General features: G+C 57.6%; 47 protein-coding genes and 2 tRNA genes (1 of these 49 running past the window's edge). 18 read left to right on the plus strand and 31 right to left on the minus strand.

What is annotated here, in order from left to right:
* The 4 genes from WA411_RS12860 to WA411_RS12875 form a co-directional block, all read left to right on the plus strand.
* A protein-coding gene (locus WA411_RS12860) for a M48 family metalloprotease (RefSeq protein ID WP_291907710.1) crosses the window boundary here: on the plus strand, positions 1 to 206 show its final stretch. 1,072 nt of this gene lie to the left of the window's left edge; 206 of the gene's 1,278 nt are visible here — the last part of the coding sequence; the start codon falls outside the window, past its left edge; its stop codon occupies positions 204 to 206.
* Between the two features lie 173 nt (positions 207 to 379).
* Positions 380 to 925, plus strand: a complete 546-nt coding sequence (locus tag WA411_RS12865) for a hypothetical protein (RefSeq protein ID WP_136629691.1) — start codon at positions 380 to 382, stop codon at positions 923 to 925.
* Complete coding sequence (locus tag WA411_RS12870; protein WP_291907715.1) at positions 925 to 2,112, plus strand: iron-containing alcohol dehydrogenase; 1,188 nt, start codon at positions 925 to 927, stop codon at positions 2,110 to 2,112. Before WA411_RS12865 ends, WA411_RS12870 begins: the two co-directional genes overlap by 1 nt.
* 168 nt (positions 2,113 to 2,280) lie before the next feature.
* Positions 2,281 to 3,063, plus strand: coding sequence for a substrate-binding periplasmic protein (locus WA411_RS12875; RefSeq protein ID WP_291907718.1), 783 nt, complete (start codon positions 2,281 to 2,283; stop codon positions 3,061 to 3,063).
* Positions 3,064 to 3,091: 28 nt separating this feature from the next.
* Here WA411_RS12875 and WA411_RS12880 read toward each other — a convergent pair whose 3' ends face one another.
* Both WA411_RS12880 and WA411_RS12885 read right to left on the minus strand, forming a co-directional pair.
* Positions 3,092 to 5,578 (minus strand): ABC transporter permease, encoded by a 2,487-nt coding sequence (locus WA411_RS12880; protein WP_291907720.1) that lies wholly within the window; start codon positions 5,576 to 5,578, stop codon positions 3,092 to 3,094.
* Complete coding sequence (locus WA411_RS12885) at positions 5,578 to 6,297, minus strand: ABC transporter ATP-binding protein (protein ID WP_069184679.1); 720 nt, start codon at positions 6,295 to 6,297, stop codon at positions 5,578 to 5,580. The genes WA411_RS12880 and WA411_RS12885 overlap by 1 nt, the downstream gene beginning before the upstream one ends.
* Positions 6,298 to 6,359: 62 nt before the next feature.
* On the opposite strand from WA411_RS12885, the gene WA411_RS12890 reads away from it, so the two are divergent.
* Positions 6,360 to 6,989, plus strand: coding sequence for an arylesterase (locus WA411_RS12890; RefSeq protein WP_291907723.1), 630 nt, complete (start codon positions 6,360 to 6,362; stop codon positions 6,987 to 6,989).
* 7 nt (positions 6,990 to 6,996) lie between these two features.
* Here the strand turns inward: WA411_RS12890 and WA411_RS12895 are convergent, their stop codons facing one another.
* A complete protein-coding gene (locus WA411_RS12895) occupies positions 6,997 to 7,962 on the minus strand; it encodes a YheT family hydrolase (protein ID WP_069184623.1) in 966 nt (321 codons plus the stop codon).
* Positions 7,963 to 8,034: 72 nt separating this feature from the next.
* On the opposite strand from WA411_RS12895, the gene WA411_RS12900 reads away from it, so the two are divergent.
* Positions 8,035 to 8,110 (plus strand) — tRNA-Asn (locus WA411_RS12900).
* 56 nt (positions 8,111 to 8,166) lie between these two features.
* Here the strand turns inward: WA411_RS12900 and WA411_RS12905 are convergent.
* Entirely contained in the window at positions 8,167 to 9,456 is a 1,290-nt protein-coding gene (locus WA411_RS12905) for a M18 family aminopeptidase (protein ID WP_291907730.1), read from the minus strand.
* Positions 9,457 to 9,576: 120 nt separating this feature from the next.
* Here WA411_RS12905 and WA411_RS12910 point away from each other — a divergent pair, with 120 nt between their 5' ends.
* Positions 9,577 to 10,065, plus strand: coding sequence for a hypothetical protein (locus tag WA411_RS12910; protein WP_069184621.1), 489 nt, complete (start codon positions 9,577 to 9,579; stop codon positions 10,063 to 10,065).
* 104 nt (positions 10,066 to 10,169) lie between these two features.
* Entirely contained in the window at positions 10,170 to 10,778 is a 609-nt protein-coding gene (locus tag WA411_RS12915; RefSeq protein WP_291907734.1) for an outer membrane beta-barrel protein, read from the plus strand.
* A gap of 55 nt (positions 10,779 to 10,833) precedes the next feature.
* Here the strand turns inward: WA411_RS12915 and rlmKL are convergent, their stop codons facing one another.
* Positions 10,834 to 13,008 (minus strand): bifunctional 23S rRNA (guanine(2069)-N(7))-methyltransferase RlmK/23S rRNA (guanine(2445)-N(2))-methyltransferase RlmL, encoded by a 2,175-nt coding sequence (gene rlmKL / locus WA411_RS12920; RefSeq protein WP_291907736.1) that lies wholly within the window; start codon positions 13,006 to 13,008, stop codon positions 10,834 to 10,836.
* Positions 13,009 to 13,326: 318 nt separating this feature from the next.
* On the opposite strand from rlmKL, the gene rmf reads away from it, so the two are divergent.
* Positions 13,327 to 13,539 (plus strand): ribosome modulation factor, encoded by a 213-nt coding sequence (gene rmf / locus WA411_RS12925; protein WP_069184618.1) that lies wholly within the window; start codon positions 13,327 to 13,329, stop codon positions 13,537 to 13,539.
* A 172-nt stretch (positions 13,540 to 13,711) separates the two neighbouring features.
* On the opposite strand, the gene WA411_RS12930 is transcribed toward rmf, so the two are convergent.
* The gene (locus tag WA411_RS12930) at positions 13,712 to 14,731 is read right to left on the minus strand and encodes a quinone-dependent dihydroorotate dehydrogenase (RefSeq protein ID WP_291907742.1); all 1,020 of its coding nucleotides are present in this window, start codon (positions 14,729 to 14,731) and stop codon (positions 13,712 to 13,714) included.
* A 409-nt stretch (positions 14,732 to 15,140) separates the two neighbouring features.
* On the opposite strand from WA411_RS12930, the gene WA411_RS12935 reads away from it, so the two are divergent.
* Entirely contained in the window at positions 15,141 to 16,301 is a 1,161-nt protein-coding gene (locus WA411_RS12935) for a cation diffusion facilitator family transporter (RefSeq protein ID WP_069184616.1), read from the plus strand.
* 18 nt (positions 16,302 to 16,319) lie between these two features.
* Here WA411_RS12935 and WA411_RS12940 read toward each other — a convergent pair whose 3' ends face one another.
* Positions 16,320 to 17,819, minus strand: a complete 1,500-nt coding sequence (locus tag WA411_RS12940) for a RimK family protein (protein ID WP_069184615.1) — start codon at positions 17,817 to 17,819, stop codon at positions 16,320 to 16,322.
* 201 nt (positions 17,820 to 18,020) lie between these two features.
* On the opposite strand from WA411_RS12940, the gene rimI reads away from it, so the two are divergent.
* Positions 18,021 to 19,139 (plus strand): ribosomal protein S18-alanine N-acetyltransferase, encoded by a 1,119-nt coding sequence (rimI, locus tag WA411_RS12945; protein WP_222464279.1) that lies wholly within the window; start codon positions 18,021 to 18,023, stop codon positions 19,137 to 19,139.
* Here rimI and uvrB read toward each other — a convergent pair whose 3' ends face one another.
* Positions 19,140 to 21,200 (minus strand): excinuclease ABC subunit UvrB, encoded by a 2,061-nt coding sequence (gene uvrB / locus WA411_RS12950; RefSeq protein WP_069184613.1) that lies wholly within the window; start codon positions 21,198 to 21,200, stop codon positions 19,140 to 19,142. It lies immediately after the preceding gene.
* Between the two features lie 183 nt (positions 21,201 to 21,383).
* On the opposite strand from uvrB, the gene WA411_RS12955 reads away from it, so the two are divergent.
* Positions 21,384 to 22,568, plus strand: coding sequence for a pyridoxal phosphate-dependent aminotransferase (locus tag WA411_RS12955; protein ID WP_136629374.1), 1,185 nt, complete (start codon positions 21,384 to 21,386; stop codon positions 22,566 to 22,568).
* 70 nt (positions 22,569 to 22,638) lie between these two features.
* A tRNA-Asn gene (locus WA411_RS12960) sits at positions 22,639 to 22,714 on the plus strand.
* A 503-nt stretch (positions 22,715 to 23,217) separates the two neighbouring features.
* On the opposite strand, the gene pyrF is transcribed toward WA411_RS12960, so the two are convergent.
* The 12 genes from pyrF to purU all read right to left on the minus strand — a co-directional run bounded on the left by pyrF (position 23,218) and on the right by purU (position 37,664).
* Positions 23,218 to 23,928, minus strand: a complete 711-nt coding sequence (gene pyrF, locus WA411_RS12965; RefSeq protein ID WP_291907755.1) for an orotidine-5'-phosphate decarboxylase — start codon at positions 23,926 to 23,928, stop codon at positions 23,218 to 23,220.
* 32 nt (positions 23,929 to 23,960) lie between these two features.
* Positions 23,961 to 25,130: a lipopolysaccharide assembly protein LapB gene (gene lapB, locus WA411_RS12970; protein WP_291907758.1), complete on the minus strand. Its 1,170-nt coding sequence runs from the start codon at positions 25,128 to 25,130 to the stop codon at positions 23,961 to 23,963.
* A complete protein-coding gene (locus WA411_RS12975; RefSeq protein WP_291907761.1) occupies positions 25,130 to 25,432 on the minus strand; it encodes a LapA family protein in 303 nt (100 codons plus the stop codon). Before WA411_RS12975 ends, lapB begins: the two co-directional genes overlap by 1 nt.
* Positions 25,433 to 25,491: 59 nt before the next feature.
* Complete coding sequence (locus WA411_RS12980) at positions 25,492 to 25,788, minus strand: integration host factor subunit beta (RefSeq protein WP_008172061.1); 297 nt, start codon at positions 25,786 to 25,788, stop codon at positions 25,492 to 25,494.
* Positions 25,789 to 25,922: 134 nt separating this feature from the next.
* Positions 25,923 to 27,617, minus strand: coding sequence for a 30S ribosomal protein S1 (gene rpsA / locus WA411_RS12985; protein ID WP_014576794.1), 1,695 nt, complete (start codon positions 27,615 to 27,617; stop codon positions 25,923 to 25,925).
* Positions 27,618 to 27,747: 130 nt separating this feature from the next.
* On the minus strand, positions 27,748 to 28,428 hold the full coding sequence (gene cmk / locus WA411_RS12990; RefSeq protein ID WP_136629720.1) for a (d)CMP kinase: 681 nt from the start codon (positions 28,426 to 28,428) through the stop codon (positions 27,748 to 27,750).
* The gene (locus tag WA411_RS12995) at positions 28,428 to 30,656 is read right to left on the minus strand and encodes a bifunctional prephenate dehydrogenase/3-phosphoshikimate 1-carboxyvinyltransferase (RefSeq protein ID WP_291907767.1); all 2,229 of its coding nucleotides are present in this window, start codon (positions 30,654 to 30,656) and stop codon (positions 28,428 to 28,430) included. Before WA411_RS12995 ends, cmk begins: the two co-directional genes overlap by 1 nt.
* A 1-nt stretch (position 30,657) precedes the next feature.
* The gene (gene hisC, locus WA411_RS13000; RefSeq protein WP_222464275.1) at positions 30,658 to 31,782 is read right to left on the minus strand and encodes a histidinol-phosphate transaminase; all 1,125 of its coding nucleotides are present in this window, start codon (positions 31,780 to 31,782) and stop codon (positions 30,658 to 30,660) included.
* 45 nt (positions 31,783 to 31,827) lie between these two features.
* Positions 31,828 to 32,925, minus strand: coding sequence for a prephenate dehydratase (pheA, locus tag WA411_RS13005; RefSeq protein WP_069184606.1), 1,098 nt, complete (start codon positions 32,923 to 32,925; stop codon positions 31,828 to 31,830).
* Positions 32,926 to 32,927: 2 nt separating this feature from the next.
* Positions 32,928 to 34,010, minus strand: a complete 1,083-nt coding sequence (gene serC / locus WA411_RS13010) for a 3-phosphoserine/phosphohydroxythreonine transaminase (RefSeq protein WP_291907771.1) — start codon at positions 34,008 to 34,010, stop codon at positions 32,928 to 32,930.
* A gap of 51 nt (positions 34,011 to 34,061) precedes the next feature.
* Positions 34,062 to 36,683 (minus strand): DNA gyrase subunit A, encoded by a 2,622-nt coding sequence (gyrA, locus tag WA411_RS13015; protein ID WP_291907772.1) that lies wholly within the window; start codon positions 36,681 to 36,683, stop codon positions 34,062 to 34,064.
* Positions 36,684 to 36,809: 126 nt separating this feature from the next.
* Entirely contained in the window at positions 36,810 to 37,664 is an 855-nt protein-coding gene (purU, locus tag WA411_RS13020) for a formyltetrahydrofolate deformylase (protein WP_069184603.1), read from the minus strand.
* Positions 37,665 to 37,807: 143 nt separating this feature from the next.
* Between purU and ggt the strand changes: the two genes are divergently transcribed.
* From ggt to ftsH, 3 genes are read left to right on the plus strand one after another with little or no spacing between them, the layout of a single operon-like run.
* Positions 37,808 to 39,571 carry a gamma-glutamyltransferase gene (ggt, locus tag WA411_RS13025; RefSeq protein WP_291907773.1) on the plus strand — a complete coding sequence of 588 codons (1,764 nt, stop codon included), beginning with the start codon at positions 37,808 to 37,810 and terminating at the stop codon, positions 39,569 to 39,571.
* Between the two features lie 40 nt (positions 39,572 to 39,611).
* Positions 39,612 to 39,860: a YkoF family thiamine/hydroxymethylpyrimidine-binding protein gene (locus tag WA411_RS13030; RefSeq protein ID WP_136629726.1), complete on the plus strand. Its 249-nt coding sequence runs from the start codon at positions 39,612 to 39,614 to the stop codon at positions 39,858 to 39,860.
* Positions 39,857 to 41,770, plus strand: coding sequence for an ATP-dependent zinc metalloprotease FtsH (gene ftsH, locus WA411_RS13035; protein ID WP_291907775.1), 1,914 nt, complete (start codon positions 39,857 to 39,859; stop codon positions 41,768 to 41,770). Before WA411_RS13030 ends, ftsH begins: the two co-directional genes overlap by 4 nt.
* Before the next feature lie 4 nt (positions 41,771 to 41,774).
* Here ftsH and WA411_RS13040 read toward each other — a convergent pair whose 3' ends face one another.
* The 6 genes from WA411_RS13040 to cysP form a co-directional block, all read right to left on the minus strand.
* On the minus strand, positions 41,775 to 42,614 hold the full coding sequence (locus WA411_RS13040) for a universal stress protein (RefSeq protein WP_291907777.1): 840 nt from the start codon (positions 42,612 to 42,614) through the stop codon (positions 41,775 to 41,777).
* A gap of 19 nt (positions 42,615 to 42,633) precedes the next feature.
* Positions 42,634 to 45,033 (minus strand): Lon protease family protein, encoded by a 2,400-nt coding sequence (locus WA411_RS13045; RefSeq protein WP_291907779.1) that lies wholly within the window; start codon positions 45,031 to 45,033, stop codon positions 42,634 to 42,636.
* A gap of 130 nt (positions 45,034 to 45,163) precedes the next feature.
* A complete protein-coding gene (locus tag WA411_RS13050) occupies positions 45,164 to 46,255 on the minus strand; it encodes a sulfate/molybdate ABC transporter ATP-binding protein (RefSeq protein ID WP_291907780.1) in 1,092 nt (363 codons plus the stop codon).
* Positions 46,256 to 46,264: 9 nt separating this feature from the next.
* The gene (cysW, locus tag WA411_RS13055; protein WP_136629729.1) at positions 46,265 to 47,095 is read right to left on the minus strand and encodes a sulfate ABC transporter permease subunit CysW; all 831 of its coding nucleotides are present in this window, start codon (positions 47,093 to 47,095) and stop codon (positions 46,265 to 46,267) included.
* A 3-nt stretch (positions 47,096 to 47,098) separates the two neighbouring features.
* Positions 47,099 to 47,971, minus strand: a complete 873-nt coding sequence (cysT, locus tag WA411_RS13060) for a sulfate/thiosulfate ABC transporter permease CysT (RefSeq protein ID WP_291907786.1) — start codon at positions 47,969 to 47,971, stop codon at positions 47,099 to 47,101.
* A gap of 18 nt (positions 47,972 to 47,989) precedes the next feature.
* On the minus strand, positions 47,990 to 49,024 hold the full coding sequence (cysP, locus tag WA411_RS13065) for a thiosulfate ABC transporter substrate-binding protein CysP (RefSeq protein ID WP_153634701.1): 1,035 nt from the start codon (positions 49,022 to 49,024) through the stop codon (positions 47,990 to 47,992).
* Positions 49,025 to 49,281: 257 nt separating this feature from the next.
* Here cysP and WA411_RS13070 point away from each other — a divergent pair, with 257 nt between their 5' ends.
* Entirely contained in the window at positions 49,282 to 50,766 is a 1,485-nt protein-coding gene (locus WA411_RS13070; protein WP_291907789.1) for a hypothetical protein, read from the plus strand.
* Positions 50,763 to 51,803 (plus strand): succinylglutamate desuccinylase, encoded by a 1,041-nt coding sequence (locus WA411_RS13075; RefSeq protein WP_291907791.1) that lies wholly within the window; start codon positions 50,763 to 50,765, stop codon positions 51,801 to 51,803. The genes WA411_RS13070 and WA411_RS13075 overlap by 4 nt, the downstream gene beginning before the upstream one ends.
* 38 nt (positions 51,804 to 51,841) lie before the next feature.
* Here WA411_RS13075 and WA411_RS13080 read toward each other — a convergent pair whose 3' ends face one another.
* From WA411_RS13080 to WA411_RS13100, 5 genes are all read right to left on the minus strand, one after another.
* A complete protein-coding gene (locus tag WA411_RS13080; RefSeq protein ID WP_141697236.1) occupies positions 51,842 to 52,084 on the minus strand; it encodes a hypothetical protein in 243 nt (80 codons plus the stop codon).
* A 419-nt stretch (positions 52,085 to 52,503) separates the two neighbouring features.
* Positions 52,504 to 53,733 (minus strand): hypothetical protein, encoded by a 1,230-nt coding sequence (locus WA411_RS13085; RefSeq protein ID WP_291907794.1) that lies wholly within the window; start codon positions 53,731 to 53,733, stop codon positions 52,504 to 52,506.
* On the minus strand, positions 53,730 to 54,044 hold the full coding sequence (locus WA411_RS13090) for a hypothetical protein (protein WP_291907796.1): 315 nt from the start codon (positions 54,042 to 54,044) through the stop codon (positions 53,730 to 53,732). Before WA411_RS13090 ends, WA411_RS13085 begins: the two co-directional genes overlap by 4 nt.
* Positions 54,045 to 54,761, minus strand: a complete 717-nt coding sequence (locus WA411_RS13095; RefSeq protein WP_291907798.1) for a sulfite exporter TauE/SafE family protein — start codon at positions 54,759 to 54,761, stop codon at positions 54,045 to 54,047. It abuts the gene before it with no gap.
* 14 nt (positions 54,762 to 54,775) lie between these two features.
* Positions 54,776 to 57,574 (minus strand): hypothetical protein, encoded by a 2,799-nt coding sequence (locus WA411_RS13100; RefSeq protein ID WP_291907800.1) that lies wholly within the window; start codon positions 57,572 to 57,574, stop codon positions 54,776 to 54,778.
* Positions 57,575 to 57,671: the final 97 nt, after the last annotated feature.

Raw genomic sequence — 57,671 nt, forward strand, 5'->3', positions numbered from 1 at the left:
GACTCAATAATCTGGACAAGGCCAGGGAAAACCTCATCAAAGCCAATGAAACCGTTCCCACATCCATCGCCTTCCTGCGACTCGGCGATGTCGCGGTAAAACAGAATAATCGAAATGAAGCCATTGCCTATTACAGCAAGGCCGCCGAAGCCGGTGGTGACTTGGCTGAAGAGGCCAAACGTAAACTGGCGGCACTCACGCAATAATTGCCGCCGGAAACGTTGGATTTAGAAGGCCGGAGTCCCGAGGGGTTCCGGCCTTTTTATTGCCCGGGATCAAGATTGCCGGTCTGACGCACATCTTCTGTCAACGCCTCCATTGACTTTTAGAGCAATAACTCTAAAAATCAGATCACATCAACAATGATTGGATGACGGACATGTTAGCGAAACGTATCCAGCCCATGGTCTTCCAGGCGCGCCGCTTGTATGTGGAACTGATGTTTCAGGTAATGGGGCGGGCACTGCAGGCTGTGAGTGAAGTGGACGAAAAGGTTCAGAATGAAGCCCGGGCCCTGCCGGATGGCTTTCTGTTTGAAATGATGGTGATGCCGGACGGCTCAAAGCTGATCGTGGAGCACACCGGCCAGGGGCGATTCCGCTACCACGGTGACCAGGCGCCCCGCCCCGTCGACCTGTCAATTCAGTTCAAGCACATTGCCCATGCGTTTCTGGTGCTGTCTTTCCAGGAGAAAACCTCCGTGGCATTCGCCAATGACCGCATGCTGGTCGATGGCGACATCAGCTATGCGGTGCGCATGACCCGGGTGCTGAACCGGCTTGAGTCATTCATTCTGCCAAAACTGATCGCCGAGCGGGCCGTGAAGGAGTACCCGGCCGATCTGCACCTGCCGGAAAAACTGATCAGTGCTGCGCGCATTTACCTGAAAGTTGCCACCAATTTTGTCGAGACAGCGAGAGCGTGATGACCACTAAATATTATGAGTTCTTCTGCCCGGTGAAAGTCATTGCCGGCAAGGCCGCACTTGAACACATTCCCTATGAGCTCACAGGCATGGCTGCGAGACGGCCGATGATCGTAACCGACAAGGGCGTACGGGCTGCGGGTCTGCTGGAGCCCGTTATCGCCGCTTGTGAGGAAAGCGGGCTGGAAATCACGTCTATCTATGATGATGTTCCGCCAGACTCCTCCACCACCGTGGTGCGTGATATCGCCGGCATTTACCGTCAGGAAAAGTGCGACTCCATTATCGCCGTCGGCGGCGGTTCGGCGATTGATACCGGCAAGGCCGTCAATATTCTGGTTTCCGAGGGTGGTGACGATATCGCGAAGTACAGCGGTGCCGGCGTGCTCAAGCATCCCCTGAAGCCCTTCTTCGTCGTGCCCACAACAGCCGGTACCGGTTCGGAAGTCACCTCCGTTGCCGTCATCACCGATGAAACCAAGGGCGTCAAGCTGCCCTTCACGTCATCGTTCCTGCTGCCTAACGCGGCGATCATTGACCCGCGCATGACACTTACCCTGCCGCCGCACATCACCGCGGCAACGGCGATGGACGCCATGACCCATGCCACGGAAGCCTTTACCTGCATGGCCAAGAACCCATTGAGCGACGCATACGCCACCGCGGCGATCAAAAAGATCAGCCACTCCCTGCTCAATGTGATGGACAACCCGAAAGACAGCGACGGCCGGTTGGAGCTGGCCCAGGCGTCGACCATGGCCGGCATTGCCTTTTCAAATTCCATGGTGGGCCTGGTGCATGCATTGGGACACGCAATGGGCGCTATCTGTCACCTACCCCACGGTCTGTGTATGAGTCTTTACCTGCCCTATGTGCTGGAGTACAACCTGGAAACCATCCGGGATCCTCTGGGCGACTTGTTGCTGTATCTGGAAGGCCCGGAAGTGTTCGCAGCAACGCCTGCAAGCCGCCGGGCAGAGGCCAGTATTTCCGCCATTCGCAAACTTCGGGATGCCCTTTACAAGCGGTGCCAATTGCCACGTACACTGAAGGAAACCGGCAAGGTAACCGAGGATCAGCTGGATCACATCGCCGAAATGGCGCTGGATGATGGCTCCATCATGTTCAACCCGAAGGAAGTGACACTGGAGGACGCCCGCGCGGTTCTGCGACGCGCCTGGGCATAACCGGAAAGCGGGGGCCGCACGCGGCCCCGGCTTTAGCATTTTTCTTAAGATAGAAATCACATCATTGAAAAGGACTGAGCAAAAGAGGACAATTAGCCACTTCTGGCAGGGATGATAGCCGGGTTCATTTTTCACCTACAGCATCGTTTCGTAGAGAGCCCCCTCCGCATGCAAAACCGAGTGTCCTGCCTCACCTCTGCCATTCTCGGCATCCTGCTGGTTGCTCTGACAATACCTTCTTTTTCCGTATCCGCGTCCGAGGAAGTGTCCGGGGAAGAGCGTGTATTCCGTTTCAACATCTCTCCCAACGGCTATCCCCCCTACCTGATCGTTGATCAGAACCAACCCTCAGGAATCATGTGGGATGTCGTGTCCGTGGTTGCCAAACGCCTTGGCTACAGGGTTATTGCGGAAAGGATTCCGCGAAAGCGGGTTGATCAGATGCTGCATGAGGGTTACATCGACGGCACGCCAAGGGCCCGGGAGTGGGCAGATAATCCGGAGCAGTTCCTGTTTACTGATCCTGTCGTGGACATCGAAGAGGTGTTTTTTGCACCTGCTCAATCGGACTTCTCGTACGAGAGCCCAGACGATCTGGTTTCAAAAACCATTGTTACTCACCTCGGGTACCGGTATCCGCTGCTCGAGCCTTACTTCGAAGAGGGCCGAGTTCGCCGTTTCGATGTTTCCAGGGACAAGGACATGTTCACGTTCGTGCTGCACGGCGACCGATTCGACGCGGCTGTCGCTGATCGGCTGGTCGGAAAATGGATCCTGCGGAACGAGGGCCTCAGGCAGCACTTCGACATAACCAGCAAGGGCATCAGCAATTATGGCTTCCGGCTGATGTTGCGTAAGGACTGGCATTCCTTCGCCAATCAATTCAATGCCGAACTGGCGGAGATGAGAGAGAACGGCGAACTTGACGCCATTCTCGCCAACTACCGATAACCGCTGCCGCCGCTCTACCCCGGGCGCCTTACTCCAGGCGCCTTAGCAGAAGCATGGGCGACACGCTCAGAACCGGCCGGAGTTGCCATCGGCCAAACAGGGCCAGAACCAGGGCGCTAACCAGCGGGATAGGCAGCACCACATGCCAGTGCCATTGGAATGTGCCCTCGAACATCCGGAACTGCAGTGCCCAGACCGCCGCCTCGGCGGCAACCACGCCCAATAAACCTGCAAAGCCTCCCAGCAACGCGAACTCGAGCATAGTGCTGCGCACTAACAGTTTCTGCCTGCCGCCCAGAGTTCGTAGCAAGGCCCCTTCCCTTTGCCGGTCCTGGAGCGTCGCACTGACCACCGCTGCCATAACCACAAGCGCTGCGGCAAGAATCAGCGCCAGGATGGCTTCAATCGCCTGTGTTACCTGGCGGACAATCTCCTGGATTCGCTCGATCACGTGGTCGATTTCCAGTACCGAAACGGTCGGGAACTGGCGCGAAAACTCGTTCAATGCATCCTTGCTGTCCTTGGGAAGATAAAAGCTGGTTATCCAGGTTGCAGGCATGTCTGTCAGGCCGCCCTCCGGCGGGAAGGCCATGTAGAAATTGGGTTTCATGCTGTCCCACTGAACCGTGCGGATACTGGTGACAGCTTCCGTTACCTTCTCGGAACCGATGGTAAAGGTCAGTTTGTCGCCCAATGACAGGCCGAGTTGTGCAGCCAGTTCGGCTTCCACCGAGACGCCGTTTTTCTGGTTCTCACCGAACCAGGTGCCCTCCACTACCTCGTTGTCTTCCGGTAGAGCCGACATCCAGGTGAGGTTCAGTTCACGGTTAAGGGCGTTTACATTCTCATCCTTACTGACCGTTTCCTTGACCGGCTGTCCGTTGAGCTCGGTCAGACGACCGCGAACCATGGGGTAGAGTTTATCCAGGGGCTGGCCACGCTCTTGCCAGAACGCATCAACGTCCTCAACCGCGTCCGGCGCAATATTGATCAGGAAGTGATTGGGCGCTTCATCGGGCAACTGGGCCTGCCAGTCCGACAGTAATGAAGTCCGCACCAGTATCAGCGTGGCCGCAAGCATCAGCGTCATCGCAAACACGGCAATCTGGGACAGACTGGCCCTGCGATGCCGGTAGAGGCCCACCAATGCCAGACGCCAGGCGTTACCGCCGCCACGGACCTTACGCAGTGTGGCCACTAGCAGCCATCCAACCAGGCCAAGGGCGCCAAGCAGCAGGGCAAGGCCACCGAGCAGGGAAACCACGAGGGCCAGTTCGCCGGCGTACATCCATACCAGTCCGAACACCGCCACAATGGCGATCAGGATATCCGGCAAGGCCTCACGACCTGTTTCACCGGGTTGGCTTCGCAGTACGCGCATGGCCGGCACATTGCGAAGCCGACGCACCGGCGGATAGGCGAAGGCAAACAGAGAAACAAGAGCGGTCAGAAGCGCGGGTACCAGGGCGGAAGGGTCGAGCTGGAAGTCCACCGGGCGCTCCAGTACCTCGCTCAGCATGCGAGTCAGCAACCAGTAAAGCGGCATGGCCACCAGCAGGCCACCGACGATGCCGGTAACGCCCCAGAGTGCCAGACGCCTGAGATACAAGCCGCCAATACCAGCGCCGCTCAGACCGAGGGTCTTCAGTAATGCGACGGTGTCGCGTTGAGACAGGGCGTATTGCCGGCTTGCAACAGCAACCGCCACAGCGGCAAGCAGAACCGCAAGGCTGCCGCCGAGCAGCAGGAATCGCTCGGCACGCTCAAGGGAGCGGGAGAAGGTTTCACCATCGCGAACGCCCTCCCATTCATGGCTGGGCTCCATGCGGGGTTGCAGCCATTGATAGTAAGACTCCAGCGAGGCTTCATCACCGGCAAACAGATAAACATACTCAACCCGGCTGCCCTCCTGAATCACCCCGGTGGCTGAGACATCATCCACATGCATCATTACCCGTGGCGCCAGCGCGGAGAGCCGGAAACCACCGTCGGGCTCGCGAATGAGGAGACCTGAGACGGTCAGGTTCAGATTCCCGACTTCCAGGGGCTCTCCGATTTCCAGATCCAGCAGTCTGAGCAGGCGCGGGTTGATCCAGACCTCTCCTGGCCCGGGCCCCTGACTGACCAGCTCCCTGGGACCCGTTGGGTCCCGCTGTATTTCGATATCCCCCCGGAGCGGATATTCGTTGCTGACGGCTTTCACCGACACCAGCTGGAAATTATCAGCGCCCAAAACCATGGTGGAGAATTCCACCATTCGACCGGTTGCAAGCCCCTGATCAGTCGCTTCCTCCAGCCATGAATCGGGAATGGGTCGACCATTTTCCGCTTCCAGCTGCCGATCCGCCGCCAGGAACGAACTGGCTGAGGAAACCAGGGTGCGTTGCAGCTGGCTGGCAAACAGGGCGATGGTAGCAACCGTGGCAACGGCAATGATCAGAGCGGCAAGAACGACACGAACATCCCGTTCCCGCCAATCCCGGCGGACCGACATGAGCTTGTTTGCAGCCGCCATCAGTGTGCCATCTCCTGAGCAGCGCTCGGTTCGGTAAGAACGCCGGCTTCAATGTGGAACTGCCGATTGCAGCGCGCCGCCAGGTGTTCGTCGTGGGTAACCATTACCAGCGTTGTGCCCTGCTCCCGGTTGAGCGCCATGAGCAGATCGGAGACTGCCTGGCCGGTGCGGTTGTCCAGGTTGCCGGTCGGCTCATCAGCAAACAGAATCAGCGGCTCAGAAGCGAACGCCCGCGCAATCGCTACCCGCTGCTGCTCACCGCCCGACAGCTGTCTTGGAGTGTGGGTCAGACGTTCGCCCAGGCCCACCCGTTCCAGTAATTCACGTGCTCTTTTTTCCGGAGCGCTCATACCCGCCAACTCCAGGGGCAACATAACGTTCTCGAGCGCGGTGAGCGCAGGTAAAAGCTGGAAGGACTGGAACACGAACCCAACCCGGTGGGCCCGAAGCTTTGCCCGCTCGTCTTCGCTGAGCTTGCTGATCACCGACCCGTCCAGCTCAACCGTTCCCTCAGTCGGCGTATCGAGGCCGGCTAACAGACCCAGGAGTGTGGTTTTTCCAGACCCTGAGCGCCCGACAATGGCTACGGACTCTCCCCGATTGATTTCAAGAGTGACCCCTTGCAAGATCGTGAGCGTATCGGTTTCAACACTGACGCGGTGAGTCAGGTTATTTACCCGTAACATTGGGCTCTGGCTATCCGGGTTAATATTGGTCATCTGGTTCACGGAGTCTCCCGATCCTGGGTCCTGAAAACGACTTAAAGGTGTATTGGTTGTCTATGCATACGGCATTGGTGTACGTCAGATCAATTCTTTTTCTTGTAGCTACCCTGTTGGCGCTGCCCGTGGCGGCGAGCCAGAACACGCTTCTGATTGTCGGAGACAGCCTCAGTGCCGCCTATGGCGTCCCCTCCGAAACTGCCTGGGTGCAGTTGTTACGTGAGCGCCTGGAAGACAAGGGACTAACGGAATGGGAAGTGGTCAATGCCAGCATCAGCGGAGAGACCACCGATGGCGGCGCTCGTCGTCTGCCCGAACTGCTTGAGGAGAACGAGCCCGAAGTGGTGATCATCGAATTGGGAGGCAACGACGGCCTTCGCGGCTTTCCGCCCAATGTTATCGAATCCAATCTCGCCTCCATGATCGAAAAAGTCCAGGGTTCGGGGGCGCGTGCCGTACTGGTGGGCATGCAGATACCTCCCAATTACGGACAGCGGTACACAGAGATGTTCGCCGAAATCTACCCGAAGCTGTCAGACCGTTACGACACCGCTCTGGTTCCCTTCTTCCTGGACGGCATCTACAACCAGGACGGACTGATGCAGGACGATGGTATTCATCCTACCGAGGAAGCCCAGGTCAAACTGCTGGACAACGTCTGGCCGGTCATCAAACCGATCCTTCAGTAACCCCGACTCAGTGCAACCCCCGAAGAAACGCCAGGGCCCGGCGCTCTGACCAGTAGAACCCGTCCCTGGCATGCTCGACAAACCCCACATGACCGCCCCAGCGGGGCGCCTCAAGGCGCACATGGGCGCCGAGCTGCCGCCGGGACTCCGGAAAGCATTGCGGCGACAGGAAAGGATCATCGGCGGCATTGACCATCAGCGCCGGCACCCGCACATCTCGCATGCGCCCCAGTGCCGAGCACTGTGCCCAGTAATCCCGGGCATTGCGGAAACCGTGCAGTGGTGCCGTGTAGCGGTCATCAAACTCATGAAAACTGCGGATCGCGTCAAACCCGGAAACATCGATCAGGTCCGGGAACTTTTCTGCCTTCTCCTGCATTTTCACCTTCAGATCCCGAAGAAAGCGCTGCATGTAAATCTTTCGGCTGGGCAGCGCCAGCATATCGGCGCTGCCGGCCAGGTCGCAGGGAACCGAATAGGCAACGGCGCCGCAGATCCGGCTATCGACTCCCTCACCCTGTTCGCCCAGATAAAGCAGCGTCAGATTGCCCCCCATGCTAAACCCGGAAAGGAACAGGGTTTTGTAGTTACCCGACAAACCGTGATTGACCACCAGGCCGAGATCCTCGGTGGCGCCGCTATGATAGAACCTGGGTTGCCGATTCATAACGCCGCCGCAGGAGCGGAAGTTCCACGCCAGAACATCCCATCCCTCACGCAGCAAGGCTCGGGTTAAACCGAGCACGTAGGGACGCCGGCTATGCCCCTCCAACCCGTGGGACACAATCGCCAGACGGTCGCTGCCCTGCCGGTACCAGTCCAGGTGCAGTTCGTCGTCATCCGGCGTCGCAATCACTTCCGGCTCGGGATCCACCATGGGTACTTTGCGAAACAGCGTGGGCCAGACCGACTGGACGTGACCGTTGCGTAGCCACGGTGGCGGACGATAGTGAAGAGTCCTGCTTTCGTACAATTTTTAGCCTTTCATATCAGGGGGTTGACCCCGTAAATCAAAGCGCTTAATATGCGCGCCACTTGATGCTGTTCCCCGATAGCTCAGTTGGTAGAGCAACGGACTGTTAATCCGTTTGTCGCTGGTTCGAGCCCAGCTCGGGGAGCCACTTATTTCGAAATGCAGCTGCTTCTGATGAATCAGCGGCATTTTTCGTTTCCCGCCCTAGAAAATCTGTTCGCGCTGCATGAATTCGGTCAGCACGCGGAACAGCGTGAAGCCATCCTCGGTTCCGATCAGTTCCCGAATGGAGTGCATACCGAACTGCGGTACACCAATGTCCAGCGTGGTCACTCCCAGATTACCCGCCGTGAGCGGCCCGATGGTACTGCCACAGCCCATGTCACTTCGAACCACAAACGTCTGGTGTGGCAAACCCAGCTCGTCACTGATGTGGCGGTATACGGCCGCCGAGCGACTGTTGGTGGCGTAACGCTGGTTGTGGTTAACCTTGATCACCGGCCCCTGATTGAGAATCGGACCGTGATTTTCGTCGTGTTTATCCATGTAATTGGGGTGAATGCCGTGGGCATTATCCGCCGACACCATCATCGAACGGGCAATGGCCCGAGCCTTGCCGGAGCCGGCCCAACGATCCAGCACCGCCGTGAGGAACGGCCCCTGGGCGCCTTCGGCCGACATACTGCCAACCTCTTCGTGATCATTGCAGACCAACAGAGCGGCCTCATCACCGGAAGCTTTCAGCAAAGACTGAAGGCCGATGTAACAACTCAGCAGGTTGTCCAGCCGAGCGGATGCGATGAAATCATCGCGCAAACCGACAAACGACGCCTCACGGGCATCGTAAAAGCTCAGCTCGTAGCCCAGAACCTTGCGAACACTCAGTTCGGATTCTGTTCTGACCTGTTGTGACAGCAAATCGACAAAGCTGGTCGTGTCACTTTCCGGAACCTGCATCACAACCGGTGGCAGATCGGTCTGGGGATTAACCGTCCGATTGCTGTTGGCTTCGCGGTCGAGGTGGATGGCCAGACTGGGGATAAACGCGATGGGTTTGCGAAAATCCACCAGCGTATCCCGCACCTTGCCGTCCTCGTCCAACACCGTAACCCGACCGGCCAGAGAAAGGTCCCGATCAAACCAGGGGTTGAGCAGAACACCGCCGTAGACCTCGACCCCCAGCTGGAAAAAACCCTTGCGGCGAAGCTCAGGTATGGGCTTGACCTTCAGGCAGGGGCTATCGGTATGGGCACCCACCATACGGATCCCCGAGGTGGCAACGTCTTTGCTGCCGGTGCGGAAGGCAACGATCGAAGAGCCGTTACGGATAACGAAATAGCCCTGGTTTTTGGCCAGTGACCAGTCTTCCCGCTCATCCAGTTCCTGGAACCCGGCCGCACTGAGCCGTTGCTTCATGGTGTCAACTGCGTGCCAGGGTGTGGGAGAGGTGTTCAGAAACTTCAATAAATCTTTGTTAAATTCAGCGTGTTCCATGATGTCCCTGATTAAAAGATAATTGCGCCATCAGTATGGCATGAAGCCGTAAAGCCTCATACTGGTCAACGGACATTCCCTATAACCGGGTCACAAATTAACCAGCACCGGGAGCCCAACGTGCCTGCACCGAGATTTCTCGACATTGAATACTGCCAGACCGACGACGCGCTTTTCCCAACCGCCATGGCCTGGTCGCTGGAAGACGGCCGGATGAAAACCGTGGTGATCGCCCCTTCCGATGACTGGCTCCCCGAAGACGGTGACCTCGGTGATATCGACCTGCTCTACCTGGAAGAACAGGGCGTGCCCCTCATCGAACTGGCCCGGGAACTGCACCAGGACCTGCCAGACCAGACCGTATTCGTGGACGGCCTTGATCCGGACGAGATTCTGGTGGACCTGATCTTCACGGCGGTGGGACAGGAAGCCCCGTTTGAGATCGCACCCATCAGTGAGCTTATTACCGGCCTCGACAGCGAAACCCTGGAAGATCGTCGTCGCCAGTTGCTGTTCGAGGAAAGCCTGGAACCTCAACTGCCCGAAAATGGCGTCTACGCCCTGCTGCTAATGGCTCGGGAAGAAGGCCTGTTCGACGAAGACCTTTAACGGTGCAGAACAGACACAGGGAAGTGTGACACGGGTCGACGTAACAAACGGTTACACAAGGCAGAATCAGCCCGTATTCGCCCACGTCAGGAAGCCCGATAACAATGAACAAGGTTGTGCGAACGCCCCTTATCTGCCCACTTGTCCCCGCCCTGTTTCTCGCCTCCCAGGCTGTTCTGGCCCAGGATACTCCTCGAGCAGACAAACACTACATCGGTCTGCTGGCAACCACTTACAACCACCGCACCATCGGTGAAAACACCAAGGAGACGGCCTGGGGCACTGGCGGAACACTGGTGATGGGTGGTCATATCACCGACCTGTTCCACGCCGAGTTGCGGGCGGGCGGTGGCTTTAAAGGCGCCGAAGTCCCGAATAGTGACCTCACACTGAGCGTTGACTACTACGCCAGCTGGTATATCGGCCTGCACTATCCGATTACCGACTACGCCAACCTCTACGGACAGTTTGGCTTTTCCTATATCCATGGCGAGGGGGAGATTAGCGACCCGGCGAATGACCGCAACAACCCCTTTCTGGACCTCGAAGGCGAATTTCCAGACAGCGGCTTCAGCGTCAGCTGGATTGCTGGCCTCGACTTCGAAGTAATGGACGACACCTTCCTGGTGTTCGAAGGAGGAAAGCTCTTCGAAGACACCGCCACGGATGTGAATACCTTCCAGTTCTCCGGCGGCCTGCGCTACGAGTTCTAGAATACAGGTCGGATTACGCTTCGCTAATCCGACCTACCGTTCTATTCAATTTCCTTTATGCCTTGTGGCGGATGTGCCAGCACCGGTGGATCCGGGCATTGCGCTGGAAATCCCTGTCCAGGGTATCCCGGGTAACTTCGGAAACCTCGAACTCGCTTTCCAGCGCCTCGTCGAGCTTGAATCGCCGGAAATTATTGGAAAAGATCAGCAATCCATCAGAGCTCAGCCTCGCCATGGCCTGCCTCACCAGCGTGGGATGATCCTTCTGGATATCCAGAACGCCCGCCATTCGGGCGGAGTTCGAAAATGTGGGCGGATCCATGAAGATCAGATCAAACCGTTGGTCCGCCGTTTTTCGGTCCGCAAGCCAGGCCAGGCAATCCGCCTGCTCTACCCGATGTTTCCGGGGATCCGCACCGTTCAGGGCCAGATTCTCCTCTGCCCATCCGACATAGGTTTTTGACATATCAAGGCTGAGAGAGCGGCTGGCGCCTCCTACCACGGCATGCACCGTGGCCGCCCCGGTATAGCAGAACAGATTCAGAAACCGCTGGTTTGCGGCGTGTTGCTGAATCCAGTGCCGCACCGGCCGATGATCCAGAAACAGACCGGTGTCCAGGTAATCCTTCAGGTTCACCTTCAGCACACAGCCATGTTCGTGAACCTTGAAAAACTCGCCACTGGCAGCCTGTTTTTCATACTGGCTGGTGCCCGTCTGGCGCTGGCGCTGCTTGCACACCATGTCTTCCCGGTCCACGCCGAGCGCTTCGGGAATCACTGCAAGAGCTTCGGCCAGACGTTCACGGGCGGAACGTTCGTCCACCGATTTCGGGGCCGCGTACTCTTGCACGTGTACCCGGCCCTCATAGATATCGATTGCCAGGGCGAACTCCGGCATGTCGGCATCGTAAAGCCGATAGCAACCAATGCCCTGCTTTCTCGCCCACTGGCCAATGGTCTTCATATTTTTCTTGAGCCGGTTACGAAGCATGGCCGCACGTTCCTCGTTGGCAATACGAGGAGTAATCTCACCGGGGATATCGGGGCCCCGCGGGGTCATGGCGCTGGCGTCATTGATTTCGAACAACAGCAACTGAGCAGGCAGTTTGCCGTTGAAAAGCCGGTATTGCTTGTAGCTTCGCAAACCGATGGACTTGCCGTATTCCGGGGCACCGGTAAACACACCAAGCCGCCAGCCGGGTACGCTGCGTTTCACTGCAGCGCCAAGGGCCTGGTACAGGGCGCCCAGTTCCCTGCGCTCACTCAAGCGCTCACCGTACGGCGGATTGGTCAACACCAACCCATGTTTGGACCAGCCGTCCTCCGGTTCCAGGGCCTCAACCGATCGAGCTTCAACGTGGACAATACTCTCAAGCCCAGCCCGCTGGATATTCTTCCAGGCCGTCGCAATGACCCGACTGTCCTGGTCAAAGCCCGCCAGCCTGGGGATTCGTTTCTGTTTACCCTCATGGGCGCGACGTTCTGCTTCCTGGCGCAAGGACAACCAGAGCTCCGGCTGATGGCCCGGCCATTTCTCGAAGCCAAACTGCTCCTGTTTGCGGCCGGGCGCCATATCCAGCGCCATCATCGCGGCTTCAATTACAAGCGTGCCGGACCCACACATCGGGTCCAGAAAATCGCCGCCGGTCGAGGCAATCTCTGGCCAGCCCGCACGCATCAGTAATGCCGCCGCCAGGTTTTCTTTAAGTGGTGCTATGCCTTTATCTGTCCGGTAGCCGCGCATATGGAGGCTGTGGCCGCTGAGGTCGACTCCCAGTGACAGGCGCCCCCGATTCAGTCGAGCGGAGATAATGACATCGGGATTCTTGGCATCCACGGAAGGCCTCGGGCCTCCATTGGCCTGGAACCGGTCCACAATGCCGTCTTTTACCCGCTGTGCTCCGTATTGCGTATTCCGGATTGCCTCGTTCTGACCGAGAAAAGTGACCCGGAAACTTCCATTCACCGGAATATGCTGCTGCCAGTCCATGTGCACAACGCCGTCATACAGCTCGTCGCCACTGTTGGCATTCACTTCTTCGACATGGAGGATCACCCGGTTGGCCAGGCGTGACCAAAGGCAAGCGCGATAACCAGCCTCCAGGGCACCCTCCACCCAGACTCCCGCCGGCGCGTTGCGCACGGTGTCCAGGCCAAAAGTGCTGAGCTCGTCCGCCAGAAGGTATTCCACCCCCTTCGGGCAGGTTACGAAAAATACAGATTTGGACAAGTTCAACTCCTGGTGTATCAGCGGCGACTGGTAAGTTTCCGGAATACTGGCTGTTCCGAAATTGGTGGTGATTTTTTAGTTCACATAACTATAAAAAAAGCGTCACATAGATGAAATAATTAGTGTACATCCGCGCAAGGTTCGACTTACCTTGTAATTGACGCGTCGTTCCGGAAGGTAACAAACTTTCCGTTAACAGGATCCTGACTGCTCTGGCTTGAGCTGACAATAGTGGGTTATCCCGGAGCGGGTAACAGTTGTCGCAGCCACTGCAGGTGTGTACACGCTTGTTCTGTTAATCCATCAGTGAGGAACGGCATGAAAAGACAGAAAAGAGACATGTACGCTCGTGCATACAAGCGGGGTTATCTCGCTGGCGTGTCCGGTAAATCCAAAGACAGCTGCCCGATTGAACAGGCGGAAGTTCGCCAGGAATGGCTGAACGGGTGGCGAGAAGGCCGCACAGATCAATGGGAGGGCATGACCGGCGTATCCGGCATCCACAAACTGGCTAACGTTACGACGGCTTGACGCCTGAACTAACCCCGAATCTTAATCTGATCTTTTTCTACACAACTTGACGCAGTACCCAGAGTAACCCAAATGGGGCCTCCCGCCCCATACCATGCGAAGAAGCGCTACGGGGTTCATTCCCCGCTCGGGCCCGCTAAGCGGGCCCACCTTCGTTCTGGGACACCGACAATCACTGTACCTGCCTGATCGCCTCAACGGCTTCTTTTATCAGCTGAGGCCCACGGTAAATAAACCCTGTGTAAATTTGTACAAGTTTGGCTCCGGCCCGGACTTTCTCTGCTGCGCTCTCGCCGTCGGTAATGCCGCCCACGCCAATAATCGGCAACGACTCCCCCAACTCCGCGTAAAGTCCCTTTATGACCCTCAGAGACGCTTCCCGAACCGGCACTCCGCTCAGCCCCCCGGCCTCATTGGCATAAGGATGACCCGCCACCGCATCACGACTGACCGTTGTATTGGTGGCAATCACGCCGTCCAGCCCCGTCTCTCGCAGCGCAGATGCCACAAAACGGATACCGTCATCGTCCATGTCCGGAGCAATCTTTACGGCTACAGGCACATAACGCCCATGTTCTTTTTCGCACTTCAGTTGCTCGTCCTTGATGGCTTCCAGAAGCCCTTTCAGGGAGTCCCCAAACTGCAGATCCCGTAGCCCTGGCGTATTGGGCGAGGACACATTCACCGTAATGTAATCGGCGCGGGTGTAGACAGCCGAAATCCCCTTTCGGTAGTCCGATTCGGATTGATCGTTGGGCGTATCCTTGTTCTTGCCAACATTGATTCCCAACACCCCGCGGTACCGGCGATTGTCCACGCGCGCCAGCAAGTGGTCCAACCCTTCGTTATTGAAACCCATGCGATTAATGATGGCCTGGTGTTCCGGCAGTCGAAACATTCTCGGCTTGGGGTTTCCGGGCTGCGCCAGTGGCGTGACTGTTCCCACTTCAATGAATCCGAAGCCCAGGGCTCCAAGTGCATCAAGATGATCGGCGTTCTTATCAAGACCTGCGGCGAGCCCGACAGGGTTCGGAAAATCCAGCCCCATAACATTCACTGGCAATGAATCTATTTTTGGCGAAAAAACGCTCAAAACGCCCAATCGTTGCGCAAGATCCAGACCATTCAATGCAATATTGTGAGCCTGCTCAGCCGGAAGACGGAAAAGCAGGTTGCGGAAAACGCCGTACATCTGAAAAAACTCCCCTGATCCAAGTGGGCGGAGTATACCGGAAGTTTTCCACAGCTTCCCGGGATAGAGAAAAATCAGCTCTAAATGACTGTATCATGGCAGTCTCATGACCTTTTCCACGGAATCTGTGGATAACCCTGTTGAAAATCGAGGGGCAACGGTTCCCATCCCTTGATAACTGCGCCAGTCTACAGATTGATCATTTTTTGACCAGTTGAATTTAACTTTATTTTCAATGGGTTATAAATTTTTTCCTTGCCTGTCGACAAATACTAAACAAAATGTTACCCGGTCACCGTTCTGCAATGATGTGCATAAATCACTTGAAATTCGGCTTTCGGGCCAGCACTGCCAAACACTCCAAGAATAACGTTATACTGACACCTGTTTTCGGATCAGGAGTTCTGCAATGCAAGAGCCGATTTCCTCCGCTCAACAGAACCGGGACAGTCTTGCGGGCGAAATGAGGGCGGCTTCAAGGGTCACCATTATTGGAATGATTCTCGATGCCGTACTCGGTGTCATTAAAGTCATTGCAGGTGCTCTTTTTCATTCCCAGGCACTGCTGGTCGATGGCATTCACTCCTTTACCGACGTTGCCTCGGATCTGGTTGTCCTCGGTGTCATGAAAATTTCCCGCCAGGAACCGGATGAAGATCACCCCTACGGTCACCAGCGAATCGAGACCTTCGGCACCCTGGTGCTTGGTAGTATTCTGATCGCGGTAGGAGCTGCCCTGGCCTGGGAAAACACGCTTCGTCTGATCGAAGGCAACGTGGATACCGTTCCCGGGTGGCCGGTCCTGGTAGCGGCGGCCCTGTCGGTGGCCGGGAAGGAGTGGATCTTTCGATACACTCGCCATGTAGGCCTGAAAATTCGCTCGGATCTGATTATCGCCAACGCCTGGCACAGCAGAACCGATGCGTTTTCCTCAATCGTCGTTCTGGTTTCGACCGCAGGTGCCATGCTGGGGATGATCTGGCTCGATGTGTTTGCCGCAGTGGTGATTGCCGGAATCATTATCCACATCGGCTGGAAGTTCACCTGGGACAGCGTAAAAGAGCTTGTGGATACCGGCCTTTCTCACGAAGACACAGAGATGCTCAAGAGCATTGCCCGCGACACAGACGGCGTGCGCAACGTCCACGAACTTCGTAGCCGTCGCATGGGCCATGACATCCTGCTGGATATTCACCTGGTGGTCCGGCCGGAAATCAGCGTTTCAGAGGGACATCAGATCGGTATGCAGGTGGTCTCGGGCATGCGAGACGCTCTGGACAACATTCGGGACATCAATTTCCACATCGACGCTGAAAACGACGAAGACCAGCCACTGACCTCTGAGCGCCTGCCTTCCCGAGAAGACATCCGGGCTGTACTGGCCCGGCATATTGGTGAACTTCCACACCACAGTCGCCTGCGGCTGCACTACCTGAAGAACAAGGTGCACCTGGAACTGTTTCTCGACGAGTACGAGGAAAAAACCCTGTTCTCCTCCGCGAACATCAGGGATCAGCTTCGGGATTACCCCTGGTTTGGCAGTGTCCGGGTTTGGGTGGCCGGCCCCTGAAGAAACCGGCCAAACCCTTTACCTCCGCCGGTTCTCTTCCATCCTGGAGAGAAATTCCTGCATGATCAGGGTATAGAGCTCCCCCCCGAGAAAGCGATCCTCGACACCGGCATCAATGCTCGGATTGTCGTTGACTTCGATCACGGCAACCCGGTTTCCGGACTGCTTGATATCCACACCGTACAGCCCGTTACCAATCAGCTTGGTGGCATTCAGGGCCGCCTGAATCACATTTCTCGGCACCTCGTAAGTGGGCATGGTCTCGAAGCCACCGCTTTCACTCTCGGATTCACCGTGCTGGTAGATCTGCCAGTGGCCTTTCACCATCATGTATTTGCAGGCGTAGATAGCCCGACCACCTAGCACACCAATGCGCCAGTCGTAATCGGTGTACAGATATTCCTGGGCCAGCACCAGGGCCGACTGCTTGAACAGGTCCTTTAGACCGGCTCGCAAGGTCTTCTCATCCTCCGCCTTGGTAACGCCCCGGGAAAATGCGCCATCCGGAATCTTGATGACCACGGGAAAGCCCAGCTCGCTGATGACCTGTTCAACCGCGTTCTTCTGGTCTTTGGACAGGATCAGCGTCTTGGGTGTGGGAACCTTGTTGTTTTTCAGAAGATCCGCAAGAAACACTTTGTTGGTGCACTTCAGGATCGATACAGGATCATCAATAACTACCATACCCTCCGCCGCTGCCTTGCGGGCAAAACGGTAGGTATGGTGGTCAATGGCGGTGGTTTCCCGGATGAACAGGCCATCGTATTCCGGAAGGCGCATGTAATCCCTGCGGGTGATCTGCTCAACATTGATACCCAGCTTGCGACCGGCCTTTTCGAATCGCTTCAGGGCAACCTTGTCGCTCGGCGGCATTTCCTCATCGGGATTGACCAGAACCGCCAGGTCGTAGCGGTAACGTCGACGGGTTCTGGGCTTACGCCACACCATGCTGCTGAAACGATCCAGGGCGGCGGCAAATACGTCCTGCTCCTGTTCGCCGAGGTCCGCCGGGGCCGCCGGTTTCATGGACTCGATCTGCCACTGCTTGCGGCGCTTGAAGACAACCTCGAGAATCGGGCACGGAAAACGCTCGAACAGGGCCCTGGCAACCGGTTTGAGATCCGGATGCTCAGCCTGGCCAAAGTACGTCCGGATCCGGACTTCATGAGTAGCTGCGCGCTCATCACTGGCGGGATCAATTGCCGAACCCGACGCCTCCAGCCAGTTGATAACGCTCTCATCAAGCTCTTCCAGCTCGAGAGAAAACAACCCTTTCCTACCCAGGTCATTAAGCGTCATTACCGAAGGCACCACGTGGTGGCCACGGGCTTCCGCCAGCAATGAGCAATAATACCCCTTGCTCAGGTACCGGGCGCTCTGGCACAGGTTAATGACTCTTACCCGGCTGGACGGCGGTGCCGAGAACTGGAGATACTGATCAAACGTCAGTACATCTTCACTGGGGTAATAAGGCGCCCAGTCTTTGGCGCGGTCCACTACGATAAGCAAACGGGACATTAAAGGCATTCCTCCCTGAAAGGTCTTGCCTGTGATATTTGACGCAACGATACGCCGGTGATGATCGGTGCACAATCGACGAATAATGCGTGCTTTTACGCATCCTTACAGTCTTTGCGTTACCCTTGCTCTCACCCATAATAGCCGAATACGGGAAGCCCACCAGCATGCCCTCCAAGCTCTTCTCAAGGCCGCATCTCAATGCCTGATTTCCAGCTACGACAAGCCACCAGCAAGGATCTCAACGCCCTGGTTGAGCTTGAAAACCGGTGTTTCACAGAGGACCGACTTTCCAGGCGCAGCTTTCGCCGTTTCCTGGAGATGCCGAGGGACCGCTTGATAATCGCCGAAGCCGATGGCGAACTGGTGGGCTATTGCCTGGTTCTGATGAGCGCTGCTACCCGGCTCGCGCGGATCTATTCCATCGCGGTGTCACCGACTGTTCGGGGCCGGGGTGTGGGCGAGAAACTGGTGCGTGAGGCGGAATCCGAAGCGGTGGACGCTGGCCGTATCATCATGCGCCTGGAAGTCCGTGAAGATAACAAGGGCGCGATCGCTCTCTACAACCGGCTGGGCTACCGCCAGTTTGGCACCTATCGGGATTACTATGAGGACCATGGCGACGCCCTGCGCTTTGAGCGCCGGATTCTCTTCTACGAGCCTTCAAGGGAATTTCCGGCTGTCCCCTACTACCCACAGACCACGGATTTTTCCTGTGGCCCCGCCGCACTGATCATGGCCATGGCCGCCCTGGATGAGCAGCAACCGCTCACAACCCTGGAGGAGCTCAGACTCTGGCGGGAGGCGACCACGATATTCATGCTGGCCGGCCATGGTGGCTGCGGCCCTCATGGATTGGCACTGGCTGCCTGGAACCGGGGCTTTGAAGCCAGCGCTTGGATCAGTATGGAAGGTGCGCTGTTCAAGGACACCGTCAGAAGCGAGGACAAGAAACGCGTTCTGGAACTGGTCCATGAGGGGTTTCTTCATGATATCGGCCAGACCGACATCCAGCTGCACCATGATCCCCTGACCCTCGAAGCCATGGAGGAAGCCCTCCACGAAGGGCGAGTTCCGGTCATCCTGATCAGCACCTGGCAGTTGAACCGTAGCCGCGTTCCCCACTGGGTGACGGTGTGCGCGATTGATGACCAGTTTGTGTACCTGCACGATCCGGAAATCGACGCCGAGGCGGGCGAAACAGTGGCCGACAAACAATACCTGCCGGTCGACCGAAGGGTGTTCAGCCAGATCTCCCGCTATGGCAGGAACCAGCCCTTGCAGGCCGCAGTCATCGTGGGGCCAAAGCGGCCGGCCTGATCATGCGGTCCGAAGGGCCGCCTCCTTCAGCTCGGCGATCTCGTCCCGAAGACGGGCCGCCGTCTCGAAATCCAGCTCGGACGCGGCTTTGTACATTTCGTCCTCCAGCCGCGACACTTCTTTGAGAACTTCCTCCGGCGACCGGTTTCCGGTTTTCGCCCTGTATTGCTCTGCCTCTTCCGCCGCTTTCTGTCCCGGGCGCTCGGCCTTGCGACGGCCTCGACCACCGCCACCTGCACCTTCCATGATGTCCGCAATCTTCTTGTTCAGGCCCTGGGGCGTGATGCCGAATTCGTCATTGTGGGCCTGCTGTTTCGCCCGCCGGCGCTCGGTTTCATCAATGGCTCTTTGCATGGAACCCGTGATTCGGTCGCCGTAGAGAATGGCTTTACCGTGAACATTCCGCGCGGCACGGCCAATGGTCTGTATCAATGAACGTTCCGACCGCAGGAACCCTTCCTTGTCAGCGTCGAGGATGGCCACCAAAGACACCTCGGGCATGTCCAGACCTTCCCGCAACAGGTTGATCCCCACCAACACATCGAATTCACCTCGCCGCAAATCCCGGATGATTTCCACCCTTTCCACGGTATCGATGTCCGAATGCAGGTAGCGAACCTTGATATCGTGCTCCATCAGGAAGTCGGTCAGATCCTCCGCCATGCGCTTGGTCAGCGTTGTCACCAGAACCCGTTCCTTAACTTTCACCCGGGCATTAATCTCGGAAAGCAGGTCGTCCACCTGGGTAGAGGCCGGGCGCACCTCGATTTCCGGATCTAGCAGGCCGGTGGGTCGAACCACCTGCTCCACTACCTGCCCGGCGTGCTCGGCCTCGTAGTTCGCCGGCGTAGCCGATACGAAAATCATCTGCGGCGCAATCCGCTCCCACTCTTCAAATTTCATGGGCCGGTTATCCAGCGCCGATGGCAGGCGGAATCCATACTCGACCAGCGTTTCCTTGCGGGAACGGTCACCTTTGTACATGGCGCCGATCTGGGGAATGGTTACGTGGGACTCGTCCACCACCAGCAAAGCGTTGGGCGGCAGGTAATCAAACAGTGTCGGCGGTGCCTCACCGGGCCGGCGACCGGATAGATAGCGCGAGTAGTTCTCGATGCCGTTGCAATAGCCCAATTCCAGCATCATTTCGATGTCGTACCGGGTGCGCTCTTCCAGGCGTTGCGCTTCCACCAGGCGGTTGTTGTCCCGTAGTTGCTGCAGCCGCTCATCCAGCTCCACCTTGATGTGCTCAACTGCATCCAGAACCGTCTGCCGGGGCGTGACATAATGCGATTTCGGATAGATAGTTACCCGGGGCACACGGCGAAGAACCTCGCCAGTCAGAGGGTCGAAATAGCTGAGATTCTCCACCTCATCATCGAACAGCTCAATGCGGATCGCCTCTTTCTCGGATTCCGCAGGAAACACATCGATCACATCGCCTCGAACACGGTAATTGGCCCGGTGGAACTCAACGTCATTCCGGGTGTACTGAAGCTCGGCCAGGCGCCGCAAAATAAACCGCTGGTCAATCTGATCGCCCCGATCCAGGTGCAGCATCATCTTCAGATAGGATTGGGGATCACCCAGACCATAGATGGACGAAACCGTTGCCACGATAATGGCGTCCGGTCTTTCCAACAACGCCTTGGTGGCAGACAGACGCATCTGTTCAATGTGCTCGTTGATGGACGCGTCTTTTTCGATAAACGTGTCCGACGAGGGCACGTAGGCCTCGGGCTGGTAGTAGTCGTAGTAAGAGACGAAATACTCCACGGCGTTGTCCGGAAAGAATTCCTTGAACTCACCGTAAAGTTGGGCTGCCAGCGTCTTGTTGTGGGCCATGATGATCGTTGGCCGTTGAACCTCCTGAACCACATTGGCGATAGTGAACGTTTTACCGGAGCCGGTTACCCCCAGCAGGGTCTGGTGTGCGAGACCGGAGTGAATGCCATCCACCAGCCCCTCGATCGCCTTGGGTTGATCGCCGGCTGGCTGGAACGGTGAATCTACTTTGAACACACCTTCCCTTGCGGAAACGTTTGCCTGATTACTGGCCATAACTGGCGAAAACCTCCGGTAAAACCGAGGCAGGGGCGTTATGGTCCCTACCATTAGAGAAATTTAGCGATACACTGGCTTCATGATACCATCAGTGCGATCGACGGCTGGGCAGAAATCAGCCAGCAGCTCTGGCACCCGGCGGTCGCAGCCCTATCAGACGCAGCTTTAAGGAGCGCAAGTTTGGACCTTCAACTTTCCAGCCGAGTACAGGCTATCAAGCCCTCTCCCACTCTCGCAGTCACCAACAAGGCCGCGGAACTCCGCGCAGCAGGCCAGGACATTATCGGCCTGGGTGCCGGCGAGCCGGACTTCGACACACCTGATCACATCAAACAGGCAGCCATTGAAGCCATCAATAACGGCCAGACCAAGTACACCGCCGTGGATGGTACGCCCGCCCTGAAAAAAGCGATTATTGCGAAGTTCAAACGGGACAACGGCCTGGATTACGAAGCCAACCAGATACTGGTAAGCAGTGGTGGCAAACAGAGCTTTTTCAACCTCGCACTTGCCACATTGAACCCCGGTGACGAAGCCATCATCCCGGCCCCCTACTGGGTTTCCTACCCGGACATGGTACTGGTTGCCGAGGGCAAACCGGTCATCATCGAAACCGGCGCCGAGACACGCTTCAAGATCACTCCGGAACAGCTGGAAAACGCCATCACCGAGCGTACCCGCCTGTTCGTGATCAACAGCCCCTCCAACCCGAGCGGCATGGCATACACCCTGGAAGAGCTGCAGGCCATCGGCGAGGTGCTGAAGAAACACCCGAACATCATGATCGCCACGGACGACATGTACGAGCCGATCCTCTGGACCGGCAAGCCGTTCTGCAACATCCTGAACGCCACGCCTGAGCTGTATGACCGCACGTTCGTGCTGAACGGCGTTTCCAAAGCCTACTCCATGACGGGATGGCGTATCGGCTACGCCGCTGGCCCGGCGAAAATCATCGGCGCCATGAAGAAGATCCAGTCCCAGAGCACCTCCAACCCCGCCTCCATCTCCCAGGCAGCGGCACAGGCTGCGCTGGACGGTGATCAGGCCTGCGTGGGCGAGATGGTCAAGGCATTCAAGGAACGCCACGACTGGCTGGTAGAGGCCCTGAACAAGCTCCCGGGCGTTGAGTGCCTGAATGGCGACGGAACCTTCTATGTGTTCCCCAGCTTCCAGGGCGCCATCGATGCCGACTCCAGCGTCAGCACCGACGTTGAGTTTGCCGAGAAACTGCTGACCGACGCCGGCGTGGCACTGGTTCCTGGCTCAGCCTTCGGCTGCCCGGGCCACATGCGTCTGAGCTTCGCGACCAGCATGGACAACCTGGAAAAGGCTATTGAGCGTCTACAAAAAGCGCTCGGCTAAAAAGTTCTGGCCAGGGGTTGACGGGGCGGTATAGCCAACTTAATATACGCGCCTCGTCACACGACGACGTTCCCCGATAGCTCAGTTGGTAGAGCAACGGACTGTTAATCCGTTTGTCGCTGGTTCGAGCCCAGCTCGGGGAGCCACTATTCTGAAAACCCGCTAATTCTTTGAGTTAGCGGGTTTTTTATTGCCCCACTTTTCGGTTTTGACTTCGGTTGTTGATAGCAAGTCCTGCCCTAGCCTTCGTGTTTTGGGGGCGGGCCAGCCAGCAGGTCTTTCCAAAACACGCTACAAGCACGTCCGTGTGCGCTTGAATCGGGCCATCCCTGGCCCTCTACAGTTTTGGAAAGACCTGCTGGCCGGCCCGTTCAGACTAAACAGATATACCGAGTAAAAAGAAAATCTGCAGCTAACGACACAATACGACTCAAGGAACTCTGCCTAATAGAGTGCGGTGCAAAAGGCGGACTATAACTGCGACGACCGGAACGGTGCTGTGGGGGTGCCCTCCCAAAAATGTCTGTGGCCATGGATGGCCACAGCCAAGCGCACATGGACGTGCTCGTAGCGGTTTTTGGGAGGGCGCACCCACAGCACCAGCCCCCCAATTTCGAAGGCTGGGGCAGGATTCAAAAAATAGAACGAGTCAGAGCTCGATCACCTCTGAATGAATAGCCTCCAAGGCAGCCAGCGGGTCATTTGCCTGGGTAATGGGACGACCGATTACCAGGTAGTCGGAACCGGCTTTGAGGGCATCCGTGGGGGTCATGATGCGCTGTTGGTCGCCTTTATCGGCCGTCAGGGGACGGATACCAGGTGTGATCAATTTGAAGTCAGCGCCCTGCTCGGCTTTGAGGTTGGGTGCTTCTTGTGCGGAACAGACGACGCCGTCGAGGCCGCAGTTTTTGGTGAGGGTTGCCAGGCGGGACACCTGGGTTTCCGGGGAATCGATGATGCCGATGCCGGCCAGGTCGTCGGCGTTCATACTGGTGAGGACGGTCACAGCAATCAGCAACGGGCGACCAGTACCGAAGGCGTCAAGGCGCTCGCGGCAGGAGGTCATCATTTTTTCGCCGCCGGACGCATGAACGTTCACCATCCAGACACCCAGGTCGGCCGCAGCCGCGACGGCAGCTGACGTGGTGTTGGGAATATCGTGGAATTTCAGGTCCAGGAATACGTCGAAACCTCGCTTCTGCAGACCCTCGACCAGTTGCGGGCCTGAACGGGTGAACAGTTCTTTGCCCACTTTCAGGCGACATTTGGCCGGGTCCAGTTTGTCGACCAGCTCAAGGGCCGGATTCTGGGACGGAAAATCGAGGGCGACGATGATCTTGGGATCGTTAGCGGTTTGCACGTTCACATTTCCTGCGGAGATTCGGTAAAGGTTTATTCGGCTTCAACACCCTGAATAGGGCGGACGGTTTCCCACTGCTTGCAACTCGGGCACAGCCAGTGCAGTTGACGACCTGAGAAACCACAACTGACACAGCGATAAACCGGACGGTTGGCAAGTATCAGGTGACCGATGCGGCTCACCAGCCTGCCCTCATCGGTGGTCATGCCCTTTTCGTAGCCGGCCATTTCCACCAGCCTGAGCAGGCCACGCACGCTCGGGCGTGTTTCCAGTTCCTGCCTGAGCAAATCGATAGCTGCAGGACGCCCCGAGGCACGTTCGACGGACTCGACAAGGGCCAGAAGGAGGCTGGTGCTCGGATAGCTTTCGTAAAGCTTGCGCAGTTTTTTCGCCAGCCGCCCGATGTCACCATGCTCGTGCTCAAGCTTCATCAAGCGGTCGATGGCTTCCGACCCGAACTCGGCGTTCTGCTCGAACACTTTGAGGCACTGGTTGCTGGCCTCTCGGTAACTGCCCTGACGAACTAGAAGCTTCATCAGAATGAGGTTGGCCCGAACACAGCAGCGATCGTAATCGAGCGCCTCCCTGGCCAGCTTCTGCGCAGCCCACCGGTCGTCCTGCTTCAGGGACTCTTCGGACAGCTCACAGGTTAAATAGGCCAGCACCTTGAACATGGCCGGGTCGGCATCGCCCCGGGTAAGCGCTCGCGCGACCTCGGCTGCTTTAGCCCACTCCTTCTCCTGCTGGTAGAGATCAATAAGCTGTTGCGAGGAATGCCGCCCATACTCCTTGTCACCCATCAATTGATGCAGCAGTGCCTCAGCACGGTCAAGTAGACCGGCATTCAGGTAATCCCGGGCGAGCTCAAGGGTGACCTGTGGCGAGAAACGCGGAGGTAGTTCGGGCCTGGCCAGAAGATTCTGGTGGATCAAGATCGCCCGGTCCGTTTCGCCCTTGTTACGGAAATGGCTTCCGATAGACAGGTGCAGACTGACGGTGTCCTTGTTTACCGCAAGGGACTGAACGAAGTTTTCAACGGCCTGGTCGGAATAGTTGGTGAACAGAAACTGGAGACGGTCCTTAACCGATTCCTCGTCGGAAATCGTTTTGCCGGATCGGTTGTCATTGCTTCCCAGCCGGCCCACTAGCCAGCCAACGGCGACTGCAACAGTGAGCAGCAGCCACTGAAGTACGATATCCATTAAAGAGTCCGGTCGTTCTGGGCCCTGGATTTCTCCAATGCCTGCTCGGCGCGATCAAGTCGTTTCTGAAGGGTTCGCCGGGACACCGCGTTTCGAACGGTGGCCAGCATGGTCATCAGCACGCCTACGAGGGCACCGACAACAAATGCCATGATAATCCAGACGGCAACGCCATGGGGCTGGGTCTCAAACAGCAGGAAGTTGAGGGAGACTGCCATTTGATTGTTGAGCGAGAATACCAGTGCCAGCAGAACCAGGACCAAAACCAACAGAATAATGAGGATCTTCTGCAATCCTGCCATAGCGATAGCACTCCCAAGGGGCCTGAGGGCCCAAATTATACGCGTTCCCTGAGCAGCTGTTAAAAGCCTTTCTTCAAGCTGTCGTTGACCTGCTCTCTCAATTCCTTACCGGGTTTGAAGTGCGGTACATACTTGGCTGGCAGCTGGACAGCCTCACCGGTTTTCGGATTGCGCCCGGTACGCGCGGCCCGGTGGTGAAGGGAAAAACTGCCAAATCCCCGGATTTCTATTCTCTGACCATCGGCAAGCGACTGGGACATGTGCTCAATGATGGTTTTTACAGCCAGTTCGACATCTTTAACGGAGAGCTGTGTCTGCTTCGAAGCAATCAGCTCGACCAGTTCGGACTTTGTCATGAGGCGTTTCCCTCTTTCGTTTTTATTCGGCCGTCGGTTACCGGATTCCCATGACTACCTAGTTTAGCCAAACCAGAAAAAAACACAAAAAAAACGGGCTCTTAGAGCCCGTTTTTTTCATACCAACCGGACGATTAGTCCTTGTTGGCGTTTTGCTGCTGCATCTGCTCCTTGATGAGATCACCGATGGTGGTCGCACCAGAAGAAGTTTCGGCAGTCTTGGTCCGCACGTTTTCCAGAGCCTGCTTGTCGTCCTCAACGTCTTTGGACTTCACAGACAGGTTGATGATGCGGTTTTTGCGATCGATGCTGATGATCTTCGCTTCAACTTCTTCGCCTTCCTTCAGCGCATTGCGTGCATCTTCAACACGGTCACGGCTGATTTCAGAGGCTTTCAGTACCGCTTCAACTTCGTCGTTCAGGGCGATGGTAGCCGCCTTGGCATCTACAGCAGACACGGTGCCCTTAACAATGGAGCCCTTGTCGTTCAGCTGTACGAACTCGGCGAACGGATCGCTCTCGAGCTGCTTGATACCCAGGGAGATACGCTCACGCTCCGGATCAACAGACAGGATAACGGTTTCAACTTCGTCACCCTTCTTGTATTCACGAACCGCTTCTTCGCCAGTCTCGTTCCAGCTGATATCAGACAAGTGAACCAGACCGTCGATGCCGCCATCCAGACCGATAAAGATACCGAAGTCAGTGATTGACTTGATCTTACCGGAGATGCGATCGCCCTTGTTGAAGTTGCTGGAGAAATCTTCCCACGGGTTGGATACACACTGCTTGATACCCAGGGAGATACGACGACGCTCTTCGTCGATGTCCAGAATCATCACGTCCACTTCGTCGCCTACCTGGACAACCTTGGACGGATGGATGTTCTTGTTGGTCCAATCCATTTCGGAAACGTGAACCAGACCTTCAACACCCTCTTCCAGCTCAGCAAAGCAGCCGTAGTCGGTCAGGTTGGTAACGCGTGCCTTGACCTTGGAACCTTCCGGGTAACGACCCTTGATATCAACCCAGGGATCTTCGCCCAGCTGCTTGAGGCCGAGGGAAACACGGTTACGCTCACGGTCGAACTTCAGGACCTTGACGCTGATTTCGTCGCCAACATTCACGATTTCGCTCGGATGCTTGATGCGCTTCCAGGCCATATCGGTAATGTGCAGCAGGCCGTCAACACCACCCAGGTCTACGAACGCGCCGTAGTCAGTCAGGTTCTTGACGATACCCTTGATTTCCATACCCTCGGTCAGGGTTTCCAGCAGAGCTTCACGCTCGGCACTGTTCTCAGCTTCCAGAACGGCGCGGCGGGAAACAACCACGTTGTTACGCTTCTGGTCGAGCTTGATAACCTTGAATTCGAGTTCTTTGTTCTCCAGGTGCGCGGTATCGCGAACCGGGCGAACGTCTACCAGCGAGCCAGGCAGGAAGGCACGAATACCGGCCAGATCGACGGTGAAACCACCCTTGACCTTACCGTTGATAATACCTTTAACCACTTCCTCAGCTTCGAAGGACTTCTCGAGTACCTTCCAGGCTTCTGCACGCTTGGCCTTTTCACGGGACAGACGGGTCTCACCGAAGCCGTCTTCCACAGCGTCGAGAGCTACATCGACAACGTCGCCGATAGCAATTTCCAACTCGCCTTTTTCGTTAAGGAACTGGGAGGCGGGGATAACGCCTTCAGACTTCAGTCCGGCGTTAACGGTGACCCAGTCGTTATCGACGTCTACAACGGTTCCCTGGACGATGGAACCTGGCTGCATGTCAATTTCTTTCAGGCTTTCTTCAAAAAGATCCGCAAAGCTCTCGCTCATTATGAGTCCTATATGATCAACGCAAGTGTACTCCGTGCCACCAGCAACACGGTCTGTTAACAAGTTCCGGACTAAGCCTGTGGCTGGCAGATAGCGCTACATCCGGCATTTCAACGACAAAAAGGTGTAGTCAGGCCTGACCAGCTGCGGCCATACACCTGTCCAACACCTCTTCTATACTCAACCCCGTAGAATCAATGACTTGCGCATCATCCGCGGGCTTGAGAGGGGCTGCGGAACGGTTCATATCCCGTTCATCGCGAACCCGTATCTCCTCTAAAAGGGCGTCAATATTAACATCGACACCCGCGTCCTTCAACTGGCTATAGCGCCGCTGGGCCCTCTCCTCGGCGCTTGCCGTCAGGAAGATTTTTACCGGGGCATCCGGAAACACCACCGTCCCCATGTCGCGACCATCGGCCACCAGGCCTGGCGTTTGCCGGAAGTCGCGCTGGCGCTGCAAAAGAGCGTCCCGGACCGACTGAATCACGGCCACCTTCGAGGCATTATCGCCAGCCGATTCTGTACGTATATCTGCGGTCACATCCTGCCCTGCCAGAATAACCTTGACCGGCTCGCCTGCAGGCGTGGGCTCAAACGACACATCGAGTCCAGCGGCGACCTTTACCAGGCCAGCCTCGTCATCCAGAGACACACCCTGACGTACCGCCGCCAGGGCCGTCAGCCGGTACAAGGCACCACTGTCAAGCAAGTGCCAGCCAAGCTTTCGGGCCAGCATCTGGGTGATCGTGCCTTTACCCGAACCTCCAGGACCATCAACAGTGATCACCGGCGCACTGCTTTCAACCATTATTCAGCCCCCTCGGCTGAGATATTGATCCCCGTTCCCTGCGCAAGTTCCACAAATCCCGGGAAAGAGGTAGCCACATTCGCACAATCAGTGACTGTGATCTCTCCCGCGGCGCGCAGCGATGCCACTGCAAAAGACATGGCAATACGGTGGTCTCCGTGGCTGTTCACGGTACCGCCACCGATGGTCTGCCCGCCATCAATGATGATGCCATCCGGGGTTACGGTGGTTTCCACACCCAGGGCAGCCAGGCCATCGGCCATTACCTGAATGCGGTCGCTTTCCTTGACCCGAAGCTCCTCCGCGCCCCGCAGAACCGTGCGCCCTTTGGCGCAGGTGGCGGCAATGAACAGCACCGGGAATTCGTCAATGGCCAGGGGCACCTGATCTTCCGGAATATCGATTCCCTGCAGCTCCGCTGAGCGGACCCGCAGGTCAGCAACCGGCTCGCCACCGATTTCGCGCTCGTCCAGAATCTCGATGTTGGCACCCATCTGATTCAGGATGTTGATCACACCGACCCGAGTCGGATTCATGCCAACATGCCGCAGGACCAGATCAGAGCCCGGAGCGATGCTCGCCGCTACCAGGAAAAACGCCGATGAAGAAATATCGGCAGGCACATCAATGTTGGTTGCCGTCAGTTTACCGCCACCACTGACGCTGGCCGTCGCACCGTCCCGGTGAACGTGGTAGCCAAAGCCCGCCAGCATGCGCTCGGTGTGATCGCGCGTGGGAGCAGGCTCGGTGACCGATGTACTGCCCTCGGCATAAAGACCGGCCAGCAGGAGACATGACTTCACCTGGGCACTGGCTACTGGCATTTCGTAGTGGATTCCCTGCAACGTCTGGCCGCCACGGATTTTCAGCGGCGGGCGACCACCCTCTGCGGTATCGATCACCGCACCCATGGCCCTGAGCGGATCGGCAACGCGCCCCATCGGGCGGCCAGAGAGGCTCGCATCCCCGGTCAGCTCGGAATCAAAGGGCTGGGCTGCCAGCAAGCCGGCAAACAGCCGCATGGCGGTTCCCGAGTTACCCAGATACAGCGGCCCCCTTGGGCCCTGGAGGCCGTGCATGCCAACGCCGTGAATTCGTACGAAACCGTCGTCCGGGCCTTCGATGGTCACGCCCATGTCGCGGAACGCCTGAAGCGTGGCCAGGCTGTCCTCGCCTTCCAGAAATCCTTTCACTTCGGTTACGCCATCCGCGAGGGCGCCCAGCATGATCGAACGGTGCGACATCGACTTGTCGCCCGGAACCCGGATATCACCGGTAATCGCGCCACCGGGCTGAAGACGGAACGTCACCTGCTTTTCACTGTTGTTTGTCACGTAAGCCTGTCCTGAGAGCATCTTCGAAAAATGTTCACGCGCCGCCTTGGCGCGACTGAAAACCCGCAACAACGTGGCGCTGTCCTGATTGGCAATGGCAGTGCGCAGTTGTTCGAGGTCGTGGGTAAAGTGGTCAATCACGCGAAGAACCGCATCGCGGTTCGACAGAAAGATATCGTGCCACATCACCGGATCGCTGGCGGCAATCCGGGTAAAGTCCCTGAAGCCTCCAGCGGCGTACCGGAAGATATCCATATTTTCGTCTTCTCCCGCCAGGGTATCCACCAGGGAGAAAGCGATAAGGTGCGGCAGGTGGCTGGTGGCTGCCAGCACCTCGTCGTGATACGCCACCGACATGGTCAGCACCGTGGCCCCGCAGCCCTCCCATAAGGCCCTGAGCCGGGCAAGATGCGGCTGACTTACGTCTTCAGGCGGAGTAAGAATCACCTTGTGGTTGGCAAACAACTCGGGGTTCGCCGCCCGAATGCCACTTTTCTCGGAGCCAGCAATCGGATGGCCGGGAATGACCCGGGGCGTAAGACTGCCGAACACAGCCTCAACATCATTCACGAAGCTGGACTTCGTGCTACCCACGTCGGTCAGTATGGCGTCCGGTTCCAATGCGGGACGAATCTGCTCAAGAACCGCACGGGTTGCCCTGACTGGTACAGCCAGCACAACCAGATCGGCACCCCGCACGGCATCAGACACCGCCGTGGCCGCCTGATCGATCACGCCCAGCTCTTTGCCAAGCTGCAGTTCCTCATGACGCTGGTCCGCGCCAACGACCGTGTCGGCCAGCCCGTTGCGACGGATAGCACTGGCCAGGGAGCCACCAATCAGCCCCAGACCAATCACCGCGACCCGCTTGAACAAAGGCTCGGAAGACACCATATCAGTCGCTTAGCCCCGATGCGGTCAGGGCCTGGGCCAGCGCCTCGATAAAGCGCTCGTTCTCTTCCGGAAGGCCGACAGACACCCGCAGATGCCGGGGCATGCCATAGCCCGCGATGGGCCGGACAATCACGCCGTGAGCGAGCAGAGACTGGTACACGCCCATGGCCTGCTCTCCCACTTCCACGGCCACGAAATTCCCGGCCGACGGTATGTAGCTGAGTCCCATCCGGTCGAATGCGTCCTGCAACTGACGCAGACCGGCTGTATTCACATCGCGGGAACGCTGGAGATATTCCTCGTCTTCAAGCACAGCCGTGGCTGCGGACAGGGCAACGGTATCCACGTTAAACGGCTGGCGCACCCGATTGAGAATGTCGGCAATGGCCGGTGAAGAGATGCTGTACCCCACCCTGAGTGCGGCCAACCCCCAGGCCTTGGAAAACGTGCGGCAAACGATGAGATTCGGGAAGCGGTCCAACAGTTCGACGCCATCCGGGTATTGATCACCCGTCAGGTATTCGCAGTAGGCCTCATCCAGGACCACAAGTACGTTCTCGGGAATCTTTTTCAGGAACGACTCAATGGCTTCCGCTGTGTGAACCGTACCCGTGGGGTTGTTTGGGTTAGCGACAAACACGAGGCGAGTACGATCGGTGACCGCCTCGGCCATCGCATCCAGGTCGTGCCCCCATTCCCGGGCAGGCACAGAAACGCCCTTGGCGCCGATAGCCTGGGTCACCAGAGGATAAACGGCGAATGCGTACTGGGAGAAAACAACTTCGGAATCAGCATCCGCGAAACAGCGGGTGATCACTTCGAGAACGTCGTTCGAGCCGTTGCCAAGGGTAATCTGATCCATTCCAACGTTGAGACGCTTCGACAACGCCTGTTTCAGGTTGAATCCGTTACCGTCGGGGTACAGACAAAGTTCCGACAACGCCTGCCGCGCCGCCTCAAGGGCTTTCTCGCTGGGCCCGAGCGGGTTCTCATTGCTGGCAAGCTTGATGATTTCCGCCGGGTTGAGACCCAGTTCCCTTGCCAGCTCTTCGATCGGCTTGCCAGGCTGGTAGGGTGAGAGCGCCTGCACGCCGCGAACCGCCAGACTCTGGTAATCAATCGCCATACATTGTCCTCGACATTCTTTGCTCAAAAAGGCTGTTGCAACTACTCAAAGCACGCCAATCGGGTAGGAGCCCAGACGCTTGAGCTCAACCGCCTCTTCATCCACTTCAGCCAGCACCTTCCGGACCTGCTCGTCTTCCATGTGTCCCTCGAAATCGATATAGAACACATAGGCCCAGGTACCGCTCGGCGACGGCCGCGTTTCGATCCTGGTGAGGCTGAGGCCGTGGCGATGGAACGGTTCAAGGAGTTGATACAGCGCCCCCGGCTTGTTGCGCATGGACACCAGAATGGACGACTTGTCGTGACCGCTGGCCGGCACCTCCTCACGCCCAATAATCAGGAATCGGGTGGTATTGTCCGGTCGATCCTCGATGCTGTTTGCCAGCTTTTGCAGACCATAGAGCTCAGCCGCCATATCTCCGGCAATGGCTGCTGTTCCCGGCTCCTCGGCGGCACGCCGGGCGGCTTCCGCATTACTGGAAACGGTAACCCGCTCAATACCGTAGCGATGGGTATCCAGCCACTGCCGGCACTGGGCAAAGGACTGTTGATGGGAATAAATCCGGGTTATTTCCTGGTCGCCGTGCTTAGGAGACACCAGTAGATGATGGTGGATCCGCAGTTGAACCTCACCGCAGATCTTGAGCGGCGAGGACATAAACATATCCAGGGTATGGTTGATCATTCCCTCGGTGGAGTTTTCGACCGGTACCACACCGTAATGCGCTGCTCCCGATTCAACCTCCCGGAACACCGCGTCGATAGCCGGCAGTGGCACGCTGACCACCGAGTGACCGAAATGCTTGAGCGCTGCCGCCTGGGTAAAGGTGCCAATGGGCCCTAGGAAGGCAATGTGCATGGGCTTTTCAAGCGCCAGACAGGCGGACATGATTTCCCGGAACAGACGCGCCATTTCCTCACCGGAAAGCGGCCCCGGATTCTGCTCCTTGATGCGCCGAAGTACCTGGGCTTCCCGCTCCGGGCGGTAGAAAAAGACGTCCTGTCCCGGATTGGCGGTCATCTTCACATGGGCCACTTCCTGGGCACAGGCGGCCCTGGCACTGATAAGCTCCATGATCTTCTGATCAATCTGATCGATCTCGTCCCGCAGCTCTCCGAGCCGAACCTGCTCGTCACTCATGATCAGCCACGCTCCTTCGCAAATTCGGTCATGTAGTTAATCAGCGCATCGACACCGGCTTCGGGCATCGCGTTATAGATGCTCGCACGCATACCGCCAACCGAGCGATGTCCGGCCAGGTTCAACAGGCCACGGGCATTCGCTCCCTTGAGGAACTCACCATTCAGGGCGTCATCAGCCAGGGTGAATGGAACGTTCATCCAGGACCGGAAGCGCGGGTCAATCGGGTTGGCGTAAAACTCATTGGTATCGATAAAGTCATAGAGCTTGCGGGCTTTGCGCAGGTTGATCTCACCCATCGCCTTCACACCGCCCTGCTCTTTAAGCCACTTGAATACCAGGCCGGCCAGGTACCATGAGTAAGTCGCCGGGGTGTTGTACATGGAACCGTTATCCGCGATCACCTGGTAGTTCATCATGGTCGGTGTCTCCTTGCGGGCCCTGCCCAGGAGATCCTTGCGAATAATTACCACCACCAGACCCGAGGGACCGATATTCTTCTGGGCGCCGGCATAGATCAGGCCGAATTTCGACACATCCACCGGGCGCGAAAGCATTGTGGAAGACATATCCGCCACCAGTGGAACCGCAGGGCTGTCCGGAACAAAATCGAATTCCAGACCGCCAATGGTTTCATTCGGCGTGTAGTGCAGGTAGGCCGCATCGGCACTGCTCTGCCAGGATGTCTGGTCCGGAATCGTTGTAAAGCCACTGTCTTCCGAACTGGCCACTACGTTCACTTTGCCATAGCGACTGGCCTCGGCAATGGCCTTTTTGGACCAGATGCCGGTGTTCACGTAGTCAGCGGAGCCTTTTTCGCCCAGCAGATTCAGGGGAATGGTGGAAAACTGGCTGGACGCCCCGCCCTGCATGAACAGAACGGCGTAGTCGTCAGACACGCCGGCCAGTTCACGCAGATCTTGTTCAGCAGTCTCGGCAATCTGGACAAACTCGTCGCTGCGATGGCTCATTTCCATCACCGACATGCCGGTACCGCGCCAGTCGAGCATTTCATCCCGCGCCTGACGAAGCACGCTTTCCGGCAAGGTGGCCGGACCTGCACAAAAGTTATACGCCCTGCTCATGTTGCTGCTTTCTCTCAAGTCTTACTGAATCTGTCTGTGGCAAGTGCCGGCTTATTCTTCGCCGGCACTCTCGCCTTCGTCACCTTCTTGCGGGCTATCGTCGGCAACAATCGGATTGCCTTCGCTGTCGAGCTCTTCGTCGTCGGTTTCCGCGATCCGCTCAACGCCCACCAGGCGCTCGTCTTCCTGGCTCAGCTTGATCAGGCGAACACCCTGGGTATTCCGGCTCAGAACCGACACTTCGTCTGTCCGGGTACGAACCAGCGTGCCCTTGTCAGAGATGAGCATCATCTCGTCGCCTTCAAACAGCTGCAGGGCCGTTACCAGGTTACCGTTACGCTCGGAGCACTGCATCGCAATAACGCCCTGACTGCCCCGGCTGTAGGTCGGGAACTCGTCAATGGCGGTCCGCTTGCCGTAGCCGTTTTCCGAGGCGGTCAGGATAACCCCTCCTTCCTGCGGAATAATCAGCGACACCACATGGTGACCTTCCGGCATCTTGATACCGCGAACACCACGGGCGGTCCGGCTCATCGGGCGAACAGCTTCCTCGTTAAAGCGCACCGCCTTGCCGGCAGTCGAGAACAGCATGACCTCGGCATCACCCTTGGTAATGGCCGCGCCGATCAGGGTATCGCCTTCGTCCAGAGACAGGGCAATCAGACCGGTGCTGCGCGGACGCGAGAAGTTCGGCAACGGCGTCTTCTTGACCACACCGGCAGAGGTGGCCATCAGGACGAACTGGTCCTCCGGATAATCACGAACCGGCAGGAATGTGGTGATACGCTCACCTTCCTCCAGCGGCAGGATATTCACCATGGGCCGACCGCGAGATGCCCGACTGGCGCGTGGAATCTCGAACACCCGCAGCCAGTAGACCTTGCCACGGTTGGAGAAACACAAAATCGTATCGTGGGAGTTGGCCACCAGCAGCTTCTCGACGAAATCTTCGTCCTTCATGGAGGTGGCTGCCTTGCCGCGACCACCACGGCGCTGAGCCTGATAGTCTTCAACGGCCTGGGTCTTGGCATAACCGCTGTGGGAAATGGTCACCACAAGATCTTCTTCGTCAATCAGGTCGGCGATGGTCAGGTCGCGACGGGAGCTGGTGATTTCGGTACGACGCTCGTCACCAAATTCGCTGACGATCGCTTCCAGCTCTTCCCGGATGACCTGGAGCAGGCGCTCGGGGTCGCCCAGAATATCGAGCAAATCGGCGATCTTCTCGAGAATTTCCTTGTACTCGTTCTGCAGCTTCTCGGTCTCGAGGCCGGTCAGACGGTGCAGGCGCAGATCCAGAATCGCCTGGGCCTGTTCCGGAGAAAGATGATACAGCCCCTCACGCAGGCCATAGATTTCCGGCAGGTCATCCGGACGGCAGGCGTCCTGGCCGGCACGCTCCAGCATGGCCATCACATCGCCCGGGGACCAGCCCTTGGCAACCAGCTTTTCCTTGGCTTCGGCGGCAGACGGCGAGGCCTTGATCAGCTCGATAATCTCGTCGATGTTGGCCAGGGCAACGGTCAGGCCTTCCAGAATATGGCCGCGCTCACGGGCCTTGCGCAGTTCGTAAATGGTCCGGCGGGTCACCACTTCACGACGGTGACGAACGAACGCATCCAGCAACTGCTTCAGGTTCAGGGTCTTCGGCTCACCGTTGATCAGGCCAACCATGTTGATGCCGAATACAGTCTCAAGCTGGGTCTGGGCAAACAGGTTGTTGACCACAACATCCGGGTTCTCACCCCGACGCAGCTCGATCACCACCCGGATACCTTCCTTGTTGGACTCATCCCGTAGCTCGGAGATACCTTCAAGACGCTTCTCTTTCACCAGCTCGGCGATCTTCTCGATCAGGCGGGCCTTGTTCAGCTGATACGGCAGCTCGGTGATGATGATGGCATCGCGGTTGGTCTTGTTGTCGTGCTCGATCTCGTGACGGGCGCGGATGTAAATGCGGCCACGACCCGTACGGTAGGCCTCAACAATGCCGGCACGGCCATTGATAATGCCCTGGGTCGGGAAATCCGGGCCCGGGATGTATTCCATCAGTTCATCGATGGTCAGATCCGGGTTATCAATCAGCGCCAGACAGCCATTCACGACTTCCGTGAGATTGTGCGGCGGAATATTAGTGGCCATACCAACGGCGATACCGGAGGAACCGTTCACCAGCAGGTTGGGAACCCGGGTAGGCAGAACCTCGGGAATCCGCTCGGTGCCGTCGTAGTTATCAACGAAATCGACGGTTTCCTTATCCAGATCCGCCAGCAGGGAGTGGGCAATCTTCTCCATGCGGATCTCGGTGTAACGCATGGCGGCCGCGTTGTCGCCGTCGATGGAACCGAAGTTACCCTGGCCATCCACCAACGGATACCGCAGGGAGAATGGCTGGGCCATACGAACGATGGTGTCGTATACCGCAGAGTCACCGTGGGGGTGGTATTTACCGATAACATCACCCACAACACGGGCGGACTTCTTGTAGGCCTTGTTCCAGTCGTTGTTCAGTTCGGACATGGCGAACAGGACACGGCGGTGAACCGGCTTGAGGCCATCCCTCACATCCGGAAGCGCCCGCCCGACGATCACGCTCATGGCGTAATCGAGGTAGGACTGTTTTAACTCGTCTTCAATATTGACCGGCAGGATCTCTTTGGCTAACTCACCCATCGAGAAAGGTTCCTTTGCGTTATCTGGAAGTCGTATCAGGGCCGTTTCCGGGCCCCATAGTTATTCTTCAACAAGCCGCCAAGTCTACCACAGTCGCACCCTCTCCGGGGCAACTGTGAGGCAGCCTTAATCAAACACCACTGTCTTGTTTTCGTAGGTGATCACCCGATCCTCGATGTGAGAACGCAGGCCCCTGGCCAGCACGTTCTTCTCGACATCCTTACCGAGGCGGACCATATCCTCGATGGAGTCACTGTGGGTGATCCGGATAACGTCCTGCTCGATGATCGGGCCCTCGTCGAGGTCCTGGGTCACGTAGTGGCAGGTGGCACCAATCAGCTTAACACCGCGACTGTAGGCCTGATGATAAGGGCGAGCACCGGCGAAGGACGGCAGGAAGCTGTGATGGATGTTGATCACCTTGCCGGAGTATTTCTCACAGAGCTCGCCGGGAAGGATCTGCATGTAGCGCGCCAGCACCACCACATCGGCTTCGTATTTCTGGAACAGCTCATCAATATGGGCGAAGGCATCTGCCTTGTTTTCCTTGCTGACCGGTACGTGGTGATACGGAATCTCGTGCCACTCCACCATCCGGCGCAGGTCGTCATGGTTGGAGATGACCGCCACTATCTCGGCGTTGATCTCCTTGCTGTGCCAGCGGTGCAAAAGATCCGCCACACAGTGGGATTCCTTGCTGCACATCAGGATGACTTTCTTCGGCTGGGCCGAATCGGCGATGTGCCAGTTCATGTTGAATTCGCGGGCAATCGGCTCGAACGCCGCCCGGAATTGGTCAAGACCAAACGGTATCGAGGTGGCCTTGATCTCGTGCCGCATGAAAAACCAGCCGGTTTGCGTGTCGGAATGGTGACTCGCCTCGGTAATCCAGCCATTGTATGTAGACAGAAAATTACTCACCTTGGCGACAATTCCCACCCGGTCGGGGCAGGAAATCACAAGACGATAGGTATGCTCCATGAAAGCCTTTCCTTAACTGAAATCCGGGAAAGCAGGTACGTCGGGGAATCACCGCCGACGTTAACGGCAGGTTAACGGTACGCACCTATGAAAATGACCGGCTATCATAGCCTATCTGAACGCCAGAAACGAGGAATGGAGATATGGACAGAGGCCTCTACCAACGCACAATCAAAAACGTCTCCACGGGGCGCTCAGGCCGCCTTTCGATTGCGGCCGCCCTGGCCTTTTTAATTACCACCACGCCGGCCTTCGGACAGGCCATTCTCGAGGGTGAACGGTTTCACCCGGTTACCGCAACCCAGGGCATGGTTGCCACCAGTCATACACTGGCCACCGAGGTGGCTCTGGAAGTGCTGAAAAACGGCGGGAATGCAATCGATGCAGCCGTTACCGCCGGTTTCGCACTGGCTGTCACCCAGCCTCGTTCCGGCAACATTGGCGGTGGCGGTTTCATGCTGATTTCCAGGGGCGACGGCTCAGATCCGGAAGCCATTGATTATCGGGAAAAAGCGCCAGCTGCCGCCACAGAAACCATGTTCCAGGACGAATCCGGCGAGGTGGTCAAGAACCGCAGTCGTTTTACCCACCTGGCCGCAGGGGTTCCAGGAACGGTTGCCGGCCTGGCACTGGCGCTGGAGCGCCACGGCACCATTACCCTCAAGCAGGCACTGGCGCCAGCCATCAAGCTTGCCCAAGAGGGTTTCGTGGTGCCCCAGCGTTTTACTGAAGGTCTGGAGCAGGCCCGGGAGAGACTCGAGCGATGGCCCGCCACCCGTGACACCTTTTATAAGGAAGACGGCAGCGCCTGGCAGCCCGGAGAACGTTTTCGACAGCCGGAACTGGCGGCAACACTCCAGCGCATTGCCGACAATGGCGTGAAAGGCTTTTACGAAGGCGAAACGGCCGATCTGATTGCCAGCGAAATGGAACGAAATGGCGGCCTGATCACGCACCAGGACCTCAAAGACTACCGCCCGGTAGTCCGAGAGCCGGTTTACGGCAACTATCGCGGGTACGATATTTTCTCCATGTCGCCGCCCTCCTCCGGTGGCACCCACATTGTCCAGATCCTGAATATCCTGGAAGGCTTCCCGATGGCCGAGTTTGGCCACAACTCCGCTGATGCGATTCATCACATGGCCGAAGCCATGAAACTGGCCTACGCCGACCGTTCAAAATACCTGGGCGACACCGATTATGTGGAGGTGCCACTGGCGGGGTTAACCAGCAAAGGCTACGCAGACGAACTCCGCAAAGGCATTAATCCGGACAGGGCACGACCAGCCAGCGACATCAATCCCGGCCAGCCGGCTGTCTGGGAAAGCCCTGAAACCACCCATTTTTCCGTGGTGGATAAATGGGGCAACGCGGTATCAAACACCTACACCATCAATTTCAGTTACGGATCCGGCATTACGGTGGAAGGCGCCGGATTCCTGCTTAACAACGAAATGGACGACTTCAGTGCCAAGCCCGGTGTACCCAACGCTTATGGTCTGATCGGCGGCGAAGCCAACAAGGTTGAGCCCGGCAAGCGCATGCTGAGCTCCATGTCGCCCACCATCGTGAAAAAGGATGGCAAGAACGTTCTGGTTACCGGCAGCCCCGGGGGCTCCCGGATCATTACCACCACCTTGCAGGTGATCCTCAATGTGATTGATCATGGCATGAACGTTCAGACCGCCGTGAGCGCACCCCGCATGCATCACCAGTGGCTGCCGGATGAAATCCGGATCGAACAGGGCATCAGCCCGGACACCATTCGACTGCTGGAGGAACGCGGGCATAAGGTGGTAGGCGGATCAGCCATGGGCGCCATCCAGAGCATCCTGATTGACGAAGACGGTGTTCTAAATGGTGGCGCGGACCCGAGGAGGAGCACTTCGTCGGCCATGGGCTATTAACGGGCAATTGACCGGGGTCACTAACCTGAAAGGAGGCTTTATGTATCTTTCTGTACAGCTGAGCTGCTATCCCCTGAAAGAGGAGTACAAGCAGCCAATCAAAGACCTGATCGCGCGCCTGGAGCAGACCGGACTGGAAGTCTACCCGGGGCGAATGAGCACCGAGATTTTCGGCGACTATGATGAGGTAATGGACGTGCTCTCGGATACCATGAAATGGTCATTCGAGACTTACGGAAAATCCGTCTTCGTGGCAAAGATCATGGAGGGCGACCGGAGACCGAGATGACAGCACCGGGTGGGCCAGACAATCAGCAACAGAAGCCGGACCAGAACCAACAGCCGGCAATCCCGAACCAGTTTGCATTCCTGTGGCTCAGTGCCGCCATCTTCCTGATGGTGCTCTGGCTTCAGGACGGCGGACAACCCCGGCTTCAGGATCTGGCCTATTCCGAATTCAAGACCGCTGTGATGAACAATCAGGTGGCGGAAGTCACTCTGAAAGAAGAATCCATCACCGGTCTGTTTACCGACAGCGGTGCTGCAGACTTCAGCTCTGACAGCCCCGCACGGACCAGCACCCCGGGGTTCCAGACCATCCGCCCGCCCATGGAAGACCCCGCCCTGCTCAACCTGCTGGAAGAGCACGAAGTTGTAATCCGGGCCACCCCCTCCGGCCTACCCTGGTGGCAGGAAATGATCCGCGGCTTCCTGCCCTGGATCCTTCTGCTGGCCCTGATGTTCTGGTTCTGGGGCGCCGCCCAGAAGCGGATGACCCAGGGTGGTGGGCCGTTTGATTTCAGCCGTTCCAAGGCAAGACGGGCCCGGAAGGAAACCTCGACGGCAACACTCGATGATGTCGCCGGCATTGAATCCGCCAAGCGGGAAATTGCCGAGATCATCGATTTCCTGAAATCTCCCGAAAAATACCGGGCACTGGGTGCTGTCATGCCCAAGGGCGTGCTTCTGGTCGGCCCGCCCGGCACCGGCAAGACACTGCTGGCCCGGGCCATCGCCGGCGAAGCCGAAGTGCCCTTCTACAGCATCAGCGCCTCGGAATTCATCGAGATGTTCGTGGGTGTTGGCGCCGCGCGGGTTCGGGACATGTTCAAGGAAGCCCGGAAAGACGCGCCGGCGCTGGTTTTCATCGACGAACTGGATGCCATTGGCCGATCACGTGGTGCGGGCCTGGGTGGTGGCCATGATGAAAGAGAGCAGACCCTGAATCAGATCCTCACGGAAATGGACGGGTTCGAGGCCCACGAAAATGTTCTGGTACTGGCTGCCACCAACCGGCCGGACGTTCTGGACAGTGCCCTGCTCCGCCCGGGCCGTTTTGACCGCAAGATCACCCTCGACCGCCCCCACAAGGAGGCCCGCGCGGCCATCCTGGCCGTTCACGTGCGAAAGGTACCCTTGGCGAATGATGTCGACCTGGATCAACTGGCCGCGCGCACGATCGGTTTCTCCGGGGCGGACCTGAAAAACCTGGTGAATGAAGCCGCGCTGACGGCAGCCCGGGAAAACCTGCACGAGGTGAACGCCCATTGCTTTGAGCTGGCAAGGGACAGAATCATTCTCGGCGAAGAACGGGACACCAAGCTCACGCCCAAGGAGCGGGAGGCGGTTGCCTACCACGAGTGCGGCCACGCCATCATGGCCTATTACATGCCCAACGCCGACCCACTCACCAAATTAACGATCATCCCTCACGGCATGGCCATGGGGGTGACCGAACAAACGCCTCGGGAAGACCACTACACCTACAACGAGAGTTACCTCAAGGATCGCATCAAGGTGATGCTTGGTGGCCGCTGTTCGGAAAAGCTGATTTATGGTGAAGTCAGCACCGGGGCCCAGAATGACCTGAAGGAAGCCACCGCTCTGGTACGCAAAATGGTCGGTCAGTGGGGTATGAGTGAAAAAATCGGCCCCCTTGGCTTAAGCATTGGCGAAGAGCATGTGTTCCTTGGCCGGGAGATGGGCATGCCCAGGGAATTCAGTGAAAAGATGGCCGAGATGATCGATGAGGAAATTCAGTCCCAACTGCTGGCGCTGGAGAGGGCTACCCTGGACTTCCTGACCGAGCACCGAAACCAGCTGGAAGCGCTCGCCACGGCCGTATTGAAGCACGAAACCCTCTCTGCCGAAGACGTCGAGGAAATCCTGCGCAAGGAAGACGCTCGCAAGATTGCTTGAGGATTCAGGGAGTCACAGTCACCGGAAGATTCAGTGCCACCAGCAACCGCTCCGCGCCAGGTTCCTGAAGCAAAGAACAATCACGGCTAAGCACCAGCTGAACGGCTTTCTCCTCGCGCAAAATACCGGCTACGGTAACTGGGTCCGTTGATGGCAGCGACCGTACACGAAAGTCCCGCTCTGGAATACCCAGCTCCAGAAGTATGCGTTGCCGCTCCTCGGGCGGAATATCCGGTCCTGCCCCCAGCAACATCGTTACCGGCCGATGGGAATACCGAATAGCCTCAGCTGCTGCCTGAACCGCTCGGCTGTTGGCCTCCCTGTGATCATTCAGAAAAACCACTACCCGGCCCTGCGGCAAAACGCGATGTTCGCACCAGAGCAGAACCCTGCCCGGCGAACGACGAACCAGCCCCTTGGCCGTTGACCCCAGGCGCGCCCCCGGCGCCGAGGACCAACCAACTCGGCCAAGCACCAGAAGATCCCGGGGCCCAGCCAGAGCCAGCACTTCATCAATTACATGGCCACGGGCAATGCTGAGCGTGTGCTTGCCGCCATATGGCGCTACAGCGCCAGCCAAAGCGCGCCGAGCCTGGCTGGCCAGCCTTTGCATTCGCTGCTCAACGCCGGCCGGATCAAAGGGGCGGCTGACGCCGGACGAAGCCCCCACCTCTCGAGCAAACCCATACCCTGCACTTCGCAACAGGTTCAGTTCCTCAACAAACACGCCAAGCACATCAGCACCGGTGGACCCTGCAATCTCTGCCGCAGCCTTCAACGCGGCATAGCTCATTCTCGAGCCATCCAGCAGTACAAGCACACGGCCGGCTTCATCACTGCTCACAGCCCGAGCTCCAGGTGTGTCAGTCACTGTCCTTACCTCCGCCGTTGTTTGCATCTCCATTGCTATCCCGCTTTTTGCTGGCCTCCGCAAATTTCTCGAGGCGCTCGGCAACCCGGCGATTGAAGCTGTTAGCTGGAAACTCGCCATTACTGTCCAGCTCCCCCGCCTCCAGGCCGGTCAAAAGCTCAATGGCTTCGTTGATATGGGAGATCGGATAGATCCGGAATCGGTCCTCGACAATCGCCTGCCTGACATCGGCCCTGAGCATCAAGTGCTCAACATTGCTTGCCGGCAGCAGAACGCCCTGGCCCCCAACCCCACCAGCTTCCCTGCAGACATCGAAAAAGCCTTCGATCTTCTCATTCACGCCACCCACCGCCTGAACTTCACCATGCTGGTTCATGGACCCTGTTACGGCGAAGGACTGCCTGATTGGCACCCGGGAAATGGCTGAAAGCAGTACACAGGTTTCTGCCACTGAAGCGGAATCGCCCTCAACACCACCGTAGGATTGCTCGAAAGCCAGGCTCGCCGACAGCGACAGCTCACCATCACCGGCATACCGGCTTGCCAGGAACCGGGACAGTATCATCACGGCCTTGCTGTGAATGGGGCCACCCAGTTTTGCCTCCCGCTCAATATCCACCACCTGCCCCTTGCCCGGCCGGGCCGTAGCGGTAATCCGGGTGGGCTGTCCGAACATCGACGCGCCCAGCCTGAGTACCGATAGGCCATTCACCTGAGCCACTTCATCTCCCGAAGTGGCAATGATCACCACACCCCGGCTGATTTGCTCCCGACTTCTTTCCCGAACCCGGCTGGCCCGGTATTCCCGCTCATCAATAGCCTGCTGGAGATGGCTGGCCTCGACGGTATCGGCGCCCGCCTGGCTGGCCCAATGGTCAGCCTCACTGAGTATGTCCCGGAGCACGCGGTCGTGGGCGGTCAGTTTGCGTTGGTCCGCCGCCAGCCGGCTTGCATGCTCAATCAGCCTGGCTACGGCACCTCGCTCCAGCGGCCGCATTTTCAGGGCCCGGGCCATGGTGGCGATCATCCGGGCGTAGAGTTCGTAGCAGTCATCGTTACGATCAAGATCATCCTCAAAATCCGCCTCAACCTTGAAGAGGTCCAGGAAATCCGGATCGTAATGGGACAACAGGTAGTACAGCATCCGGTCCCCAAGCAAAACCACTTTGACCGACACGGGAATTGGCTCCGGCTGCAGACTGACGGTACTTACCAATCCATAGAGCCGCTCCAGGGACTCGATGCGGATTTCACCGGATGACAGAATCCGCTTCAGGCTTTCCCAGGCCATGGGCTGAGTCAGCACCCGCCGGGCATCGATGATCAGATAGCCGCCGTTGGCGCGGTGCATGGAACCACCGCGAATCAACGTGAAGTCGGTATAGAGGTTGCCCTGACGGGCCCGATGTTCAATCTGCCCGGCCAGGTGCTGATGATTGGGCAGATCCTCGTAGATAACCGGCGCGCCGACGGTTTCGGCGTTATCCACCAGCAAATTGACCTTGTACCGCGCCAGCAGCCCTGCCGGTGGCCCGTTATCACTGTCCTGAAAGGCTTCGGCATGCTCCACCACGTCTTCTCGGACCGCGTCCAGGTAATCGACAACCTCCGGGAGATGTGACCACTTTTCCCTCAGTTCCCCGATCGGGCCGCCGAGAGTCAGCTGCACCATCTCTTCATTCAGGGCATGGACCCGCTCACGCACTTCTTTCCGCATCCTGGGAATCTGCTGGATGGTCTGCTGCAGCTTTTTCTGCAGTTCCTCAACCTTGGATTCAACCAGTTGCTTTTCTTCATCGGAGAATTTCTTGTATTCCTCGGGATCGATCACCTCACCTTTGCGCATGGGGGCAAAGGTAAAACCGGCTGGTGTGGTGATCATGGCAATGTTGTTGCGGTTGGCCTCTTCCTGGATCTCGAACAGCCCCTGGTGCTGGCGCTTGGCCATCTCTTCCTGCAGCTCCTGCAAGCGGGCCTGGTACTCCTCGCTCTCAAAGGCCGCCGGAATGGCCGTGCGAAGCTCCTCGGCCAGATCACTCATGTCTTTTTTGAATTGTTGCCCCTGGCCCGCTGGCAACTGGATCGCACCCGGCCGATCTGAAAAGCGGAAGTTATAGACATGGCACCAATCCGGAGGAACCGGTTGCCTGGCTGCATGCCGGGAAAGAAAGCGCTCAACAAGTTCATGCTTACCTGCCCCGGAGGGCCCGAGGACAAACAGATTGAACCCATCAGCCCGGATACCGGCGCCAAATTCCAGCGCTCGCAGAACCCGGTCCTGACCGTAGGGTTGATCCAGGTCTTGCAGGTCATCGGTGGTCAGGAAATCCAGTTTTTCCTCTGGACAAGCGTGATAGACCTGGTCTGCGGTTAACGGGGCGGGTAATGGCATTACATCCTCCTGATGGTTTCCACCCGGGTGTGGAATACGCCGATGATGTCGGACGAGTCATCCGGGGGCGGCGCCCCCTCATCAGGAAACTATAGATTATGGCCGGCGCCCTGCTCCAGCCATCGGGGCACTAACGCCACTCGAGGGTCTTGGGCTCGGGCGAATGCTCACAGAACAGGTGGCCGACATCCGGCACCGCAAAGCAGCGATCACCGCGCTGGGGTTGGCGGGCGTTGAACTCGGTATGGCTGATGCCAACCTCCCACAACTCGTCACACTCCCAACCATCGGGCTTGAGTTCGATCCGCACTTCGGCACCGATCAGGTTGATGGCCTCGATACGGAACGGCAGATGGGCCTGGTCACTGGCGGACTGGGTCAGGCGAACTTCGTGGGGCCGAAGATAGAGCTGGGCGTCGTCGTTTTCGCAGCCTTCAGGTAAGCGAATCCAGGCATCGCCCTGGCTCATGACGCCGTCGCGAATCTTGCCGGAAAGCACATTTACCTGGCCGAGAAATTCGAACACGAACCGGCTGTCCGGACGACCGTAAAGCTCCAGGGGCGTATCAACCTGCTCAATCCGGCCATTGCTCATCACCACCACCTGATCGGAGAGTTCCAGGGCTTCTTCCTGATCGTGAGTCACGAACACACTGGTGAAGTGCAGCTCGTCGTGCAGACTTCGCAGCCAGCGGCGTAGGTCTTTTCGCACCTTGGCATCAAGCGCGCCGAAGGGTTCATCCAGCAAGAGAATCTCTGGCCGCATGGCCATGGCACGAGCCAACGCAATGCGCTGCTTCTGGCCACCGGAGAGTTGCGCCGGGTAACGGCCCGCCAGATGTTCCAGCTGCACCATCTCCAGCAGGTCTTTCACCCGCTTGCGGATCTCCGGTTTACCCGGGCGCTCCTTACGCGGAAGCACGTTAAGGCCAAAGGCCACGTTCTCGGCCACTGTCATGTGGCGGAACAACGCATAATGCTGGAACACGAACCCCACGCGCCGGTCCCGCACGTGCAGGTCGGTCACATCCCTGCCGCTGAACCGTATTCTCCCCGATTCCGGGGTTTCCAGGCCGGCAATGATCCGCAGCAGCGTAGTCTTGCCCGAGCCAGAGGGGCCCAGCAACGCCGTGAGCTGGCCGTCCGGAATGGTCAGATTGATATCATGCAGGGCCTGGAACTTGTCGAAAAACTTGTTGATACCCTGTATCTCGATGCTCATTGGAAACCCTTAGTTACGACTCTGACGCCATTCAACAATGGCCTTCACGACAAGAGTGATCAGCGCGATACCTGCAAGCAGTGACGAAGCTGCAAACGCGCCCACCGTGTTGTAATCCTGGTAAAGCAGCTCTACCTGCAACGGCAGCGTATTGGTTTCGCCCCGGATGTTGCCGGAAACCACCGATACTGCGCCAAACTCGCCCACGGCCCGGGCATTGGTGAGGATAACGCCGTAAAGAAGCGCCCAGCGGATATTCGGCAGGGTCACCCGCCGGAAGAGCTGCCAGCCAGAGGCACCAAGTACCACACCGGCCTCTTCCTCTTCCCGGCCCTGCTGCTGCATCAGTGGAATCAGTTCCCTTGCCACAAACGGGCAGGTTACGAAGACCGTAACCATCACGATGCCTGGCCAGGAGAACATCAGTTGAATGTCGTATTCACCAAGCCACTGGCCTACCCAGCCATTGCTGCCATAAAGCAGAAGGAAAAGTAGACCGGCAACTACTGGAGAAACAGCGAATGGAATATCAATCAGTGTGGTCAGCAGCTTGCGCCCGGGGAACCGGAAACGGGTCACCAGCCACGCAAGGAAAACGCCGAATACCATGTTCAGCGGCACGGTGAGCAGCGCAACCACGAGCGTCAGACCGATGGCGTGAAGCGTGTACTCGTTGAGAATATTGCTGACGTAACCGGCCCAGCCCTCGGCAAACGCCTGCACAAAAATCAGCACCAGGGGCATGAACAGCAACAGAACGGTCAAAGCAACAGCCAAACCGATCAGCGTGCGACGAACCAGCGGGCTATCGCCCACGCGACGATGTTTACGCGCAGCCATACCCTAACCTCCGTGCAGGCGCTTGAGGTAGCGCCCTTGCCAGACGTTGATCGCCAGAAGCAACAACAGCGATACCGTCATCACGACCGCGGCAATGGCACTGGCCGCCGGAAAATCGTACTCCTCCAGGCGAACAAAGATCATCAGACTGATCACTTCACTGATGTAGGGCGAGTTGCCGGCAATGAAGATGACCGCACCGTATTCCCCCAGGCTTCGGGCAAACGAAAGCGCACCGCCGGTTACAACAGCCGGCCAGAGTGTGGGAAACAGGATCTTCCGAAAGACCGTCATGTCCGAAGCACCCAGGCTCATCGCCGCCTCTTCATCTTCCGGTGCCATTTCCTCAAGTACCGGCTGAACCGTGCGCACCACGAACGGCACGCTGGTAAACGCCATGGCCACCACAATACCCAGCGGTGTGAATGCCACTTCGATACCCAGATCGGCGAGATACTGGCCGTACCAGCCGTTTTCGGCAAACAGGGTTGCCAGCGTGATGCCGGCGACGGCAGTTGGCAGAGCAAATGGCAGATCCATGATCGCATCCAGCAGCCGCTTGCCTGGAAACTCGTAACGAACCAGCACCCAGGCCATCAGCAGGCCGAACACGCAGTTAAACAGGGAGGCCGCCAGCGCCGCCAGGACGGTCACCTTGTAGGACGCAACCACCCGGGGATCGGTGATGACAAACCAGAACTGCTCCCACCCCATGCCGGCGGCACGGATAAACAGGCCGCTGATGGGCAGAAGCAGCGCCAGGCTGATAAAGAAAAGCGAAATGCCGAGGCTCAGTCCGAACCCCGGCAAAACGCGTTTGGTGGCGGGAGCGCTCAGCCGCTTTGACGGGCGCTCCGAAACGTCAGTGGTGGCCATGGATCAGGTGCGCATCCCTTAGCGGCGACGCTGCAACTGGTCCAGCTTGCCGCCACTGGCAAAGTGGGTCTCCATGGCGTTTTCCCAACTGCCTGCGATGTCCTGAATCGGCATCAGCTTCAGTTCCGGGAACTTGTCCGCCACTTCCGCTTTCACGGTTTCGTTATGCACCCGGTAGTTGAAGCCGGCCAGCAGGCGCTGGGCTTCTTCAGAATAAAGATGCTTCAAATAAGCTTGGGCCAGTTCCTCTGTGCCCTTTTTCTCAATGTTCTTGTCGATCCAGGTCACCGGGAACTCGGCCAGGAAACTCACTTTCGGAACCACAACCTGGAAGTTCTTATCCGGGTTCAGTTCCGGGATGTTGTTTACTTCGGACTCAAAGGTCAGCAGCACATCACCCAGGCCGCGCTCAACAAACGTGGTGGTGGCCCCACGGCCGCCGGAGTCGAAGACCTTTACCTGACCCAGCAGATCGCTCAGGAACGCGTCAATCTTCTCCTGGTCGTCACCGAACTTGTCTTGGGCGAAGCCCAGCGCCGCCAGGTAGGTGTAGCGGCCGTTACCGGAGGTTTTCGGGTTCGGCATGATCAGCTCGACGTCTTCCCGGATCAGATCATCCCAGTTCTGGATGTTCTTGGGGTTACCCTCACGCACCAGGAACGCCATGGTGGAATAGTAAGGAGAGCTGTTGTTCGGCAGGCGTGATGCCCAATCCTCGGGAATCAGGTTGCCGCGCTCGGCGAGAATGTTCACGTCAGTGACCTGGTTGTAGGTCACCACATCGGCACCGAGGCCCTGAAGAATGGCGCGGGCCTGCTTGGAGGAGCCAGCATGTGACTGCTGGATATCGACAGTCTCGCCTGTTTTTTCTTTCCAGTAGTCCTGGAACAGAACGTTGTATTCGGCAAACAGCTCGCGGGCAATATCGTAGGAGGAGTTCAGAAGCTCACGCTCCTGGGCAGAAGCCGGCCCCGTCAGCGAGAACGCCAACGCCAGCGCACTGAACCACAGGCCCTTACGGGCTTTGGAACCAGAAAAAATTGAATTCGGCATAGTAGGCAGAGCTCCCAGTTAACTCGGAATCTTGATATACGCCAGAGGAATAAAGATGGCGCTATGTTAGAACGCAAAGATAAGGTCGGAGTTCTAAAACAACAATGCCTTAACTAGATGATTTATTGCTGCCGTAAAAACTTAAAGTTATAAGAGGCATCTGTTACAGACAGGCGTCAAATTTGATCGCGCCGGACTGGTACCCGGCGCATCTTCCACTACTATCAAGGTAAGTCAGCGCTGGAGAAGACGTTGCCGTGGGACTGTCGATCAAGACAACGGAATTTGCGCCGGAAGAGTTTGAACGTTTTGCCGCCAAGGTCCGCACAGACCTGAAAGCGCTCACTCGTCTTTTGAACCGGCCCGGCTTTGGTGAGGGTGAGAGTTCCATTGGCGCCGAGGTAGAGTTCTACATCGTAAACTCTGACCTGCGCGTGCAACCCATCAACACCGACATTGCCGCCAGAGTCCAGGACCCCCAGCTTACGGTTGAGCTCAACCGCTTCAACCTCGAATACAACCTCAGCCCCCAGGCCTTCAAGGGATCACCGTTTGCCAGAACGGAGCAGGAGCTGCTCACTGCGATTCGGAGGATCGATGAGCACGCCGCGCCATTGGATGGAGAGTTGGTACCGATCGGCATTTTGCCGACACTTCGCCAGTCCGACATGGGTGCGCAGGTGATGACGGACGAACCTCGTTATCACGCGCTATCCAAAGCGTTGCTCGAACAACGGGGCGAGCCGTTCAGCATCCATATTGGCGGTAACGATGTGATTAACCTGGAGGCCGACGATGTCTACATGGAAGGCGCCAACACCTCTTTCCAGTTGCACTGGCGCGTGCCAGCCCATCGTTTTGCGGATTATTTCAATGCCGTACAACTCGTCACGCCGGTGGTTCTCGCTCTGGCGAGCAACTCACCCAGTCTGTTTGGCCACCACCTGTGGGACGAAACCCGGATTGCCCTGTTCAAACAATCCATCGACAGCCGATCACCCAACCATAAAACCTGGCGCCATCCGCCAAGGGTCTACTATGGAACCGGCTGGATTCGTAGCGCCTGGGAGTTGTTTGCTGCCTCGGCATCGCTCTACCCACCCATCATTCCCCTGATGTCGGAGGAAGATCCGATGGCGATGATTGATCGTGGCGAAGTGCCAAAACTGGCCGAACTGCGACTGCACCAGGGAACCACCTGGCCCTGGAACCGGGCCATCTACGACCATACCGAAGGCGGCCATCTGCGCATTGAGATTCGCTCCATGCCTGCAGGCCCGACCGCCGCTGATATGTGTGCGAACGGCCTGTTCATAATAGGGGCAGCGCTGGCAGTGCTGGATGACATCGGCCATCTGACGTCGATACTCCCCTTCCATTACACCGAACACAATTTTTACCGCGCCGCAAAATATGGCGTCGGCGCAGAAATCATCTGGCCTCACAAGGATCAGGTGCAGTTGCAGGATACGCCCCTGTTAACCGTTGCCCGGGAGCTTCTGCCCCGGGCCTGTGAAGCCCTTGCGCAGACAGCCGTGGACGAATCGGAAATACGCCGCCTGCTGGGAATCATCGAAGGCCGCATTGAAACAGCCATGTCGGGCGCCCGGTGGCAGCGCCACATCACCGAGTCCCTGTTCAAGACTGTAAGCCCCGATGACGCCTTCCGAACTATGCTGTCTCTTTACATGGCCAACCAGAAGAAAAATACGCCGATCCATGAATGGACATTGTCACCGTGAGCAACTCGAACGTACTCGATTATCTGCATGATCCCTCACCCCGCACGCTGGGCCGCTCCCCTCTTGAATGGCTGGAGCAGCTGCAGAAACCCACGGTTGTCCGTGTTGCTGGTCGCGATCGCTCCCGCACCCGGGCCATGGCGACGCTGCTTCACGGTAATGAGCCTTCGGGCCTGTTTGCGCTTCACCGTTGGCTGCTTGAGCAGCACACCCCTGAGGTCAACATGCTGTTTCTCCTGGGCGGCGTCCACCCTGCGAAAATCCCGCCCACCCTCTCACTGCGACAGCTTCCTGCGGGACGTGACCTCAACCGCTGTTTCAAAGAACCGTTCGCGGGAGAAGAAGGCGCGATTGCAAAGGCCATGCTGTCAGAACTTCATGACGCGAACCCGGAATGCTTGCTGGACGTACACAACACCTCAGGCACAGGGCCGGCCTTCGCGGTGACCATCACCAATGATGCGGCCCACCAGGCGTTGACCTCTCTGTTCACAGACCGCCTCATAATGACAGATCTTCGCCTCGGCGCCCTGATGGAATACTCCGAGCAGGAAGTCCCAACGGTAACCATCGAATGTGGTGGGTCCCAAGATGATCAGGCCCATCAATTGGCGTACGAGGGCCTCGTGCGGTATGCCTCAAGGCCAGACGTGTTATCACTTGAAAAGGCGGAGTGGGACGTGGAGGTACTAAGAAATCCGATTCGGGTGGAGCTGATTCCGGAAGCAACCATAGAATATCTTACTGAACCCTCCGGCCGGGCTGACCTCACTTTGCCACCAGACATCGAACACCGAAATTTCGGGATCGTATCGCCAAATGAGCCGCTGGGATGGATTGGAAAAAAAGGCCTCAGTGTACTCAACGCCATCGGCCATAACCGGACAGAGAACATGGAGCAGGTTTTTCAGGTCAGAGAGGGGAAAATCTTCCCCGCGCAGGCCATCAAAGCCTTTATGATTACCACCAACCCGGTGATTGCAAAGAGCGATTGCCTCTTCTACGCGGTCAAGGCGACTGGTGAGCCCATTTTCTGACAAGAAACAAAAGGCAAGCGCCCCTTTCGTCCCCCCAATCAGGGGTTGGACACTACTTCAACGCTGTCGGCGTGGCATGCGAGTTTAGCCCTGTCGAAGCTGCGTGTCGGGTTGGTGACGTATCGAACCCCCGACACCCTCACAGTCGCGCCTTTGGAGATACCTCGCATCTGGAGTGCCTTGCCATTGATCTGAGCTGAGGAGCGGCAATGACGTTTCCAGTCATCGCGTCCTTTGGCGTCAACCAAAGCCCCACGGAAAATGCCGACTACATCTGGCATTGGCGCATACTCGGGCTCCCAGACCGGCTCGGGGGTGGGTTTGGTCGACTCAAAACTCGCATAGGATGCCCGACATGCTTCAATGTCGGATTCTGGAACCGTCTTGCCGTGCCTGAGCTCCCTCGACGGGCGCAGGCATGCTTGAGTACATTCTACACTCCTTGCTGACCGACACTCCCCGGCCATCTTCGCCAACTGCTGGTAAAGATTCTGCTCAGCCGAGGCGGCGCTTGTAAGAAACGCGAGCAAAACGGCGAAAATGGAAAATATGCGAACGACAGCTGAGTTCATCGGGCATCCTCTCTTAGTGGTTGTTAACCATCATGGGGCCGTATCTCCGCCTCAGACGGTCAAGGGTTATAAGTAGCCGTTCGTCCAACAGTTCCTCCCACAAAATAACATTCAGGCAGCCAATGGTTTTATGTCTTGAATGTCAGAACTTGCGGAACAATATTTGCCCTTCCCCCACCTCCCTGAAGAGTAAAGGCGGACGCCATCCAATAGGTTTTACGGCGTGGGTCTGGCTGGATATCGAGGTAGTCTCCCCATGCTCGAGCGTGGGGCTGGTGGCTAGAGGCATCCCCCAGAGCCATCTGCCAGTTTGGCAAAGCATTTGAATCGCTGTCATCCAGCCACCCAACCCCCAGCGTTGGATGGCGGCCCCCGGCACCGCACACCGCTACTATGCCCACATCGCCCCGTTGGTTCGGGCAAACGGACGGATAAGCCCAGGCCCGGTCCGAATTCCACAGAACGGGCTCATCAATCAGCTCATTCGAACTCTTCCGGATTCTCACCACGCGTACGAAGGGAAAAGGGTGCTGAACATCCGCCGAGGCCACCCAGACGAAACCAAGAATACCGCCTGACTCCCACGCTCCGAGAACGCGATCATCCATGCGATTCATCCATTGACTTGTCGCATCATCAGGTTTTGCGTAGGGGCCGTCGCGCCAATGCCTCACAGCGACGGAAACTTGCGAGACATCCTCTTCGTCGTCAGGCCATCGGAACACTTCGATAGATGGCTGAAAGTAGCTCAAGCTGGCAAAGATCGCCGTACTTCCCATGCCCCGACAAAAACGGAGAGATCCGAATTCTTCGGTTGACCAGGCTTCCCGGGAGATCGCTTCACGCGCCTTCAATTGATCCAGGGACAGTCGTAACACCACCGCTCTTTGCCAGCGGTCCGTGGTTGTGCTGAACACGTTGAACGACAGTAAGAGGTGGTTATCTGATTCGGCCAGATCGGGGTAATCCAGCCAGGTCCCCGACCACTGTTCGTCGATGTCCGTCGGAGTTGTATCCCACCAGGTCCATGTACCAGGCGCGCCGGATGAACTGACAGCGACACGAATCAGGTTTCCTTGGGTGGTCTTGGAAAACTGCAGAAGCCAGATCCAGAGCCGTCTGGAAGAGCAGTAGTGAATGAGCTGATCGCAACAGAATCCAGCACCTGCGGGAGGCAATTCCGTATAGGGGTCTACAAACACCCAGTTGTCGCCACCATCGGTGGATCGGGAACAGAACCAGTTTCCCGTGACGATAATGCGTTTACCGGAGCATGCCAGAGCGGGTTCCAGGATTGTAGCTGCCTGTCCCCCGGTGTCGCCGCTGTTCAACCGCTTGGTATCGACGATAGCTGTCATGGCTTCTTGCCTTTCCGGCCTTTTGAACCCTCATCGATGACGGCCTCAGGCGGTGCCGATGTTTGCTCACCCGGTCCTCCCTCGGCTTCCGGCTCCGGCTGGCTTTCCGATGACGGACGAGAGATTTTTCCGGGCCCCGGCGCCTTTCGACGCGGCGAAATGTTTTGATCTTTCTGATCGAAATCAGGTTTTTCAGCCGGTTGTCCGGAGGCCACCTTGTCGGCTGCGTCTCGTGCAGGTTGCTTTTCAGGTGCCTGGTCAGTCAAAGAATGGTGTTTTCCCACTCCCTTCTTCTCTTTTGGGTCCGCCATTTATGTCACCAGTCGCAAGATATAGCCGCCCATTACGGTCCAGAACAGAACGCTATACCAGCGTTCTCCCAGTTTCCTGTTGATGGTTCTTCCCAGCAAGGTACAACCCGCCATTACCGGTACCAGAATACCTGCCAGAACCAGATGCTCGGTTTGCAGCAAGCCGGACTGACTGAACACCACGGCCTTGGTCGTGTCGCCGACCAGGGACACCAGAGAGGCGGCGCCCACAAAGTAAAAACGCTCAAGCTGCAGGCTGCGAAGTGCAACGCCCTTGAGCGGCCCCGAAGTACCTGAAATACCTGAGGTAGCGCCAGAACAGAACGCTAGCCCAACCCCCCAGGCTTTTTTCGCGCGATGATAGGGCGAAAACTCCCACACGAGGGTGACAACAATCACCAGCGCAACGGCATACCGAATCCATAGCTCTGGCAGTTTAAGCATCAGAGTCGCGCCCAGTGCGGTGCCTAGCATCACTGCAATGATGACGGTGCCGGAGGCCCTCAAGGGCAGGGTTTTCCGGTAAACCGCCACCTTCGCAACGTTGTTGCAGGCCAACAACAAAGCAGCCACGGCGATCCCCTCTTTGGTACCGATGGCCATCATCATGGCGGGCACCAGAATCAGGGAACCGCCGAGGCCCGCTGCAGCGGAGACAATAAACGACGCCGGGATGGCCAGCGCCAGAAGGATCAGAGATATCGCATCAAGTTCCATCGGTGCGTCCTTGCTTAAGGGAAAAGTTGATTGCCGGGTCGAGGCCAGACGCTGACAACCCGGGCCGCAGCATGGGGCCAGTTGCGCACCAGATTCTCCACGGAGGTAACCGGACCAGTTGGTACTGCCGAAAAGACATCGTTTGTTGAGCCGACAACAGCCAGGAGCAGTATCCGATGACCGGTCGAAACGCCGGAAAAGTCCACGTTGATCGACACGGCTCGTGGCATTCGAGCAGCCAGGTCAACCGACAAACGGTTCAGTGGTGTGCCGTCAGCCGCCAGCGCCACGTTCCATCCCGGAGGTGTTGGCTGCGGCGCTCCGCCGGTCAGGCTGCGGACAAAGGGCACGACGTTTGTGCAATCCGTTCCCAGCAACGTGTTTTGAGCGGCTCCGGAACGCCATAACAGCACCACAAACGCTCCGTTTGCAGCCACTGGCCGGGTGTCTCGATGGTGCAGCAAGACATCAACGGTGCTTCGCTCGCGGTATACCTGCCAGACTGAGTTCCTGACTCGCCGGGGTACCACTGTTTCCATCAGGTCAATCTCCGAACCGGGTAACGCCGGTACGGCTGCGTTTTGCCAGGGCGCCCTGTAAACACCCGGCGAGCCGTTCTCGTCAAGTGCGTTGGCCATCACGTCAGCCCACAAGGCAGCATCTATTCGTCTTGCGCCCGGGTTTGCAATACCTCTCAAGCGGCGGTGGCGCTCAACAAGATCACCCATTTGGTCACTCCACTCACCATTTGGGATAACGCTGGGGTAAATCCACCGGAAGGCGGTCTGGAACGTCCAGAGTTGGTAGCGCAGATTGCCGTTCCAGATGTTGGTTCCCCGGAACGATGGCGCTGTCCCTACCGGTGCCTCTGGCCGTACAACGATATCCGGGCTCGCGAAAAAGGGCTCCGCCGTGGCCCCGGGACGACGACGTGGATTTTGCATGGGGGTCGGGAACATGCGGCGGTCATCCCTCGGGTGCACCCGCACATAGGTTCGGGCGGGCTCAGCTGCAGCGAGATTGACCTCCCAAACGCCTCGGGACTGCAAGGTGGCCCTCATCAACCTCGGCGACGTGCCCGCGCCGGACGGATCTTGCCAGATGTGAAGGTCCTGGACGACCGCTTCCGGCAGACCGTTCACGAACAGCTGCCATGGGCCATGGGCATTGCCCGCGATTTTGGTTGAAGTCCATACCCCAATGCACGTGCCGACATACACTGTACTGGGGTTGGCCGGGTCAACCGTGACCGAGTACGCCGGGTCGATCGGGCTGGTCGCCCGGGGGGGCAAGGCTGGCAAGACCTGGCCCAGACCGGTCAGCCGACAACCTCCGGCTGCATTATCATAGTAAAAACAGGCGTCTGCAGCGGCGACTGGCGCGATGGCCGCTACCGCTGCAGAGGTTGGCGATGCCGGAACGGCCGGAGTCCAGTTGGTGGTTTGGCCAGTCGTGGTGAGATAAAAATCGTTGGTTCCCGGAACTGGCGCAATATCCGTAAAAAAAGTCGCCTGCGGGACGACCAATGGCGCCGCCGGCGCGGCAACCCCCGGCCCGATCAACGCCGTTGATGTCCAGCGACCCGGATTTCCCGGGTCTTCGCTGTAGCGAATAACACCCGCATTGAACAACGCCAGGAGAGTCCGCTCGTCCACCCATTTAACAGTCACTACCGGACCAAAGCCTGCCGGGGGCACACCGAAGGCCATGTTGGCAGCGGTGCTCGGCCTGCGGTTGCCAGGCCGGCCATCGCGCCACTGAACGAAAGTGCCAACGGCGGTAATGGGTAACACCCGCCATGTGTTCGGGTTGCTGGTGCCGAGATTATCGGTCACCCACACTCGATTGGTTCCCAACGCCACTCTCGCTCGGTTACCAGAGGCTCGCCGCACGGTGTCGATTCCCGAGTAAAAGTTACTGGTGTTATTCGCTTGTTCGGGGTCATTATCAATCAGGTTGCAGGGAGCTGCGTATCGACCGGACGGGTCACAATCCCAGCTCGCCTCCGCATACTGTCCCATCACGTAGTGGGACTGGACAGGATGAAAGGTCACACCTCCACCGTCACCCTGCATGTTGTTTTTCATTTCCCAAACCGTACTACCCACTCGTACCTGGCGACCATTGTCTTGACACCCAAGTATGGCGAAATGACTCGATGTGGGATGGCTGGCGCTGAAGATGGATTCGATAGAGGCAAGGCCCACGTTGCGGCTGCTGAACGTATTGGTTTGCCCATCGCGTAGGGAGACGAAAACTCCGCCATCGCAGCCCACCCAGATTTGCCGGGACCCGTCAGCATTAGTGGCTTTTTTTAGTGCGTGAACGTCCGGATGGACCGAATCACCGATGAGTCCCGCCCGAGTTGCCCCGGCATTCGTTCCAGCGGGCTGGTCAGAAACCCCCGGCGAGGGCACCAGGTTGTTGCCGTTTACGTCGAAAGCCCAGATTGACGCGTTCCAATTGTTCAGCTCAACCGTTGAACCGCCAATATAGACGCGATCCGTTCGGACCGGGGGTGGTACCAGCGCTGTATTCCGAGTGGTCACAACCATGGCCTGATCATAATCGCGTTGGCCATCCCAGAGATTGGCGGCTGACGGCACATTATTGAGTGGATTGGCTACGGGGGCAGCATCAGCGGGGTTAGCAATTTGCCAGACATGTGGAATCTTAAGCGAAGGGTTGGCGCTTGGGTTGGTGTCGACATCTCCCAGCACATAAACCCTGTCGGCGTCATCATTGGCTGCAATACTCAATCTACCGAGAAGCGTGCTGCCTGCTGGCACTGTTGGTGCTGGCTGAAAATTCATCCCGACCCAATTCTGAGTCGTGCCATTGTCGTCAGAAAATGCGACTCCGGTGTGTCGGTAGCAAATAAAAAGCCGATTATTGACGTAGCAAAGATCT

This window comes from Marinobacter sp. CH_CUG1437-1 (assembly GCF_037029655.1).
GTDB classification, from domain to species: Bacteria; Pseudomonadota; Gammaproteobacteria; order Pseudomonadales; family Oleiphilaceae; genus Marinobacter; species Marinobacter salsuginis.

What these genes read in the sequence shown, in the direction of transcription:
- WA411_RS12865 (WP_136629691.1), top strand. Translation starts at nt 380, where the DNA reads ATGTTAGCGAAACGTATCCAGCCCATGGTCTTCCAGGCGCGCCGCTTG.
- WA411_RS12870 (WP_291907715.1), top strand. Translation starts at nt 925, where the DNA reads ATGACCACTAAATATTATGAGTTCTTCTGCCCGGTGAAAGTCATTGCC.
- WA411_RS12875 (WP_291907718.1), top strand. Translation starts at nt 2,281, where the DNA reads ATGCAAAACCGAGTGTCCTGCCTCACCTCTGCCATTCTCGGCATCCTG.
- WA411_RS12880 (WP_291907720.1), bottom strand. Translation starts at nt 5,578, where the DNA reads ATGGCGGCTGCAAACAAGCTCATGTCGGTCCGCCGGGATTGGCGGGAA.
- WA411_RS12885 (WP_069184679.1), bottom strand. Translation starts at nt 6,297, where the DNA reads ATGACCAATATTAACCCGGATAGCCAGAGCCCAATGTTACGGGTAAAT.
- WA411_RS12890 (WP_291907723.1), top strand. Translation starts at nt 6,360, where the DNA reads ATGCATACGGCATTGGTGTACGTCAGATCAATTCTTTTTCTTGTAGCT.
- WA411_RS12905 (WP_291907730.1), bottom strand. Translation starts at nt 9,456, where the DNA reads ATGGAACACGCTGAATTTAACAAAGATTTATTGAAGTTTCTGAACACC.
- WA411_RS12915 (WP_291907734.1), top strand. Translation starts at nt 10,170, where the DNA reads ATGAACAAGGTTGTGCGAACGCCCCTTATCTGCCCACTTGTCCCCGCC.
- rmf (WP_069184618.1), top strand. Translation starts at nt 13,327, where the DNA reads ATGAAAAGACAGAAAAGAGACATGTACGCTCGTGCATACAAGCGGGGT.
- WA411_RS12930 (WP_291907742.1), bottom strand. Translation starts at nt 14,731, where the DNA reads ATGTACGGCGTTTTCCGCAACCTGCTTTTCCGTCTTCCGGCTGAGCAG.
- WA411_RS12935 (WP_069184616.1), top strand. Translation starts at nt 15,141, where the DNA reads ATGCAAGAGCCGATTTCCTCCGCTCAACAGAACCGGGACAGTCTTGCG.
- WA411_RS12940 (WP_069184615.1), bottom strand. Translation starts at nt 17,819, where the DNA reads ATGTCCCGTTTGCTTATCGTAGTGGACCGCGCCAAAGACTGGGCGCCT.
- rimI (WP_222464279.1), top strand. Translation starts at nt 18,021, where the DNA reads ATGCCTGATTTCCAGCTACGACAAGCCACCAGCAAGGATCTCAACGCC.
- uvrB (WP_069184613.1), bottom strand. Translation starts at nt 21,200, where the DNA reads ATGGCCAGTAATCAGGCAAACGTTTCCGCAAGGGAAGGTGTGTTCAAA.
- lapB (WP_291907758.1), bottom strand. Translation starts at nt 25,130, where the DNA reads ATGGATATCGTACTTCAGTGGCTGCTGCTCACTGTTGCAGTCGCCGTT.
- WA411_RS12975 (WP_291907761.1), bottom strand. Translation starts at nt 25,432, where the DNA reads ATGGCAGGATTGCAGAAGATCCTCATTATTCTGTTGGTTTTGGTCCTG.
- WA411_RS12980 (WP_008172061.1), bottom strand. Translation starts at nt 25,788, where the DNA reads ATGACAAAGTCCGAACTGGTCGAGCTGATTGCTTCGAAGCAGACACAG.
- rpsA (WP_014576794.1), bottom strand. Translation starts at nt 27,617, where the DNA reads ATGAGCGAGAGCTTTGCGGATCTTTTTGAAGAAAGCCTGAAAGAAATT.
- cmk (WP_136629720.1), bottom strand. Translation starts at nt 28,428, where the DNA reads ATGGTTGAAAGCAGTGCGCCGGTGATCACTGTTGATGGTCCTGGAGGT.
- WA411_RS12995 (WP_291907767.1), bottom strand. Translation starts at nt 30,656, where the DNA reads ATGGTGTCTTCCGAGCCTTTGTTCAAGCGGGTCGCGGTGATTGGTCTG.
- hisC (WP_222464275.1), bottom strand. Translation starts at nt 31,782, where the DNA reads ATGGCGATTGATTACCAGAGTCTGGCGGTTCGCGGCGTGCAGGCGCTC.
- pheA (WP_069184606.1), bottom strand. Translation starts at nt 32,925, where the DNA reads ATGAGTGACGAGCAGGTTCGGCTCGGAGAGCTGCGGGACGAGATCGAT.
- serC (WP_291907771.1), bottom strand. Translation starts at nt 34,010, where the DNA reads ATGAGCAGGGCGTATAACTTTTGTGCAGGTCCGGCCACCTTGCCGGAA.
- gyrA (WP_291907772.1), bottom strand. Translation starts at nt 36,683, where the DNA reads ATGGGTGAGTTAGCCAAAGAGATCCTGCCGGTCAATATTGAAGACGAG.
- purU (WP_069184603.1), bottom strand. Translation starts at nt 37,664, where the DNA reads ATGGAGCATACCTATCGTCTTGTGATTTCCTGCCCCGACCGGGTGGGA.
- ggt (WP_291907773.1), top strand. Translation starts at nt 37,808, where the DNA reads ATGGACAGAGGCCTCTACCAACGCACAATCAAAAACGTCTCCACGGGG.
- WA411_RS13030 (WP_136629726.1), top strand. Translation starts at nt 39,612, where the DNA reads ATGTATCTTTCTGTACAGCTGAGCTGCTATCCCCTGAAAGAGGAGTAC.
- ftsH (WP_291907775.1), top strand. Translation starts at nt 39,857, where the DNA reads ATGACAGCACCGGGTGGGCCAGACAATCAGCAACAGAAGCCGGACCAG.
- WA411_RS13045 (WP_291907779.1), bottom strand. Translation starts at nt 45,033, where the DNA reads ATGCCATTACCCGCCCCGTTAACCGCAGACCAGGTCTATCACGCTTGT.
- WA411_RS13050 (WP_291907780.1), bottom strand. Translation starts at nt 46,255, where the DNA reads ATGAGCATCGAGATACAGGGTATCAACAAGTTTTTCGACAAGTTCCAG.
- cysW (WP_136629729.1), bottom strand. Translation starts at nt 47,095, where the DNA reads ATGGCTGCGCGTAAACATCGTCGCGTGGGCGATAGCCCGCTGGTTCGT.
- cysT (WP_291907786.1), bottom strand. Translation starts at nt 47,971, where the DNA reads ATGGCCACCACTGACGTTTCGGAGCGCCCGTCAAAGCGGCTGAGCGCT.
- cysP (WP_153634701.1), bottom strand. Translation starts at nt 49,024, where the DNA reads ATGCCGAATTCAATTTTTTCTGGTTCCAAAGCCCGTAAGGGCCTGTGG.
- WA411_RS13080 (WP_141697236.1), bottom strand. Translation starts at nt 52,084, where the DNA reads ATGCCAGATGTAGTCGGCATTTTCCGTGGGGCTTTGGTTGACGCCAAA.
- WA411_RS13085 (WP_291907794.1), bottom strand. Translation starts at nt 53,733, where the DNA reads ATGACAGCTATCGTCGATACCAAGCGGTTGAACAGCGGCGACACCGGG.
- WA411_RS13090 (WP_291907796.1), bottom strand. Translation starts at nt 54,044, where the DNA reads ATGGCGGACCCAAAAGAGAAGAAGGGAGTGGGAAAACACCATTCTTTG.
- WA411_RS13095 (WP_291907798.1), bottom strand. Translation starts at nt 54,761, where the DNA reads ATGGAACTTGATGCGATATCTCTGATCCTTCTGGCGCTGGCCATCCCG.
- WA411_RS13100 (WP_291907800.1), bottom strand. Translation starts at nt 57,574, where the DNA reads ATGAATTTTCAGCCAGCACCAACAGTGCCAGCAGGCAGCACGCTTCTC.